Source organism: Syntrophus sp. (in: bacteria) (assembly GCF_040768185.1).
Classification (GTDB): Bacteria; Desulfobacterota; Syntrophia; order Syntrophales; family Syntrophaceae; genus Syntrophus; species Syntrophus buswellii.
The window spans coordinates 113,997-163,673 of sequence record NZ_JAXGNC010000007.1; the positions used below are offsets into that span (position 1 = coordinate 113,997).

At 56.3% G+C, this 49,677-nt stretch carries 38 protein-coding genes and 1 riboswitch; of the genes, 16 read left to right on the forward strand and 22 right to left on the reverse strand.

Translation table 11 applies throughout. The annotated features are described in order from the left end of the window. Positions 1-85 precede the first annotated feature (85 nt). Entirely contained in the window at positions 86-772 is a 687-nt protein-coding gene (locus AB3175_RS08825; protein WP_367360576.1) for a PEP-CTERM sorting domain-containing protein, read from the reverse strand. 531 nt (positions 773-1,303) lie between these two features. On the opposite strand from AB3175_RS08825, the gene AB3175_RS08830 reads away from it, so the two are divergent. Next, positions 1,304-1,621, forward strand: a complete 318-nt coding sequence (locus AB3175_RS08830) for a hypothetical protein (protein WP_367360577.1) — start codon at positions 1,304-1,306, stop codon at positions 1,619-1,621. A 241-nt stretch (positions 1,622-1,862) separates the two neighbouring features. Here AB3175_RS08830 and AB3175_RS08835 read toward each other — a convergent pair whose 3' ends face one another. Beyond that, complete coding sequence (locus tag AB3175_RS08835; protein WP_367360578.1) at positions 1,863-2,156, reverse strand: hypothetical protein; 294 nt, start codon at positions 2,154-2,156, stop codon at positions 1,863-1,865. A 670-nt stretch (positions 2,157-2,826) separates the two neighbouring features. On the opposite strand from AB3175_RS08835, the gene AB3175_RS08840 reads away from it, so the two are divergent. After that, on the forward strand, positions 2,827-3,105 hold the full coding sequence (locus tag AB3175_RS08840; RefSeq protein WP_367360579.1) for a hypothetical protein: 279 nt from the start codon (positions 2,827-2,829) through the stop codon (positions 3,103-3,105). A gap of 35 nt (positions 3,106-3,140) precedes the next feature. Here the strand turns inward: AB3175_RS08840 and AB3175_RS08845 are convergent, their stop codons facing one another. Next, complete coding sequence (locus AB3175_RS08845; protein ID WP_367360580.1) at positions 3,141-4,064, reverse strand: SGNH/GDSL hydrolase family protein; 924 nt, start codon at positions 4,062-4,064, stop codon at positions 3,141-3,143. Between the two features lie 285 nt (positions 4,065-4,349). Here AB3175_RS08845 and buk point away from each other — a divergent pair, with 285 nt between their 5' ends. Next, positions 4,350-5,408 carry a butyrate kinase gene (buk, locus tag AB3175_RS08850; protein ID WP_367360581.1) on the forward strand — a complete coding sequence of 353 codons (1,059 nt, stop codon included), beginning with the start codon at positions 4,350-4,352 and terminating at the stop codon, positions 5,406-5,408. Positions 5,409-5,430: 22 nt separating this feature from the next. On the opposite strand, the gene AB3175_RS08855 is transcribed toward buk, so the two are convergent. The 9 genes from AB3175_RS08855 to ilvB (AB3175_RS08895) form a co-directional block, all read right to left on the reverse strand. Continuing rightward, positions 5,431-6,117 (reverse strand): lysophospholipid acyltransferase family protein, encoded by a 687-nt coding sequence (locus AB3175_RS08855; protein ID WP_367360582.1) that lies wholly within the window; start codon positions 6,115-6,117, stop codon positions 5,431-5,433. Positions 6,118-6,126: 9 nt separating this feature from the next. After that, complete coding sequence (locus AB3175_RS08860) at positions 6,127-6,780, reverse strand: endonuclease III domain-containing protein (RefSeq protein ID WP_367360583.1); 654 nt, start codon at positions 6,778-6,780, stop codon at positions 6,127-6,129. 31 nt (positions 6,781-6,811) lie between these two features. Beyond that, complete coding sequence (locus tag AB3175_RS08865) at positions 6,812-8,302, reverse strand: DegQ family serine endoprotease (RefSeq protein ID WP_367360584.1); 1,491 nt, start codon at positions 8,300-8,302, stop codon at positions 6,812-6,814. A 210-nt stretch (positions 8,303-8,512) separates the two neighbouring features. Beyond that, positions 8,513-10,174: a dihydroxy-acid dehydratase gene (gene ilvD, locus AB3175_RS08870; RefSeq protein ID WP_367360585.1), complete on the reverse strand. Its 1,662-nt coding sequence runs from the start codon at positions 10,172-10,174 to the stop codon at positions 8,513-8,515. Between the two features lie 144 nt (positions 10,175-10,318). Continuing rightward, positions 10,319-11,365 carry a ketol-acid reductoisomerase gene (ilvC, locus tag AB3175_RS08875; protein ID WP_367360586.1) on the reverse strand — a complete coding sequence of 349 codons (1,047 nt, stop codon included), beginning with the start codon at positions 11,363-11,365 and terminating at the stop codon, positions 10,319-10,321. Between the two features lie 156 nt (positions 11,366-11,521). After that, a complete protein-coding gene (ilvN, locus tag AB3175_RS08880) occupies positions 11,522-11,995 on the reverse strand; it encodes an acetolactate synthase small subunit (protein WP_367360587.1) in 474 nt (157 codons plus the stop codon). Between the two features lie 56 nt (positions 11,996-12,051). Beyond that, entirely contained in the window at positions 12,052-13,758 is a 1,707-nt protein-coding gene (gene ilvB / locus AB3175_RS08885) for a biosynthetic-type acetolactate synthase large subunit (protein WP_367360588.1), read from the reverse strand. A 59-nt stretch (positions 13,759-13,817) separates the two neighbouring features. Then, positions 13,818-14,318, reverse strand: coding sequence for an acetolactate synthase small subunit (gene ilvN, locus AB3175_RS08890; RefSeq protein WP_367360589.1), 501 nt, complete (start codon positions 14,316-14,318; stop codon positions 13,818-13,820). A 93-nt stretch (positions 14,319-14,411) separates the two neighbouring features. Further along, entirely contained in the window at positions 14,412-16,085 is a 1,674-nt protein-coding gene (gene ilvB, locus AB3175_RS08895; protein WP_367360590.1) for a biosynthetic-type acetolactate synthase large subunit, read from the reverse strand. A 607-nt stretch (positions 16,086-16,692) separates the two neighbouring features. Between ilvB (AB3175_RS08895) and AB3175_RS08900 the strand changes: the two genes are divergently transcribed. The 3 genes from AB3175_RS08900 to AB3175_RS08910 all read left to right on the forward strand — a co-directional run bounded on the left by AB3175_RS08900 (position 16,693) and on the right by AB3175_RS08910 (position 19,146). Further along, positions 16,693-17,256, forward strand: a complete 564-nt coding sequence (locus tag AB3175_RS08900; protein ID WP_367360591.1) for an acetate uptake transporter — start codon at positions 16,693-16,695, stop codon at positions 17,254-17,256. A gap of 324 nt (positions 17,257-17,580) precedes the next feature. Then, positions 17,581-18,219, forward strand: coding sequence for a LysE family transporter (locus tag AB3175_RS08905; RefSeq protein WP_367360592.1), 639 nt, complete (start codon positions 17,581-17,583; stop codon positions 18,217-18,219). A 66-nt stretch (positions 18,220-18,285) separates the two neighbouring features. Then, positions 18,286-19,146 carry a M48 family metallopeptidase gene (locus AB3175_RS08910; RefSeq protein WP_367360593.1) on the forward strand — a complete coding sequence of 287 codons (861 nt, stop codon included), beginning with the start codon at positions 18,286-18,288 and terminating at the stop codon, positions 19,144-19,146. An 8-nt stretch (positions 19,147-19,154) separates the two neighbouring features. Here AB3175_RS08910 and AB3175_RS08915 read toward each other — a convergent pair whose 3' ends face one another. Both AB3175_RS08915 and AB3175_RS08920 read right to left on the reverse strand, forming a co-directional pair. Continuing rightward, positions 19,155-19,850: an acetate--CoA ligase family protein gene (locus AB3175_RS08915; RefSeq protein WP_367360594.1), complete on the reverse strand. Its 696-nt coding sequence runs from the start codon at positions 19,848-19,850 to the stop codon at positions 19,155-19,157. Positions 19,851-19,895: 45 nt separating this feature from the next. Next, a complete protein-coding gene (locus tag AB3175_RS08920; protein ID WP_367360595.1) occupies positions 19,896-21,332 on the reverse strand; it encodes an acetate--CoA ligase family protein in 1,437 nt (478 codons plus the stop codon). Positions 21,333-21,680: 348 nt separating this feature from the next. Between AB3175_RS08920 and AB3175_RS08925 the strand changes: the two genes are divergently transcribed. The 4 genes from AB3175_RS08925 to AB3175_RS08940 all read left to right on the forward strand — a co-directional run bounded on the left by AB3175_RS08925 (position 21,681) and on the right by AB3175_RS08940 (position 26,176). Next, entirely contained in the window at positions 21,681-23,201 is a 1,521-nt protein-coding gene (locus AB3175_RS08925; protein WP_367359693.1) for an IS1380 family transposase, read from the forward strand. Positions 23,202-23,578: 377 nt separating this feature from the next. After that, positions 23,579-24,487 (forward strand): radical SAM protein, encoded by a 909-nt coding sequence (locus AB3175_RS08930; protein WP_367360596.1) that lies wholly within the window; start codon positions 23,579-23,581, stop codon positions 24,485-24,487. 345 nt (positions 24,488-24,832) lie between these two features. Next, positions 24,833-25,399, forward strand: a complete 567-nt coding sequence (locus AB3175_RS08935; RefSeq protein WP_367360597.1) for a glycine zipper 2TM domain-containing protein — start codon at positions 24,833-24,835, stop codon at positions 25,397-25,399. A 42-nt stretch (positions 25,400-25,441) separates the two neighbouring features. Then, positions 25,442-26,176 carry a DUF6515 family protein gene (locus tag AB3175_RS08940; RefSeq protein ID WP_367360598.1) on the forward strand — a complete coding sequence of 245 codons (735 nt, stop codon included), beginning with the start codon at positions 25,442-25,444 and terminating at the stop codon, positions 26,174-26,176. A 224-nt stretch (positions 26,177-26,400) separates the two neighbouring features. Here AB3175_RS08940 and AB3175_RS08945 read toward each other — a convergent pair whose 3' ends face one another. Continuing rightward, a complete protein-coding gene (locus AB3175_RS08945) occupies positions 26,401-27,021 on the reverse strand; it encodes a DUF47 domain-containing protein (protein WP_367360599.1) in 621 nt (206 codons plus the stop codon). A 472-nt stretch (positions 27,022-27,493) separates the two neighbouring features. On the opposite strand from AB3175_RS08945, the gene AB3175_RS08950 reads away from it, so the two are divergent. Then, positions 27,494-30,637, forward strand: a complete 3,144-nt coding sequence (locus AB3175_RS08950; RefSeq protein ID WP_367360600.1) for a PAS domain S-box protein — start codon at positions 27,494-27,496, stop codon at positions 30,635-30,637. Here AB3175_RS08950 and AB3175_RS08955 read toward each other — a convergent pair. The 3 genes from AB3175_RS08955 to AB3175_RS08965 form a co-directional block, all read right to left on the reverse strand. Then, complete coding sequence (locus AB3175_RS08955; protein WP_367360601.1) at positions 30,634-31,557, reverse strand: MBL fold metallo-hydrolase; 924 nt, start codon at positions 31,555-31,557, stop codon at positions 30,634-30,636. The genes AB3175_RS08950 and AB3175_RS08955 overlap by 4 nt on opposite strands. A 177-nt stretch (positions 31,558-31,734) precedes the next feature. Further along, positions 31,735-33,984, reverse strand: coding sequence for a ferrous iron transport protein B (feoB, locus tag AB3175_RS08960; RefSeq protein WP_367360602.1), 2,250 nt, complete (start codon positions 33,982-33,984; stop codon positions 31,735-31,737). Between the two features lie 100 nt (positions 33,985-34,084). After that, entirely contained in the window at positions 34,085-34,771 is a 687-nt protein-coding gene (locus AB3175_RS08965; protein WP_367360603.1) for a M48 family metallopeptidase, read from the reverse strand. 480 nt (positions 34,772-35,251) lie between these two features. On the opposite strand from AB3175_RS08965, the gene AB3175_RS08970 reads away from it, so the two are divergent. Together AB3175_RS08970 and AB3175_RS08975 are read left to right on the forward strand one after the other, a co-directional pair. Then, positions 35,252-36,484, forward strand: a complete 1,233-nt coding sequence (locus AB3175_RS08970; protein WP_367360604.1) for an ammonium transporter — start codon at positions 35,252-35,254, stop codon at positions 36,482-36,484. 11 nt (positions 36,485-36,495) lie between these two features. After that, positions 36,496-36,837: a P-II family nitrogen regulator gene (locus AB3175_RS08975; RefSeq protein WP_367360605.1), complete on the forward strand. Its 342-nt coding sequence runs from the start codon at positions 36,496-36,498 to the stop codon at positions 36,835-36,837. 120 nt (positions 36,838-36,957) lie between these two features. On the opposite strand, the gene AB3175_RS08980 is transcribed toward AB3175_RS08975, so the two are convergent. Both AB3175_RS08980 and AB3175_RS08985 read right to left on the reverse strand, forming a co-directional pair. Continuing rightward, positions 36,958-38,316: a sigma-54-dependent transcriptional regulator gene (locus AB3175_RS08980; protein ID WP_367360606.1), complete on the reverse strand. Its 1,359-nt coding sequence runs from the start codon at positions 38,314-38,316 to the stop codon at positions 36,958-36,960. Next, a complete protein-coding gene (locus tag AB3175_RS08985) occupies positions 38,313-40,112 on the reverse strand; it encodes a nitrogen regulation protein NR(II) (protein ID WP_367360607.1) in 1,800 nt (599 codons plus the stop codon). The genes AB3175_RS08980 and AB3175_RS08985 overlap by 4 nt, the downstream gene beginning before the upstream one ends. 253 nt (positions 40,113-40,365) lie before the next feature. Here AB3175_RS08985 and AB3175_RS08990 point away from each other — a divergent pair, with 253 nt between their 5' ends. Continuing rightward, positions 40,366-40,857: a Spy/CpxP family protein refolding chaperone gene (locus AB3175_RS08990; protein ID WP_367360608.1), complete on the forward strand. Its 492-nt coding sequence runs from the start codon at positions 40,366-40,368 to the stop codon at positions 40,855-40,857. A gap of 187 nt (positions 40,858-41,044) precedes the next feature. On the opposite strand, the gene AB3175_RS08995 is transcribed toward AB3175_RS08990, so the two are convergent. Further along, positions 41,045-42,979, reverse strand: a complete 1,935-nt coding sequence (locus AB3175_RS08995) for a potassium transporter Kup (protein ID WP_367360609.1) — start codon at positions 42,977-42,979, stop codon at positions 41,045-41,047. A gap of 65 nt (positions 42,980-43,044) precedes the next feature. After that, positions 43,045-43,184: riboswitch (cyclic di-AMP (ydaO/yuaA leader) on the reverse strand. 29 nt (positions 43,185-43,213) lie between these two features. Continuing rightward, positions 43,214-45,775, reverse strand: coding sequence for a cation-translocating P-type ATPase (locus tag AB3175_RS09000; RefSeq protein ID WP_367360615.1), 2,562 nt, complete (start codon positions 45,773-45,775; stop codon positions 43,214-43,216). A gap of 303 nt (positions 45,776-46,078) precedes the next feature. Between AB3175_RS09000 and AB3175_RS09005 the strand changes: the two genes are divergently transcribed. Further along, positions 46,079-46,957, forward strand: coding sequence for a universal stress protein (locus AB3175_RS09005; RefSeq protein WP_367360610.1), 879 nt, complete (start codon positions 46,079-46,081; stop codon positions 46,955-46,957). Next, positions 46,947-49,592, forward strand: coding sequence for a cation-translocating P-type ATPase (locus AB3175_RS09010; protein ID WP_367360611.1), 2,646 nt, complete (start codon positions 46,947-46,949; stop codon positions 49,590-49,592). Before AB3175_RS09005 ends, AB3175_RS09010 begins: the two co-directional genes overlap by 11 nt. Positions 49,593-49,677: the final 85 nt, after the last annotated feature.

Consider the following 49,677-nt stretch of genomic DNA (forward strand, 5'->3'; position numbering starts at 1 on the left):
AAGTGGAAGTGTGCTTATCTAAAAAATAAAAGGCAGAGCCGTTATTTGACCCTGCCTTTATACAATAAACCGATTCTGTGTTTCGTTACTGCTTGAACTTTCTTCCAGCTCCTGCCAAGCCAACAAGACCTAGACCAAGAAGCAGCATGGTGGTGGGTTCGGGCACAACATTTTTACCTACCGCCAAGTTATCGGCCTCAAAAGCGAAACTTGTGCTGGTTAACCTAACACCATAGAAATCGGGCATTCCGTAAAAATTAACGTACTTATTCGTGTTAGGATCATCCTGCGCACCATTTCCAATGCTGAACGTACTACCCAAAACGGTATCAAGTACTGTTTCGAGATCTGAATCTAAGAACTCAAGCTTATTGTAGGAATCCATTGACCCCCACCAGAGGCCAAAGTAATTGTAGGACTCACCCTTGAAACTAACTATGGCAGATCTTGTCTCCGTTAAAGCCAGAGGCACTGTCAGGTAATGAGATTGATCGCGTGCTCCAGGAATTCCGGGCACTGCCTCCACTCCATGATTATCCCACCAAGGAGCGGCGGCGCTTTCTACGCTACCATCACGGATAGCAAAATTACCTGTCACATTCCAACCCAGATTTGAACTCCCTCCGTTGAAAGTTTCAACTATGGCACCAGCGTAAGGCGATGTGTAACCATCGTTGCCATAAGCTCCACCTATTACATAGTTAATTGCACTGGCTGGAGCAGCAACTGCCAACAACAGTATAAAACTGAAAAGGATTGAATATTTCTTCATAATTTCCTCCTTACTTCTGTAATTTGAACTAATTTATTAACAGAGCAATAGACATACCGATATTTTAACTTGTTGAAATTGTAAGACATTAAAATTAAGAATGTTCTGAGAGGGTGATTTTTTGTAAAGTAATCCGACACATACTAAAGTGCAAAGGTAACGCTAAATAGACAAAAGGACATTAAATGCAAGACATTAAGTTAATCTCTCGAATATGTAAGATTTTTTAACAAAAATACTGCGAAATAAAATTTATGACTTCATTTCCATCCTCTCAAGATTGTAAATAATTCCGACACACCCCTTACATCTTTCCTTCCGTAATCTTATCCTATTGCTATCCTCTATACCTAAGGATAATTAGATGAAACCAAGAGATAGCGACTTCCATTTTTCCCGTGGTTCCTGTGCATCGGCAGGACAAATCTTCTGTACACGCAGCATGTCAATCGGAAATACAAACGTAGCGGTCGATTGTGTCAGAACCGATTCTTTTCGACTATTGTTGATACGGAATGTTATTTATGGGCAGTGACAAGATACATTGAGCAAAATCCTGTAAAATCGGCGTTGGTGACGCGTCCGGAGGACTATCTTTGGTCGAGTTGCCGAGCCAATATTCGGGGACAAGAAGACGGATTGGTTACAGGTAAAGGGTGGCTTGATGAAAAAGATCGGGAAGCCTACCGGACATTCCTGATTCAAACAGATACGCTGATGGATCAAAAGATCAGGGTGAATACTTCAACTGGGCTTCCTTTGGGAAGCGAAGACTTCCTTTCCTTTCGCGTTGAGCCTCTCCTCCAGGATCAAGAATTGACAACCTCGGGGTCAACAGGCATGAATTAGTACGAGGGTGCCGTCGACGGCAAGGGGATGTCAAAGCAGAAGGCGGTCACCTGTCAGGGATAGATCGAAATGACCGATTACGCGGGAAGCATCGGGGGGCTTTTCTGAGCGGGGCCCCGTCGCTCACGAGCTTCCCATGTCTGCCTGTTTTCCAACAAAGGGAAACGCCCCTTCGAACTTATCGGGATGTTCTTGATTTGAAGAGAAAATTCATGATTGCCTCCGGCAAACTGACGATAAGTCAGAGGCTGCAACTGGCCATTCCGGCCAGGATCCCCATGCCGGTCATCACGGAGACGCCCTGGAAAGAGAAGAATCCGGTCACGGCGTCGATGATGATAAGGAATATCGATGGATGGAAGCCGAACAGGGCGAGGGAACACAGGACCACCGGAACAATCGCCCATTGCGATGGTCCGGTCCATACCCGTTCCAGAAAAATAATGGTCATCAGCATAACCAGGACGAAATAGAAAAGACTGATCAGAATCGACAAGGCCGTATTGATTCCTGAAGAAAAAAGATTGTCCATCATTCTCACCTCGCTTTAAATATAAGTATTGCCCGAGGCTGAGGCAAGATCCCTCAATGAAAGATCGAGAGAAAGGCGTTCGAAATATTTCGATGAGGGTCCTATCGGGAAAAATCGAGGTCAAATCATGTGCGGTCGCTTTGTTCTCTTAACGGATCTGTCTGTTATTTCGGAGTCCTTCGATGTCGAGGAAGTTGTCTGCGACGATCAAAGGGGAAACGATATCTTGAGAGCGGCCACGATAAGTGAGGGAAAGACGGACAGGTAAACTGAGGGACTGCAGCAGGGGTAATATGGGTAATATGGGGACGCTTCCCGTATTTATGTTTGAACCGGTGAGGATCAATGTAGAAATTTTTCATGCCGAGAATCGCCCGTATCATAGCACCCCATTATCCACATCATATAACCCAGCGGGGTAATAACCGAAGTCGATGTCTTTTTGGATGATGAAGACAAAGACAGAACCAGAAGGCGCAGGCGACGTTTTACAGCGCGCCTGACCCACGCACGTTGGGCAGAAAGATTGAGACCCCTTATTTCTGTCTGACAGGCGGGGCACGGAGTCGCAAACTAAAAAATCGGAGGATATGTATGATGAAAAGAGCTGTAGCTGTTGTATTGGTTTTTCTATTTACTGTGTTGGCTACACATGCGATTGCGGCTGAAAAAAATGCTATCAGAGGTATCAGCTAAATCAAAAGCGGTAAAAATCTTAATGGGTGATCCGTACGGTAAGAACAAAAAAGAAGTAGAAAAGCATATTAAATCTGTAAAGTTACTAAAGAATGGAACTGAAGATTGCGGCGGTATCAAAACTCCTGTTTATGAAATTCATGTAGTCGTACCAGTCGCAGACATAAAGAATCAAGATACTCCTCTTGATGGGAAATTATACATTGATGCTAAAAATGGCAACTTGCAATGCGCCGGCTTACCATATCTTGATTAATGTTCAAGATCTTCCGAGAACCAAGACCTCTCATGTCATAGATGTCGCCGCAGGACCGCCAGGAAGCCAAATCCAGTGCAGATGAAGATGATCGCTGAGGGCAACGGGACGACCGTTGCCGCGAAATCTCTGCCCAGGATTTCATGAGTAGCCGTCGTCGGATGGAAATCATCAAAGAAGAGGTATGTCCCCGGGTCGCCACATACTGCTGAGCCATCGAAACAGGCATCTGTTACGTTTGTGAATCCGTGGGCGGAAGGATTGTTCACCACGGACCGCATCAGTGCGGCCGTATCGTAATACAGCACATCGGAGGGAAGCATGGCCTCAAGTCCGGCATTGAAAGCGTTTGTGATCGCGGTACCCAGGGCGGCATATTCCGGCGACACGGAGTTAAAATAGGGTGTAAGGCCGAGATCCGGCATCCCCGGTGCAAGAATCGTTTCTGCGCCCATTTCTTTCAGTTCCCCGATGATCGCCAGCTCATTTGCCAATGCCCGCGAGACGATCGCAGAAATATCATTCCCATCCATAGGCGAGGGGGCCAGGATGTCGTTCGGCCCCCCCCAAACGACGAAAAGCCCTCCGGACATGTAGGGACCGAGCAACCCTTTTGTTGCGCCATACATCGTCGTCATGCCCGGCAGGTTATATGCGCCGAACTCCGTCACGTTACCGCTGTCTGCGTAATTGCCGACCCCTGTCGTCGCACCGATCCATGCGAAATCGATCAAAGGCGCCCCCAGGAATGAGGCAAGGTATTCCACCGCAACCGGACCGTCTGACCGGCGACCGTCGTAATATGGGAATCCGGGCTGACCGGTCGCATTGAAAAAATTGCCGTTGTCGGACAGGCTATCCCCGTAAACAACCACGGAGCTGTAAGTTTTGGCGTATGCGCCAGTTGTGATCAGGCAAAATATGGCGATTATAACGACAAGGAAACGTTTTGCGTTCATGGTGTATCCTCCCTTCAAACAAAAGCATTATTTGCGGTTCTTGCCGTCACGGGGGCCACGTACAAGACAGACATACCTCTTTTCACCTGCAGGAAAACCTCACCACATCGTTTCCAATTGTCTAATATTCAATATTTTAATCCGTGTTTAGTTGATGATCTCATCGGGGAAACATTTTTGTGAAAGAATTCTATACTGAAATGTTGCTTAAACTAAGAATAGGAAAAATTTATTTTGATTGCAAGGTGTTTATCCTGATAAAGCAAGCAGGAGGGAGGTTTTTATATGTTCAGAACATTGCTGATCAATCCGGGATCCACCAGCAGCGAGATTTCCATTTTTGAAGATGAGCGTGAGGTTAAAAGCGCCAGGATGATCCATCCCATAGCAGAATTGAGGAAGTATTCATCGATCCTGGATCAGTATCCCTACCGTTGCGCTGCCATCAAGGAACAGCTTCGGCAATGGAATATCCGGAAAGGGGATTTGGCGGCCGTTGTCGGCAGAAGCTTCATAAGCCGCAGGGAAAGCGGCGCCTACGTGGTTAATCAAAAAATGATCGATGATGTTAAATCCATCCTGTCGCGGGTGGAACATGCGGCGGGAATGGGCTGCATGCTTGCCAGGGAAATCGCCGATGAACAAGGCATCCCGGCCTTTGTCGCTCATTGTGCCTCTCAATCTCTCGGTCCTATGGCAAAGGTATCCGGCATTCCCGGAATTCAAAGGCGCGCCGTCTACCATGTGGTGAATATCGAAGGGATTGCAGGACTCGCAGCCCGGGAACTGGATCGGGCAATGGACGACCTGAATCTCATCATCGCTCACCTGGAAGGCGGGATGTCCATTGCGGCCATCGCCGGCGGCAGGCTCGTCGATGTAAGCAACGCCTTCGAGGAGGGACCCTTCACCACGGAACGGAGTGGTGCCCTGCCCGTCGTGTCGCTGGTGGAACTGTGCTTTTCCGGTCAATACACCCGCGAACAGATCCTGAAAATGATCCGGGGCGAAGGGGGGATGGTCGCCTATCTCGGCACCAACAAAATCAGTGACATTGAAAAGCAGGTCCAGGCGGGGAATAAAGAAGCCGGGTTTTACCTGGAGGCCATGTGCTATCAGGTCTCGAAAGAGATCGCCGCCATGGCGTCTGTTCTGAAAGGCAAGGTGGATGCGGTCATCTTGACGGGCAAGATCCTGGAATCCGCCCACGCGGTCAACTGGATCGAAGAGAGGTGCGGCTTTATCGCACCGGTGAAACGGTATCCGGAGCAGGAGGCCCTGGCCTTCGCCCAGGCTGCCTTGACGGTATTGAGGGGTGAGGAGAAAGCTCGGATTTACGAGTGAGAATCCCCTCTGAATCCCAGGATCATTCGAAGAGAGTATACCAGCCCAGGCGGGCGTCCTGCTCCTGCTGGAGGGAAAGCATCCGATTCTGGACGTCCAGGCGCATCCGTTCAAAGTTTTCCGGATCGAGATCCGGGGGGATGAAGATGGGAGCGCCCCAGGAAATATGGATGGTGCTGAAGGGCTTGGGGATCAGGCAGCGGTCCCAGCTGTTTAGAATCCACGCCCGACTGGCGGAGGCGGAGATCGGGAAAATGGGCGCTCCGGATCGCTGGCCCAGGGTGATGAGGCCCGGCTTGATGATTCCCCGTGGTCCGCGGGGACCGTCCACAACATGAACCACCGCGGGATGCTCTTGAAGTTCCTGGATCAGGGACGATAGCGCCCCTTTCCCGCCCCTGGAACTCGAGCCTCGAACGGGGTGGAAATTCATGCAGGAAAAAAGCTGAGCAACCAGTTCGCCATCACGGCTCCGGCTGATCATGACCGAGGGCGAATAGTGCGCGAAGCGCGGCGAATAAGGAAGGATCGCTAAAATCCGTTGATGCCAGATGGAGACGATCAACGGCTCATGACGGGAGAGCCGCTGAAGGAGGGAAGCGTCATTCGTGACAGAAAGCCGGCAAAACAGGAAATAAAAGCGGACCAGGTAATAAAGCCAGCGGATCAGTCCGGAATGAATCGCAAAAAGGGAGATCTTCTTAAACACGGAAACCTCCTAGCCATAATATCCGATGGAATTCAAAGGGCATTCTTCGCAGCGGGGCACCGTCCGGCAATACCTTTTCCCCGTGTTCACAATCAGGGCATGATACTGGTTGTAAAGCGGGACATCTTTTGGAAGGGACTTCATAACAAACGTTTGCAGCGCGTCATAGTGCATGTCCGAGGCAATCACGCCATGTCGCTGAAAAATCCTCCTGGTATAGGTGTCGATCACAAAAATGGGTTGATTGGCGGCATAAAGCAGGATGCTGTCCGCCGTTTCCTTTCCGATGCCGTTGATGGAGAGCAATTGATCGCGGAGTAGCCATAAATCTTCGGAAAACATTTTTTCCAGATCCCAACCGTAATGAGAACACAGAAAAGAGAGAAAGTTCTTGAGGCGGAACGTTTTAATACGAAAGTAGCCTGCGGGACGAATAAGCTCCTCTAAAATCCGGGAGTCCGTTTCATACAGCCATTGAGGGTCCAGCAAGCCGGCCGCCTTAAGATTGTCCAGGGCGCGTTCCACGTTCTGCCAGGCGGTGTTTTGAGTGAGGATTGCGCCTACCATCACTTCGAACGGCGTCTCGCCGGGCCACCAGTGGAGGTCTCCAAAGTGGCTGTTGAGCTTGTCGTAAATGACGGACAGTACGGACGCTTCGGGCATGGGTTTTTTTTCAGGGAAAAGCGGATAAGGCTTATGGCCGAAGGGCGACAAAAAAGGTGGATTGCCCCCGTTTGACCAGGAGCAGGAGATTCTTTTTGGCCTCCTTGCGGGAGATCTCCCTTTGGTAGTCTTTTTTGGAAGCAATTTTTGCGCGATTGACCTGAAGAATCACATCCTGAGGCTGAAGCCCCGCGTCATCGGCCGGGCTTCCCTCGCGAACATCCGTGATGACCACCCCGGTGCGGCTGGACAATCCCAGGTATTGAGCGATCTCCGGGGTAATGTCATGAACCGCCATGCCGTAACTGTCCCGGGATAAATCGCCTCTGGCCGCCAGTTCCGTCTGGTCCGTACGCTCCGCAACCAGGACGTTCGCCTTCATCAGCCGATTTTCCCGCAAAAATCTGACATCGACACGATCCCCAACTTGAAATCCGGCAACCATCATCAGGAGATCATGTGAGTTATTGACTTTTTTCCCATTGATTTCAACGATGATATCCCCCGGCTTGATCCCTGCGTTGCTTGCCGGATCCCCCCTGAAAACCTCTGCCACCAGGGCGCCCTGCTGAGCTTTCTGATTCATCGTCTTTGCGATGTCTTCCGTAACATCCTGGACGGAGATGCCCAGCCAGCCGCGAGAGACCTTCCCCTTGGTCTTGAGGTCGGAGAGGATGATTTTGGCCATATTGACAGGAATTGCAAACCCGATTCCCTGTCCCTGGGCGACAATGGCCGTATTAATTCCAATGACCTTCCCCTCCATGTTGAACAGGGGGCCGCCGCTGTTCCCCGGATTGATCGATGCGTCCGTCTGGATGAAATCATCATAGGGGCCCGCCCCGATGACCCTTCCCTTGGCGCTCACGATCCCCGCCGTGACGGTCTGCTCCAGCCCGAAGGGATTGCCGATCGCCAGGACCCATTCTCCCACGCGAAGTTTATCGGAATCGCCTATTTCAACGACATTCAAACTCCCCGTAGGCTTGATCTTGATCAGGGCGATGTCCGTTTTGGCATCCTTGCCGATGATCTTTGCCTCATATTCGTTTCCATTGGACAGCTTCACCAGGATTTTATCGGCCTTTTCCACCACATGATTGTTTGTGAAAATGTATCCGTCAGCACTGATAATGAACCCGGAACCCAGGCTCCTCTTCTTGAACTCACGTTTGGGAACATCTCCGAAAAACCGTTCAAAAAATTCGTCCCCCCAGAAATAACGCTCGAAAGGTGATCCGTTATTGCCGAAGGGTGAGGAAAAGGGGTTCGACCCGGGCCGGACCGTCTGGGTTGTCCGGATATTGACCACCGCCGGTTTTAATCGATCGACAAGATCTGCAAAGGAGCCGGGCATTCCGGCGCTGTCCGTCGAAGGGACCGCCGATGCGACCTGAACATCAGGGGCCACGGGGGCAAAGGAGGAGCGCAGAACCTCCACCACGGAGATAACAAAAAATGCCACGAGAAAAGCTAACAGAAACATGATGAACGTATTTCTGTTCTTACTTTCCTTTTTCATTAAAACCTCCCGGTTTTAAAAATGATTTTGATTTTTCCGGCTTCTCTAACACAAATAACTTCGAGTTTCTATGAATTTATTTTCCGGGCCTGCGAAGCAGAAGCTGCATCCGCTGAACCTTTAAAAAGTTAAATCCCGCCCTTGCCTGTGGGCAAAGGGAGGGATTTTGCAGGAACAAGGGCCTGAATACCCCCTGTCAGCCCGACTGCCCTAATCCTTGAAGATAGCCCCCGTGCTGGCCGAGGTGACAAGCCGGGCATAGCGGGCCAGGTAGCCGCCCAGGGCCGGCTGCGGTTTCGGCTGCCATTCCCGCCTTCTCCGCTCCAGCTCTTCATCGCCGACGTTAAGGGTCAGGGTCTTCTCCGGGATGTTGATGGCGATGCGGTCTCCTTCCCTGATCAGGGCAATGGGACCGCCTTCTGCCGCTTCCGGGGAAATGTGCCCGATGGCGGCCCCGCGGGTGCCGCCGCTGAAACGGCCGTCCGTCAACAGGGCAACGGAGCTGTCCAGGCCCATGCCGGCGATGGCCGAAGTGGGACTCAGCATTTCCCGCATTCCCGGCCCGCCCTTCGGCCCCTCGTAGCGGATGACCACAACATCTCCCGCCACGATCCTGCCGCCCAGGATCGCGGCAATCGCTTCATCCTCTGAATCAAAGACCCGGGCGGTGCCTTCATTGGCCATCATTTCCGGAAGCACCCCGGACTGCTTGACCACGGCGCCGTCGGGGGCAAGGTTCCCCCTGAGAATGGCGATGCCGCCCTCGGGGCGATAGGCGCGGTTCAGCGGGCGGATCACTTCTTCATTGAGGACCCGGGCCTTTGCCAGGTTTTCCCCGACCGTCTTTCCCGTGACCGTCAGGGCCGCTTCATCGATCACGCCCCGTTCGCTGATGACCTTCATGACGGCCTGGATGCCTCCCGCGGCGTCCAGCTCCTCGATATGATGGGGGCCGGCCGGGCTGAGATGGCACAGGTTGGGCGTTTGAGCGCTGACGCTGTTGAAGAGGTCGAGGTCCAGGGTGATACCGGCTTCATGGGCGATGGCCGGGATGTGCAGAACCGTATTGGTGGAGCATCCCAGGGCCATGTCCACGGCGAGGGCGTTTTTGAAGGCGCTCAGCGTGGCGATGTCGCGGGGGCGGATGTCCCTGGCGACCAGTTCCATGATCTTCATCCCGGCCTCTTTGGCCAGACGCCGCCGCGCCGCTAAAACCGCCGGAATCGTGCCGTTTCCCGGAAGACCCAGACCAAGGGCCTCTGTGACGCAGTTCATGGAGTTGGCGGTGAACATGCCGGAGCAGGAGCCGCAGCCCGGGCAGGCGCAGTCTTCCAGGGCATTCAGTTCCTCTTCCGACATCTTGCCCGCCTTGACCGCGCCGACTCCCTCGAAGACGCTGATGAGGTCCACGGACTTCCCGTCCAGACGCCCGGCCATCATGGGGCCGCCGCTTATGAAGATCGACGGGATGTTGAGACGCAGGGCGGCCATCAGCATTCCGGGAATGATCTTGTCGCAGTTGGGTACAAGGACGAGGCCGTCAAAGGGATGGGCCATGACCATAGCCTCCGTGGAATCGGCGATGAGCTCCCGGCTGGCCAGGGAATATTTCATCCCCAGGTGGCCCATGGCGATGCCGTCGCAGATTCCGATGGCGGGAAATTCCACCGGGGTTCCGCCGGCCATGCGAATCCCCGCTTTGACATCCTCTACGATCCGATCCAGATGGATGTGGCCGGGAATGATTTCATTTGCGGCGTTGACAACGCCGATGACGGGACGCTCAAGCTCTTCATCGGTATATCCCATGGCCTTAAACAGAGAACGGTGCGGCGCCCGTTCAAGACCTTTCTTCATGATATCGCTGCGCATGGACTTCTCCTTCCGGGAACTGTTTCCCTGTAAAAAAAGGGGATTAACCCGCTGATCGAAACCGGTTAATCCCCTGCAAAAACGTTAAGACGCGACATGTACTTCCCGTTTCTTATTTGACGCCATGATTCAGAATGGGAACTGCTATTTCTTCCGCCGCTCGGGGCGCAGATTGCGCACGGCGGCCCCGGCCTTCCACATTTCGCTGTTATGGATAACTTCCAGTTCCTTCCGCAGCTTTTCCCGATAATCCGGGGCCTGGCTGGCCTCAAGCACGATCTGGGTCTCACGGCCGCTCTTCACGCTTTCGTAGAGGGAATCGAAGACGGGCGCGACGGCGTCACGGAAACGGTCCTTCCAGTCCAGGGCTCCTCGCTGGGCGGTGATGCTACAGTTGGCGTACATCCAGTCCATGCCGTTTTCCGCTACGAGACGGATGAGGCTCTGCGTCAGTTCTTCCACGGTTTCGTTGAAGGCTTCGCTGGGGCTGTGGCCGTTTTTGCGCAGGACGTTGTACTGGGCCTCCATGACGCCGGCCAGGCAACCCATGAGCACGCCCCGCTCGCCGGTTAGATCGCTGAAGACTTCCTGCTCAAAGGTGGTGGGAAAGAGATAGCCTGAGCCGATGGCGATCCCCACCGCCAGGGTCCGTTCCCGGGCTTTGCCCGTGGCGTCCTGAAAAACGGCATAACTGGAATTGATGCCGCTGCCGTCGAGGAAATTCGACCTCACGGTCGTGCCGGAGCCTTTAGGGGCCACCAGGATGACGTCGATGTCCGCCGGGGGAATCACCCCGGTCTGCTCTTTATAAACAATGGAGAACCCGTGGGAAAAGTAAAGGGCATTGCCCGGCTGCAGGCAGTTTTTCATCACCGGCCACATTTCCTTCTGGCCTGCGTCGGAGAGAAGGTACTGGATGATGGTGCCCCGTTTGGCTGCCTCTTCCGGGGAAAAGAGCGTTTCTCCGGGGACGAATCCGTCGGCAACCGCCTGATCCCAGGCATAGGGCCCTTCGCCGACAAGGACGTTGACCCCGTTGTCGCGCATGTTCAGAGATTGGCCCCGTCCCTGAATGCCGTAGCCGACAACGGCGACAACCTCATTTTTCAGCACCTGCCGCGCCTTTTCCAACGTGAACTCTTCAGATGTGATAACCTCCTCCACGATACCGCCGAAATCAATTTTTGCCATACGTTGCCTCCTTATATCCTGAACCCGGTATTTTTATCATGTTCTTCAGAACGTTTCATAAGACATAGGGGCAATGGCCCATTGCCCCTATGTGAAGAAACGATCTTTATTTCTTCTGCTGAAGCGGGAATGCGGTTCCCCCTTGAGCGTCCAATCCTAAAGTGTGATGCTGCCTGTCCTGGCAAAATCATCAATGCCCAGCTGCTCCAGGGCGGCGAAGGCGTTGTCCATGTCTTCCTTGTTGCCCGCCAATTCAAGGACGCCATATCCAGCGCCGGTTTCTATCACTTCTCCCCTGTATCTGTCAACGATTTCCATGATTTTGTCCTGGTTTTCCCCGGTCATCGGCATGCGGATCAGCATCATCTCGCGAAGGGGAAGACCCAGGCTGGTCAGATCCGTAACCTGGTGGATATCGACGAGGCGGTTGAGCTGCTTTTCTATTTTTATAATCGTGTCCTGGTCCCCGTGCGTCGTAATGAGAATCTTCGTGATCCGGGGATCTCTCGTGATATTGGCGGTGATGCTGTCGATGTTGAAGCCGCGGCCGCTGAAGGTTCCGGCGATGCGGGCCAGCACATCGGGCTTGTTGCTGGCCAGGATTGAAATGACGCTTTCCTTGATGTCCATTTTACGGCAAACCTTTCTTTGGATGAAGTGTATGGGCGGAAAAAACCCGTCTTGGATCAGTCGGCCTCCTGCCTCAGGTTTCCAAGCTTCATGTCCGTCAGCGCGGCGCCCGGGCTGACCATGGGATAAACCTGCTCCTCCGGCTCCACTTGAAAATCCATCATGACGACCCCGGGGGTTTCCAGTCCCTTTCGCAGGACATCCTCCACTTCCTCGGGCTTCGTGGCTCTCAGTCCGACGGCTCCGAAGGCTTCAGCCAGCTTCACAAAATCGAGCGTCTGTTTCATATGGGTCTGAGAGTAGCGTTTTCCGTAGAACATTTCCTGCCACTGCCGGACCATGCCCAGAAAGCTGTTGTTCAGGATGACGACCTTGACAGGCAGATTGTAGTGGACGGCGGTGGCCAGTTCCTGGATGTTCATCTGAATGCTGCCGTCCCCGGCAATGTCGACGACCGTGCGGTCCGGAAAGGCCACCTGGGCACCGATGGCCGCGGGAAGACCGAAGCCCATCGTACCCAGCCCACCCGATGAGATGAAGGTGTCCGGGTAATCGAAGTGGTAGAACTGGGCCGCCCACATCTGATTCTGCCCGACTTCCGTCGTGATGATGGCCTGCCCCTTTGTCAGTTCGTAGAGCTTTTCGATGACACACTGGGGCTTGATCTTATCGCTGCGGCAGTAACCCAGTGGAACCGCCCTCTTCCATTTTGTGATCTGATCCAGCCAGTCCCGGGTCTGATCCTCGGAAAGAAGGACCCGGCCCCCGGCCATCGTGTTGAGGCGCTGCAGGGCTTCCCGGCAGTCGCTGATGATGGAGACATGGGCCTTGACGATTTTGTTGATCGAAACGGGGTCGATATCGATGTGAATAATCCGGGCGTTCGGTGCGAATTCCGCGACCTTGGAGGTGACGCGGTCGTCAAAGCGCACTCCGACGGCGATCAGCAGGTCGCTGTGGCTGACGGCCATATTGGCGTAATACGTCCCGTGCATGCCCAGCATCCCGAGCCAGCGTGGATCCGTTCCCGGAAAGGCTCCCAGCCCCATGAGCGAGGCGGTGACCGGTGCGTTGACCGCATCGACGAAGGTCCGCAGTTCTGAGACGGCCTTTCCCCGGAGGATTCCGCCGCCGACGAAGATGACGGGCCTGCGGGAGGCCTTGATGAGGCTGATAGCCTCTGCACAGGCCCCATCGATGGATTCCCTGGACGGTTCTGCGGGCAGGTTGACGGCCATGGAAATCTTCTCTTCTTCCAGAGTCGCCTGGAGGATATCTTTAGGAATGTCCACCAGCACGGGACCGGGGCGCCCGCTCCGGGCGATGTGGAAGGCCTCGCGGATGTTGCGACCCAGATCTTCAACCGTTCGAACGAGGAAATTGTGCTTGGTGCAGGGACGGGTAATGCCGGTAATGTCCACTTCCTGAAACGCGTCCTTGCCGATCATATGGGTCGGAACCTGCCCGGTCAGAATGACCACCGGGATGGAATCCGCGTAGGCGTTGGCGATCCCCGTCACGGTGTTGGTGGCGCCGGGGCCTGAAGTAACCAGGCAGACACCGGTTTTCCCCGTTGCGCGGGCGTAACCGTCCGCTGCGTGGACCGCGCCCTGTTCATGGCGGACCAGGTAATGTTGAATTCCTTCCTGTCGGTACATTTCATCGTAGAGATCGATAACGGACCCTCCGGGATAGCCGAAGATGGTGTCCACGCCTTCTGCATGCAGGGCTTTAAATAGGATTTGCGATCCGGTGAGCTTCACAAAAATACCCCCTTATCATTATGTATAAATTCTTCGTCCTCAAGGGATCCGGGAGGGATTCATTCCGGATCATTCTTGGGATTGAGCGGGATGGCGATGCATCCCGTCCGATTCATCATTTCGACATCAAACGTCTGAAAGTACTGGAAGACCGCATCATTTTCAGAGCGACTTCCAGAGGTTTCGATAATATAGTAATCCGGCCGCATGGCCACGATCCTGCATCCCAGGGTGTTTAACGCCTGAAGAGCCTCCGCGTGGCGTCCGGGGGTAATCTTCAGACCCAGGAGCATCATTTCCCTCTTGAGAAATCGTTCGCCTGTATAATCCAGAACATCTACAATATCAACCAGTTTATCAAGCTGCTTCTTGATCTTTTCCGTAAAATCCGCATCGGCGTTGCTCGTCAAGGTGATCCGTGAAATTTCCGGGTTCGCCGTGGGAGCGACGCAGAGGGTCTTGATGTTGTATCCCCGGCCGCTGAACACTCCTGCAACGCGCGACAGCACCCCGGGCTCGTTCTTGACCAGAATCGTAATGGTATGTTCTTCCATGCTCATGGCCTGTTCTTTTCCTCCCTAAAATAGCCCCGCCGTATCTCTTGTTCCTTCAAAAGCCGGCGGATCGGGGAACTGGGTCCCCTTCATCCGTTCTCAGTCGCCGACTCCGTGAATCATTGCCGTGTTCGCCTGCCCAGGGGGGATGATCGGGAAGACGTAATCGTTCTCATCCACAACCACCTCCAGCAGGTGGGGGCCTTCCGCCCGGGCCAGGGCGGCCAGGGCCGCTTCGGGGTTCTCATCCACGGAGATTCTCTCCGCCGGGACGCCGAAGCCCTTCGCCACCGCCACCAGATCCACGTGATTGCCCAGTTCGATGGTGTTGAAGCGGCCTTCGTAGAAAAGATCCTGAATCTGGCGGATCATCCCCAAGTGGCGATTGTTGAGGACGACGATTTTAACCGGGATCTTGTAATAGCTCAGGGTGGCCAGTTCCTGGATGTTCATGTAGAATCCCCCGTCTCCGCAGATGGCCACAACGGATTTGTCCGGCATGCCGATCTTGGCGCCGATTGCCGCCGGGACGCTGAACCCCATGGTTCCCATGCCGCCGCTGGTGATAAGGCCGCGCGGCGTGCGGGCCTTCCAGGTGCGGAGAGTCCATATCTGGTTCAAGCCCACGTCGGAGACGGCGATGGTTTCTTTGGGCATGGCCTCCTGGATCATACTGATCAGATGACCCGCCTTTCCGCAACCCTTGAAGGGAAGGCAGAAATCCTTGGCTTCCCGCTCCTGCTGGATGCGCTGCAGCCAGGCGGACCTGTCTCTCGACTCCACAAGATTCAGAAGGGCCGAAATGGTTTCCTGGATATCGCCCACATAAGGCAGAGCCACCTTGACATTCTTTCCGATTGAGGTGGGATCGATGTCAATCTGGGCGATGGTGGCCAGCGGCGCGAATTCATCGATGAGAGACGTGCTGCGATCGGAGAAACGCATGCCGACGGCCAGGATAAAATCGGACTGGTGCACCGTGCTGTTTGCCAGCTCATTGCCGTGGGTGCCGATGAAGCCAAGATCGTAGCCGTTACCGGAGGCGATCGAACCCACGCCCATCATGGTGGTGGTGAAGGGGATCCCTCCCTTTTCGATCAAGGCGCGCATCAGGTCGCAGGCATTGCTCAGCTTCACACCGCCCCCCATGATGATCACGGGGCGTTCGCTCATATTCAGCGCCCGGGCTATTTTCCCCAGCTGGTCCAGATTAGACGGGACTTTTTCTGCGGCGGACGACGGAGTCTCCTCCGGGGGATCCGCCTTTTCACACCGGGAAGCGAGGATGTCCCTGGGCATATCGACCAGCAGCGGTCCCGGCCGGCCGGACCTCGCCAGCTGAAAGGCCCGGCGCAGAACCGAAGCCAGGTTGTTCACGTTATTCACCTGATAGCTGTGCTTGGTGATCGGCAGCGTAATTCCTACAATGTCCGTTTCCTGAAAAGAATCCCGACCCATCAGGCTGGTATTGACCTGACAGGTCAGAGCGACCACGGGTGAAGAGTCCATGAAGGCGGTCGCGATGCCGGTCACCAGATTGGTGGCGCCAGGTCCTGACGTGGAGAGGCACACTCCCACTTTCCCGGTGGCACGGGCATACCCATCCGCGGCGTGGGCGGCTGCCTGTTCATGCCGTGTCAGGTAATGACGGATGGGGCTGTCCTTCAGCCGGTCGTGAAGCGGCAGCGAGCTTGCCCCGGGATAGCCGAAGATGGCTTCCACCCCTTCCTCCTGGAGGATTTGTAAAACGATATCTGCACCGATGGTGTCCATGATCTTTCGATACTCCTTTCATTCCTGACAGCTTTTCCGGCAGAGGGCCAAAACGGGTCAGTCCCCTCCGGATCTTCGTATTTCAAGGAAGCGGATCGTGTTGCGTTCCATGTTTTCTTCAAAGGCATCGCCGTGGTTCAAAAACAAAAGAGCCGCATTTGTATGCAATGCGGCTCTTTTCCAAAAAAAGAAGAGCCGCAGATCCTTTCAGGGGCCTGCGGCTCTCAGTTCCTTATTTTGTTGTTAAAGAAACCGAGCAGCAGTCCCCCTGCGTACGATGACTACGGTTATAATGCCCAGTATCAGAAGAATGTTTTTCAGCATGACACGCGTTCCTTATAAATACTTAAGAAGAAATATGGTTTTCCAATATCAGAAAAAGAAAAATATTGTCAAGTAAATTCTTGAAAAAAGGTTTATTTCCTTATCAAAGGACGCATGTTGATCCCCTACCCAATAAAACGTGACAGAATCCGGAACCATTGCACGGGATCCCGCTATTGCAGAAGCCGATTTTATTTGACATGCTCCGCAACTTTCCCTAAGATTCGCCCAGTTAGCGGGGCGTTTGTGTAACTAACAGAAATTATTGAGGAGGTTTATCATCATGTCGGACAATCTAGCGAATCCTGCACCACTGGGCCTTATGGGCTTTGGAATGACAACCGTTCTTTTGAACCTTCACAACGCCGGACTCTTCGAGCTGGGTGCGGGCATCCTGGCCATGGGCATCTTTTATGGCGGCATGGCTCAGGTCATTGCCGGGATCATGGAGTTCAAGAAAGGCAACACCTTCGGTACGACGGCGTTTACCTCCTATGGCCTGTTCTGGCTCACCCTGGTTTTCCTCGTTTACTTCAACGGTCAGTTCGGAATTCCGAAAAACAGCGAAGCGTTCATGACGGCCTATCTGTTCATGTGGGGGGTGTTTACCTTTTTCATGTGGTTCGGCACCTGGAAGTCCACCCGCGTTCTGCAGGCCGTTTTTCTGACCTTGACCATCCTGTTCTGGATGCTGGCTGCCCGGGACGGTTTCGGATGGAAAGGCACCTGGGCGGTCATGACGGGGTGGGAAGGGGTCCTGTGCGGTTCCCTGGCGATTTACTGCGCCATGGGGCAGGTGCTCAACGAAAGCTTCGGCCGCACCGTGCTTCCCCTCGGGGCGAAGTAGGTTCTGCGAAAAACGAGCCGCCCCGGCGCTTCCAGGCCGCCACATCCGGAACGGAGTTCTTCTGATGCTCCATCCTGCCGGCTTGGCTGCTGCCGATGGGCACGTCATCTTTACCCGAAGTCGTCGCTTTTTTCGTCATCGGGAACTTTTATCGACAAGTCAGCGGCAACGCTCCCGGGGCCCTGCCGGGAGCGTTGCTTTTTAAAACGATTTCCTTCATAATCCTACCTGGAAAAACAAGATTTCAAAGGCCCGGCTTTCTTTACAAGGCTGCTTGAATGCGTTGAATTCCACATGTCATTAAAAGAGCAAGGAACGTGACCTGTGCTGGCCCTGATGACCATTTTTTTTTCATCCTTTGTGATAGCCCTTTCCGGAGCCATGATGCCCGGCCCGATGCTGACGGCCACAATCAGCGAAAGCGCGCGCCGGGGATTCTGGACGGGTCCCTTGATTGTTGCCGGCCACGGGATTCTGGAACTGGCGCTGCTCGCCGCCCTGATGATCGGCCTGGCGCCTCTTCTCCTCAAAGAAGGGGTCTTTACCGGGATTGCCCTTTCCGGATCCGTGATTCTTCTCTGGATGGCCTGTGGAATGTTTCGGTCGTTGCCTTCCCTGAGCCTGTCCTGGCAGGATTCGGGAGAGAAGAAGCAGGGGCGCCTGATGGTCTACGGGGTTCTGTTGAGCCTCGCCAATCCATACTGGTATATCTGGTGGGCCACGATTGGCCTGGGATACATCGCCCAGTGCCGAATGTCGGGGATCGTGGGGATTGCCTTTTTCTTTTCCGGTCACATCCTTGGGGATCTTGCGTTTTACGCCCTTGTTTCGGGGACCGTGGCCAAGGGCCGCTCCTTCCTCAGTGATCGGCTCTATCGGAATGTGCTGGGCGGCTGCGCCGTTTTCCTGGTTGCTTTCGCCTTTTATTTCGCCTTTGTGGGCCTGAGGAATATCCTGTCCTGAGGCACTGGCAGTAAGGCCGGCCCTGGAAGCCGGTCATAACATGTTGGTTAACGTGGAGGTTACGGCATGGACACGAACATTTCTTGGAACAGCAGGAAACGGTTACCTACTCCCCTCAAAATCTTTTCGTGGAGGGGGATTGCAGGCCTGATCCTCATCCTTTTCCTTTTGTCCTGCGCGGAGGTCCCCCTCACCGGGCGCAGCAGCCTGAGCCTTGTTCCCGATTCCCAGGTGGTGACCATGAGCTATCAGCAATATGCCGATGTTCTGAAAAAATCAAAGCTGTCCAACGATGCGGCAAAAGTGCAGATGGTTCGGAGGGTCGGTGCGAGGATCGCCAGCGCCGCGGAATCCTTTCTGAGAGAATCCGGTAACGGAGGGGATATTGCCCTGTACAAATGGGAGTTCAATCTGATCGAAGACGACAAGACGGTGAACGCCTGGTGCATGCCCGGTGGGAAAATAGCCGTTTATACGGGGATCCTGCCCATCACGCGGGATGAAACAGGCCTGGCCGTCGTGGTGGGTCATGAGGTTGCCCATGCCATCGCCAAACACGGAAACGAACGGATGAGCCAGGGACTGCTCGTTCAGCTCGGGGGCATAGGGTTGTCCGCCGCCCTGTCCACTCAGGCGGCGGCAACGCAGGAGCTTTTTCTTCAGCTTTACGGAGTAGGCTCAAACGTCGGATACATCCTGCCCTACAGCCGTCTGCAGGAAAACGAGGCAGACCGGATCGGCCTGGTGCTCATGGCCAAGGCCGGCTACGATCCCAGGGCGGCCGTAACGCTCTGGCAGCGGATGAATGCTCAGGGCGGGGGGCGTTCGGTTGAATTTCTGTCCACACATCCGGCTCCGACAAACCGGATCGCCAACATTCAGGCCCTTATTCCCGAGGCGATGCGCTATTATCGGAAACCCCAGTAACCGAGTCCTTAAGCGCTCAAAATCATCCTGGCGTCCACGACGACGCACCCATCGGGATAGGCCAGCACAGGATTGAAATCCAGTTCGGCAAGTTCCGGAACCCTGCACATCAGGTTGCCCGCATTCACAATGAGTCGAGCCAGGGTTCCCAGATCGCAGGGCGGGGCGCCGCGGACGCCTGCCAGAAGTTCGCTGGCCTTCGTATCCCTGATCTGCCGCAGAGCCTCTTCCTCATCGAAGGGCGCCATCCGGAAAGAAACGTCCTTGAAGACCTCGATGAGAATCCCCCCTGATCCGAACATGATCATCGGGCCGAAGACGTCATCCCTGAGACCTCCAACGGCCACTTCCACCCCCCTGGGCATGGCCTTCTGAACGAGGACGCCGTCAACGGCCACATGACCGGCTTTTTCTCGAACATTGGCCAGGAGCCGGTCGTATGCCTTTCGAAGATCGGCGGGAGAGGTGATGCCGACAAGGACTCCCCCGAAATCGGACTTGTGGACGACTTCAGGGGAGACGATCTTCAGAACAAGGGGGAACCCCAGATCTTCGCCGGCCTGCCTCGCCTCTTCCCAATTTCCGGCAAGACGGGCAGGGGCGAAGGGAATGCCGAATTCCCCGCACAGCCCATAGGCTTCATGTTCAGGCAAAAGCTTCCTTCCCGCTTTCAGAGCCCTCTGAACAACTTCGTGGCAGCCCATTTCTCCCTCCTCTGCCGGAATGGCCTCACGCTTCAGAACAGCCGCTTAGTGTTCATCAAACCGTGATTTGTACCGGCTGTAACGGACCATATTGATCATCACTTTTGCCGCAATGTCCGGGTACTCGATGGTGGGCATTCCGGCTTCCTCCATCCGGTTCCTCAACCGGGGAACGGAAGAGCCGAAGCCGATGACGGAGAGAAGGGGTTTCCTTTCTTCCGGGGCGAAGGATTCATAGGCGGCGATGATGTTTTCCGCCAGGGCATCTTCATCCATGAAAAGAGGAGGCGTGGTAAGATAGATCACACCGGAAACGGCCGGATCCCCCAGAACAATTTTCAATACCTCGCGATGCTGCGCTTCCGTAAAGGAGGGGGTTGTGTCGATGAACCCCTCCGGCTTGCCGATATTGGCTGCCGGGATCAGAATGGCCCGCAGCTCGGATTTTGTTTTCTCCGAAAGTCTGGCCAACCGGACAGCTCCGGAAGAGACCAGTTCATCCACGCACAGGGTTCCCGGCCCCCCCAGAACGGTCAAGACACAGATCGAATTTCCTCTGGGTAACGGCATTTTGGCAAAAGCGGCGGCAGTATAATAAAACTCGATGACGCTTTCGGCCAGGACGACACCCGCCTGCCGGAAGACCCCCTGATACATTTCAAATCTGCCGGCCAGAGAACCGGTATGACTCGCCGCGGCCACGGAGCCGATTCCGGTTTTTCCCGCCTTCAAGGCGACGATCGGCTTTTTCCTGGACACGTGAGCCGCCGTTTCGACGAGGGCGCGCCCCTGCCTTGTCCCCTCGAGGTAAAGGGCGATTACCGACGTACGGTCGTCATCGGCGAGGTAGCCAAGGAGCTCGACGACATTCACGTCTGACATGTTGCCCAGGGACACGAATTTGCTCAGCCCCACAAGCCTTCCAGGCTCCGCCCACTTCAGGTAGGAGACCGCAAAGGCCCCGCTCTGGGTGATGATCGAAAGACCGCCCCTTCGATAGGCGCCGATATCGAAATTTGTATTGACCCCGGAATAGGTGTCCATCACTCCCAGGCAGTTCGGTCCCACCACCCGGATCCCTCTGGGAACGAGGACGTCCAGCAGGGCTTTCTCGCGGGACCGTCCCTGGTCCGTTCCCAACTCGCTGAAGCCTGCGGAAACGACCACGGCAGCGGAAATGTCGCCTTTCCCGTCTTTCCGCCGCGCAATGGCCCGGGCCGCCTCGACACAATCATCGGCAGGCAGAACCATCACCACGAGATCGATCCGGCCGGTAATCTCCTCCAGGCTCCTGTAACACTGAAAGCCCAGGATGGATTCAGATGCGGCATTGACAGGGTAAACGTTTCCTGTGAAGCCCGCAGCCCTCAAGTTTTCAACGATTGAATGGCCGGGCTTTCCCTTTTTAGCGGAGGCTCCCATGATCGCAACCCCCCTGCCGTTGAACAAACCATCCAGGGACTTCCTGGCCGTCGTTTCCATTTCCTTCTCCCGGTTCCTTGAATGTCCTTCTCTTTTTGGAGCCTGCCCGTTTCGGGGACGTTCCCGGCTCAAACCCCGGGCTTTCGAATGTGATCCCTTTCGTTCGGCGGGGAAGCCCCTTTACCTTTTTAAAGGTATATGAAACAGGGGGAAGATAAGTCAAGGAGGATCTTGGGCCGTTACGGCATGGAGTTCAGTGCCCCCTGGGGGATTGCGGGATACGCCGTTGAAGAAGTCCCTCCCTTAATCCACCATCAAAAAAAACAAAAAACCTCGTTGACCCTTAAATATCAAGGTGATAGAGATTTTCTGTCAAGGAAAAATCATCATCAACGAGGTGAAGCGATTATGGCACAAGGGGTCCTATCATTCAAGTATGAAGAGGAGAAAAGAGAGTCGGGAATGACGGCTCTGGCCGGTCTTCCGTTGTACCTGGATTTAGCCTCGGTCATGGGGCTTTCAGACAGCATTGCACGCCACATTCATGTGAAGCGTCAGGGATGGACGGATGCGCAGATAGTAACATCCTTGATATTGCTTAATCTTGCTGGTGGGGAATGTGTGGATGATTTACGCAAGCTGGAGGACGACGAGGGGTTTTGTCGGGTGTTGCGCCGGATTGAGCAGAAGGGGATGACCCGCCGTGAGCGGCGGGAGTTGGATCGGCGGTGGAGGAAGGAGAGGAATCGCAGTGTTCCATCTCCTTCGTCGGTGTTTCGGTTTTTATCGGCCTTTCATGATACGACTCAGGAGGCAAAGCGAGTGGCGTGCACGGCCTTCATTCCGCCTGCGAATAAACATTTACAGGGATTGTCGGCAGTGAATGCGGACATGATGGCTTTCGTCCAGAAGCGAAATCCTCAGGGGATAGCGACGCTGGATCAGGATGCGACGCTCGTGGCCACGGGCAAGCGGGAATCTCTTTACAGTTACAAGGGTTTTTCGGCATACCAGCCGTTGAATACGTGGTGGGCGGAGCAGTCGATGGTATTGCATACGGAGTTTCGTGATGGGAATGTTCCTGCCGGGCATGAGCAATTGCGGGTACTGCAGGAAGCCCTTGCTCTGTTGCCGGCAGAGGTTGAAAAGGTCCGCCTCCGTTCGGACACGGCAGGGTATCAGCATGCGTTGCTTCGCTACTGCGAGCAAGGAGCACATGAGCGGTTTGGGCGGATCGAGTTTGCGGTCGGCTGCGATGTCACAGCGGAGTTCAAGAAGGCGGTGCTGGATGTGGAGGAATCGGAATGGTCGCCTGTGCACAAAATCTATGATGGCGTTCCGACTGAGACCAATCAGCAATGGGCGGAGGTCTGCTTTATTCCCTCAGCAATCGCCCACAGCAAGAATGCTCCTGTTTACCGTTATCTTGCCATTCGCGAGAAGTTGAACTTTTCGTATCTGCCGGGGATGGAATCTCTTCAGGAGGAATTGCCCTTTCCGACAATGAGCGTTTCGAGTCAGCCGTACAAGGTGTTTGGTCTGGTGACGAACATGGATTGGGATGGAGATGCTCTGATTCGCTGGCACCGTGAGCGATGCGGGAAATCTGAGGAAGCCCATTCCGTCATGAAAGGAGATTTTGCCGGCGGTCGCCTTCCCTCGGGAGACTTTGGCGAAAATGCGGCCTGGTGGTGGATCATGATTCTGGCACTGAATCTCAATTCAGCGCTGAAGCAGCTGGCATTGGGACGATCATGGACGACCAGGAGGATGAAAGAGATCCGTTTTTCGCTTATCAATCTTCCGGGGCGCATTGTGGAACGATCCCAGGAGTTGATTATCCGTCTGGTGAAAGGGCACCGGGCCATGGACCTGCTTCTTGCTGCCCGGCACCGGATTCAGGCGTTGGCATGGCTTCCGGCAGGGTAAGAACAGAGATCTCCTTGATAATAAAAAGGAAATAAGAATCAGGCGGTGGATTTCAGAAAGGGAAAATTTTACCGGAGGGAGAAGTGCCTCCGAGATACGCAAAAAATCCGTTCAGGAGAGACTTATCGCATGAGATCCACTTGATTTTGACACTACAACCAATCTTTCGGTTCTGAATTTCTTCAAAACGTGGCGTGAAAAACCGAAATGATCAGTTGCTTCAAAATAGGCGGTGGATTTGGGCCTCCTTGGGCTCTGGTCTGATTCCGAAAAATGGTATAGGATATCACTGGAATTCAGGGGAAATTTCCTTTGTCTAGGCGGCTTTTACCCATTGAGATCGGGTTGTCTGACCCGGTAAAGCGGAGGGCTCGTTTATGAACCGGCCATCATACCTCTTTCTGTACCGCGAAGGAATATTGCAGGAACGAATTGAGCAGGCCATGGCGCTGATTTCTCCCTCCTGCCGGCTCTGCCCGCGCAACTGCGGCGTGGACCGGCTGGCGGGAAAAGCAGGAATCTGCAGAACCGGCGACCAAGCCGTCGTTGCCAGTTACTCTCCCCATTTCGGGGAGGAGGCCCCGCTCGTGGGAACCTGCGGTTCCGGAACGGTTTTTTTCAGTTCCTGCAGCCTCCTGTGCTCGTTCTGCCAGAACTATGAGATCAGTCACTGTCTTGCCGGCAAGGCCGTTGAGCCCGGTGAGCTGGCGGCCATGATGATCGCCTTGAAGAAAATGAAATGTCACAATATCAATCTTGTGACTCCGACCCACGTGGTTCCGCAGATTCTGCAGGCGTTGGTTCCGGCCATCGAGCAGGGGCTGGACATACCTCTGGTTTACAACTGCGGCGGTTATGAAAGCGTGGAAACCCTGAAACTGCTGGAGGGGATTGTCGACATCTATCTGCCGGACTTCAAATTCTGGGATAACGCCTGGGCGCGGCGCTTCTGCCATGTTTCGGATTACCGGGAACAGGCGGCAAAGGCGCTCAAGGAGATGCACCGCCAGGTGGGTGACCTACGGTGCGACGAAGCCGGGCTTGCCGTGCGGGGGCTTCTCGTGCGTCATCTGGTCATGCCGGACGATATCGCCGGTTCCCGTGACGTCATGAATTTTCTGTCCCGGGAGATCTCTCCTTCCACCTGTGTCAACGTCATGGGACAGTACCGCCCCTGTGGACTTGCCCACAGGGATGAGCGGATCAACCGGCGCATTACGGCGGCGGAACTGGCCGATGCCGTCAAGGCGGCGTTGTCTGCCGGCCTTTGCCTCCTGGATGAATGAATGAGCTTTTCCGGGGCAGCCCTGGGGACCGGCTACTTTCTTCCCAGGTGGATAGTCCGGATGGATACTTATTATTCACTGTGCCCCGGGGCTTTCCCGGGTGAACGTCTGCAACGAGCTCATATCGCGCGGTTCTTTTTTATGGGGATGTTCCGGACCCTTCGGCACACTCCCTGCTGAAGAAAAGGTCATGAATGAGGTTTCAAGGACATCGTGGTCAAAGAACATATCCCGCACGGAGGCCGTTGTCCTCTCCGGTCCGCGGGAGCTTTCGGGGAATGAAAGGCAGAAAACGTGTTGGTATCCGGCAAAGGAAAAAAGGGAAGGCAACGGCTCAAAAAGGGGATGTCATGGTTTTGTTTCGGAATTTTGCTTTTCCTGACCGCTGCGGGGCTGACGTCCTGCTATTGCGGACCCTCTGCCGCGGTCGTGCCGTCCCCTGCCGGTGACGGCGATCATGCCAGTCTGCCTCTGAACCAGCTGTACTTTTACCCGAACAAGGGGCAAACGGTTGAAAAGCAGTCTCGCGACCATTACGAATGCTACAACTGGGCGGTGAAGATGACGGGATTTGACCCGGGGAAATCGGCCATTCCCAGGAATCAGCGCGTCAGCGTGGTGCCGATGCCGACGCCGGGATGGGATACCGTCACGATGTCCATTGCCGGTGCGGTGCTGGGTGCGCTGATCGGCGGCCCTTATCATGCCGGGGAGGGCGCGCTGATCGGCGCAGCAGGGGGAGCCGTGGTCGGGGCTGCTTCCGACGTGGCAAGGCAGGAATCGGCGCGGCGGATCGAGGAATCCTATAATGCGCAGACCCGCACCCGGGATGCCCAGCTTGCAGGGCAGGCGGGCCGTTTCCGAAGGGCGATGTCCGCCTGCATGGAAGGCCGGGGTTACACGGTGCGTTGACAGAGCAAGCCCCCCGGGAAATGTTCAGGGAGGTGGAGAGTCATGATGAATTTATTCCAAAAAAAAGGATCCGCAGCCAGGGGGTGGATGTCGGTTCTTCTGACGGGGATTGTGCTGCTTTGCTGGTCAACGGCGGCAGAGTCTGCGGATCGAGGAGTGCGGCACGGTTCCGGCGGCAAGTCGTACAGAAATGCCCCCGCTTCCGCCCAGCGGGCCGTTCCAGGCGGCAGCCACTCCCGTGAGTATCGGGATACGCGCTATCATCACAACCGCAGCTATCCCGTCCACGGCCAATCCTATCGAAAAGCGCCCCGGCACTCCCATCATGTGCATCATGGCGGGCGTCACTATTACTATTCAAGGGGTGTCTGGTACCGCCCCTACGGCGCCTATTTTTCCGTCGTAATTCCCCCTCCGGGCCTGTATGTTTCTTTCCTCCCGCCTTATTACACCACGGTATGGGCGGGCGGGGTTCCCTATTATTACGCCAACGAAGTCTATTACACCCACCGGGGGGCCGGCTATGTCGTCGTTCCGCCGCCGAAGGATGAGGCCAGCCAGGTGCCGCCGCCGGCGGATGATTTGTTCATCTATCCCCGCCTGAATCAGAGCGAGCAGCAGCAGGCGGATGACCGGTATGAATGCCATCAGTGGGCTGTCGAGCAGACGGGTTTCGATCCGACGCAGCCGCCCGAAGCGCAGACGAAGGGGACGCAAGCGGACTATCTGCGGGCGATGTCTGCCTGCCTCGACGGTCGCGGGTACACCGTGAAATAATCCGCAAATAAGATCCTCATCAGCGTTCCCATGTGCTGCCGGGATCATTTCGTCTCAAGGTCGATGGAGTGTCAGGCGGATGATGTCCGCGGACTTCTCTTTTTCGATTTGAAGATCGCACCGGGATGAGGGGCAGGTCTGTGCCATCGACCCCACAGATCCGCCAAAGCACAGAGATTCCGGTTTCCCGGTTGTTCGAATGGGAAAAGCGTCACGCAGACCCGTCAAGCATTTTTCAGGACGATCCCCTCGACGATATTGGACACATCCTCGCAGACATCGGTGGCTTCTTCGATCCGTTCAAAAATTTCCTTCCATTTGATCAGCTCGACCACGTCCTTCTCCTGTTCAAAGAGCCGGGAAACCGCCCGTCTCAACACGATGTCCCCTTCGTTTTCCGCCGTATTGATTTCCACGCAGGCAGCAAGGATCATCGGGGCATTCTTCCTGTCCCGCAGGGCATAGACCACCTCTTTCACCTTGGTTATGGCCTTGTTGAGAATCCGGGCCAGCTCCTTGAGCTCTTGCGCCGGTTCCTTGATCCTGTAAAGGGGCATCCGGATGGCACAGGCCTCGATAATATCCATGACCGTGTCCATATTGTTCAGGAGCGCGTGGATGTCCTCCCGGTCAAAGGGGGTGAGAAAGGTCCGATGCATTTTCTCGTAGGTTTTGTGCGTGATGACATCGGCCTCGTGCTCGATTTCCTTGATCCGGGCGATCCTGGGTTCCGCCTGGTCGTAATGTTCCAGCATATCCATGAACACAAGGCCGCCCTCTTCGATCTTAGCCGCCAGCTCTTCGAAGAGATCGAAAAATTTTTCTTCCCTGGGAATAAATCTCATCTGACGCCGTCTCCTTGCCTGGTTGTGAACATATTCCCGCTGCTTCACGGAATGTCTCAAGGCGGCTCGTTCCGCCCTCGGAGTTGCCGCGCCGTTTTTCCGGCTCTCTTGGAAAATCCGAAAACCCGGCAGTGTCATTCATAGCATCCTGCCGCCGGGATGTCTAGAGAAAGGGGCGCATGGCAGGAACAAACAGATGCGGGAATGAACCATGGCGGATATCTGAAGGCGGGAATGGACTTCATTTGATTGTCCGGCAGCGCAAAGATGATCAGGAATGATAGTTGCTTGCCTGTTATTGTTAATGAAATAAAATAGTTCAATCCATGTTTTCTGTCGGGTAACGCGAGGCCGAACGCCTCATTTGACATGCAAAGAGGAATCAGTAGCCCCATAAAAAGTTGTCGTAACCCCAGCCATGATTTCTTTTCCCCTCCCCGTCTTTCCCTTCGTCATGGCATAGGAGCTCAGGATGTACGATTCAGCAAAAACCATTGAAGACCTGTTTGAAGAGAATGATCGCCTGAAGCAGAGGATTAAAGAACTGGAACGATCGGAATCCGACCACTGTCTGACGGAAAGGGCGCTGAGGAACAGCGCGGAACGTTTCCGGTCGCTCGTTGAGGCGACGAGCGACTGGATCTGGGAGACGGATTACCGGGGTATCTACACCTATGCAAGCCCCAAGGTCAAAGATATTCTGGGATATGAACCCCTGGAGGTCCTGGGCAGGGCTGTGACGGATCTGATGCCTCCCGGCGAGGCGGAGCGCGTGGCTGAAATCCTGGCTGAACACCTTGAAAGGCCAAAACCCTTTCAAAGGCTGGAAAATATCAACCTCCATAAGGATGGCCGGATCGTTGTTATCGAAACGAGCGGCATACCCATTATCAATGAATGGGGGCATCTGGAAGGATATCGGGGCATCGACCGGGATATCACCAGGCGCAGGAAGGCGGAAGAGGGTCTCCGTGCGACGTTCAAGGCGGTTCCTGTGGGCCTGTCCATCATGAAGGACCGCATTTTCCGCAGTGTCAACCAGGCCTGGTGCGATATCACCGGATATTCGGATCCTGAAATCATCGGGCGCTCAACGCGGATCTTATACGAAGATGACGCGGAGTATGAGCGGGTGGGGAGGGAGCTGTACCCGGAAGTCTCCGAGCAGGCCATCGCTTCCGTCCAGACAAGGCACCGGCGGAAGGACGGGAGCATTCGCGATATGGTCTTGACCGCCGCACTTCTTCAATCGGAAGGATCTTCACTGGAGACAGTGGTTGTCCTCGAGGATATAACCGACCGCAACCGGAAAGAGCAGGACCTGAAAGAGTCGCAACAGTTCCTCCGCACGATTTTTGACAATACCCACGACGCGATCGTTGTCCATGATGCCGAAGGACGGATCCTGGACTGCAATCAGAAGATGCTGGAAATTCATGATATCAGCAGAGAGGAGGCGCTCGAATCATCCTTTCTCGACTGTTTTCCCGCAGAGGATTCTCCTGGCGAGCTTCAGAAGGAGCTGTGGGACAGGGTGATGAAGGGGGAATCGTTCCAGTTCGAACAGAGGGCGAGGCGACTCAGCGATGGCTCCACCTTTGAGGCCGAAGTTGCCGTCAAGCGGCTTGTGCTGGCCAATCGTCCCCTGATTCTGGCCAATGTCCGGGACATCACCCAGCGTAAAGCCGCCGAGGCGGCCCTGCGGGAAAGGGAAGAGACCTTCCGCGCCCTGGTGGAAAACTGTGGGGATGGAATCGTACGCTTCGACCGGAATCATCGCTACCTCTATGTCAACCGGTTCGTGATCGAGCATACCGGATTTCCCCTGTCACCGGGTGAGTTTATCGGCAAGACCTTTGAAGATGTCGGGTTTTCCCGGGAAATATGCGACGAAGGCCATGAGATCGTTGAACGGGGCTTTGTATCTGGAGAAATTATCCGCCATCAATTCCAGCAACCGGACGGGCTGTGGCTCGATGTGATTCAAATTCCGGAAAAGGACGATTCAGGGGAGGTCAAGGCCGTCATCAGCTCTGCGCGCGATATTACGGAACGTAAGGAGAACGAAGCCCTCTGGAGAGTTCTGTTCCAGGCCGCTCCCCTGGCCATATGCGCCGTCGGTGAGGACAGGGTCATCATGAGGGTCAACGATTATTGCCTCAGGACATTCGGTTATCTGCCGGAAGAAATGGTGGGGCGCACGGCCCGCTTCCTCTACTTCAGCGACGAAGATTACCGGGCGGCGGGAGAGGCTCTGTATTCAACGCAGTACGCCATGAAAGAGCTTCGGATGAGACGAAAGGATGGGGCGTCCATCTGGGCGCTGGTGGGCCGATCCTATCTGGATGGGACGAGCGACTCCGGCGGATCAATTATCGTCTTTCAGGATATCACATCCCGCAAGGCGCTTGAAGAGCAGCTTCGCCAGGCACAGAAGATGGAGGCCATCGGTCAGCTCGCCGGCGGGGTGGCCCATGACTTTAACAACATTCTGCAGGCCATCCTCGGCTATACCAACATGGTTCTGATGTCACTGGGAACAGAGGACAGGCATTACAGAAAATTGAAAGAGGTTGAAAAAGCCGGGGAGAAAGCGGCCGCGTTGACCCGCCAGCTGCTTGCCTTCAGCAGGCGTCAGGTCCTTCAGCTGGGTCCGCTGGATTTGAATGCGGTCATTGACAATCTCATGAAGATGCTCCGCCGCCTCATCGGCGAAAATATCGAGTTGGACATCCTTCCCGGCTCTGCATTGTGGAAGGTGAACGCCGACCGGGGGCAGATGGAGCAGGTGCTCATCAACCTCTGTGTCAATGCCCGGGATGCCATGCCCGACGGAGGGCGCCTGTCCATCGAGACTCAGAACGCCTGGCTTGATGACGGCGTTTGCGCCCGGCATGACGGGGCAAAGCCGGGGCGGTACGTGCAGATGAGCATAACGGATTCAGGCTGCGGAATGGATCCGGAAACGAAAAGCAAAATCTTCGAACCCTTTTATACCACGAAGGGAAAATTGCAGGGCACAGGCCTTGGCTTGGCCACCGTCTACGGGATCATCCGGCAGCATGAAGGGATCGTCCAGGTCGACAGCGAACCCGGGGAAGGCGCCCGATTCAAGATCTGCCTTCCGGTTATCGAAAGTTCCGAGCAAGAGCTTTTCGAGGAGGAAACAGTCCTGCCTCCGGGGGGGCATGAGACGATCCTCATGGCGGAAGACGATGCCCCTCTCCGCTTCCTCACCGAGGAGATACTGAAGATGGCTGGATACAGGGTCCTTGCGGCCGTCGATGGCGAAGATGCCCTGCGCATCTACCGGGGCCACGCGCAAGAGATCGATCTGCTGCTGCTGGATGTCATCATGCCCAGGAAGGGCGGACGCTGCGTCTATGATGAGATCCGCGCCGTCCATCCCGGCATCCGGTGCCTCTTTATGAGCGGATACAGTGAAGATGCCCTGCACACCAACTTTATTCTCACTTCCGGACTCAAACTGATCCAGAAGCCGTTTAAACCCCCGGACTTGCTGAAGATGCTGCGCCGGGAGCTGGATGGCTCCCGAAGCGAGGCGAGTCCGGAAGACCGGCGGGTTCCAGGGGTGTCACAGCGTGCTTCCGCCTAAAGCTCGAAGGAAAGATTCGGATCGGCCTTCTGTGACCTGTTGATCATGAGTTTGCTCAAGTCATACATGATCTTGAACGGCTGGATGTCGGTAATGCTGTCGACAAACCTCGCCTTGTCCAGGGCGATCCGTTCCGCCGTCTCTCCATTGGCAAGTCGATCCAGAAGTTCCCGATGGTATTTTTCTGTGGCAGCCATGGCATACTGCAGATACTCTCTGACCTTTCCGTATACGACGCAGTTGTGGCTCAGAACGGCCCGATTGGCCGGCAGGGCTGCAAGCTTGCGGATGCTGTTCACATAATCTTCCAGGGACACAAAATAATTCGGCCAGAACGCATCCTTTTCCGGGACATAAAATCCGGTGCAGTCTCCAACAACCAGGGTGCCCTCCGACCGTTCAAAAAGGCAGATGTGGCATGGCGAATGCCCCGGCGTTTCGTAAACCTCCCAGACGACCCCCTTGCCGAGGTCGATCCTGTCCCCTTCCTTCACGCTGGAATCAAGCTCAAAGTGGTAGTCGTTCAGTGAAGGCGGCAGGTCGTCTATCTCATCCTTGGCCTTCATGAGCTGGGCGATGGCCGTGTCAGCCAGGAGATAATCAAAGAACAATTCCTTCTTCTTGAAAATCTTATCCGCCACCTTGCTGCCGATCAGCTTGATGTGCGGCCATATGCGCTTGAAATGGGGAATGCCGCCTATGTGATCGGCGTGGGTGTGGGTCAGGATGATATACTTGATTCTTTCAGGGCTGATTCCCAGGGTTCTTATCTGTTCAACGATGATCGGGAACGTAGGGCCTGTCCCCCCTTCGATTAACATCCCGATGTCTCCCATGGACAGGAAAGCAGGGAAAGCCGGAGTTCCCAGCTGATAAAAATTTGCGGTTAAAGAAATAGGCGGATGCTTGATCGAGCTCATTCTGAGTTTCCCTCCATTTTTAATGGAGTACTAAGCATATATTTACGGAAAAAACAATTCACGATTGCATTACCCGTCACAAATGACTTCTCTTCCATAAGGAAGGACCGGCACAACGGTCATTCGGTCCTTCCCTGTCGCGTGTCCTATAACGTCGGGCGGATTTCAGGGGCGCCTTTACAAACCGAGCCAGAAAGCGATTCGATAGGCGGCCATGCCCCCCAGATAGGAGATGACCAGGGTCAGAGTCAGGGACAGCACAAACCACTTCCGATCTCTCATCTCCTGCTTCATCACCGCCACGGTCGCCGCACAGGGGACAAAGAGCATCAGAACAACCAGGAAGGAGAGCCCCGATGCGGCACTGATCACCGACGGCAGCAGGCGGACAAGTCCTTCGTCTCCCACTCCGTACAGGACTCCCAGCGTGGCGACGGCGTTTTCTTTTGCCACGATGCTGGTCAGCAGGGCCGTCACCATTTTCCAGTCCAGGCCAAGGGGAACCCCAAACGGCTCCAGGAGCATTCCTCCCCGCGCCAGGAAGCTGTCTTCCAGCCGACCCTCGGGAAGGTAGGACAGCAGCCAGATCACGACAGAGACGAGGACAATCACCGTTCCCGCCTTTTTCACAAAGGCGAGGGAACGGCTCCAGACCACCATGCCGATGGTTCGGGGATTGGGCTTATGGTAGAGGGGAAGTTCCATGATGAAAGGGGTCTGCTCGTCCTTGAGAAAAAGCGCTGAAGCCGCCATTCCGACGACGCCCAGGACGAGGATGTTCAAGGTCAGCAGGGACCAGGAAACGAGGGTTGCCTTATGGCCGAAAAGCGCGGCCGTCATGAAGGTCAGAACGGCCAGGCGCGCCGTGCAGGGAACAAAGGGAATCAGCAGAAGCGTGAGAAGCCGGGCTTTCCTGGATTCCAGAATCCTGGCCCCCATGATTGCCGGTACATTGCAGCCGAAACCCAGGCACAGGGGCATGAAGCTCTTGCCGTGAAGCCCGATGAGATGCATGAAGCGGTCCATCACGAAGGCTGCCCGCGCCATGTAGCCGACGTCTTCAAGCAATGCCAGGACCGCAAAGAAGATGACCAGGATGGGGAGGAAGGTCAGGACCGATCCTGCTCCCCCGATCACCCCGTCAAGAACGAGTCCCTTCAGCCACAGCGGAGCAGAGACAAAAAGAGGCTCCAGGGAACGGCCCAGCAGGATGACCGCCTCCTCCAGAAGCTTCTGCAGGGGGAATCCGACGGTGTAGGTCAGAAGAAAGATGAGTCCGAAGACGCCAAGAAGAATCGGTATTCCCCAGATTGGACGGGTCAGGACATGATCGATCCGGTCGGTGAGCAGCACTTCTTCCATTCGTTTCCGGGAGACCGCCTGGTCCGTGATCGTCTTGATCCAGCTGTAGCGGCCGTTGACCACGGCGCGCAGGGCGTCTTCGTGTTCGATGAGGAGGGCGTTGATCCGCTCCCGGACAAAGGCCGGCACGCGGTCTTCCACTCTCCTGGAAATTTCTCCGTCTCCCTCCATCAGCTTGATGGAAACCCATTCCGGGGGGTAGGCGTCCGGGGTGGCATGTTCGCGGATCAGGTTCAGCAGCTCATGGTAGACGTCCTCGTGATCCGATGACACTCCGGGAAGAACGGGCTGATAGGACTCATTGCCGTCGGCCGTTGCAAGGATCTGGGCGACCAGGTCGTTGATCCCGGTATTTTTTGTGGCAATCATGGGAACGACGGGAATGCCCAGGGATTTGCGGAGCTTTGCCATGTTGATGCTGATTCCCGAGGATTCGGCCACGTCGATCATGTTCACCGCAGCGACCACGGGAGGTCCCAGGAGAAGCAGTTCCGAGAGAAGATAGAGACTTCGTTCCAGGGATGAGGCGTTGATCAGCAGGGCGATGACATCGGGGCGGTTTTGAAGGATGAAATCCCTGGCAACGCGCTCTTCCTCTGAAAAGGCCGTAAGGCTGTATGTGCCGGGGAGATCGACGATGTGCATCTCCGTATTGTCGGCGATGTAGACGCCTTCCTTCTTCTCCACCGTTTTGCCGGGCCAGTTGCCCACATGCTGGGAAAGGCCGGTCAGGATATTGAAGATCGTCGATTTCCCGACGTTGGGTTGACCGGCGAGGGCCACCAGGATGCGGCGCTGTTCCGAGGCGGGTGGGGGTTCTTCCCTGCTGGTGACGCTTCGGACCACGCCGATATGGCCGACCTCGAACCATCCCAGGGCGATGCGGGCGTCGGACGCCTCGACAATGAACCGGCCGCCGGCGCTCTGCAGGACCCGGATTCGGGCATTCTGGCTGATTCCCATGCTGGCCAGCCGACTGATCAGTCTTCTTCCCCCCCTGACGGAGCGGACAATCCCTTCTTCCCCCTCCTTCAGGAGGGACAGAGGAATCAACTCTTCATCCACACGACGTCTCCTTGAGTAATCTGCAAATATTCAGCGCTGAAGATCAGCGTGTCTTCCATGTTTCTGTCATCTTGCTACCATCTTTGATCTGGAATTGGAATCACAGATTCAGGAAGGAGCCATTTTTGCGCAGCCAGAGTTTCCGATCCCGGTAATCGGGAATCACCAGGGCGACCCGCTTCCAGAATGCCGGGGAATGATTCTTTTCCGCGAGATGCTGAAGCTCATGGACAATGACATAATCGATAACGGAGCAGGGCGCCATGATCAGCCGCCAGTTGAAGGCCAGCCGGTCCGCCGCTGAGCAGGACCCCCAGAAGCTCCTTGCCGCTGTAATTCGAAAACTCCGGGGAAAGAGCTCCAGGCGCCGGCTGAATTCCTCCAGTCGCTCCCCGATGTGTCTCCGGGCCTGCTCTCCGTACCAGGCGGTAAAAATCTCCCGGCCCCTTGCCGGATCGCTCCGTCCGAGAACGAAATGCCTGGAATCGAAGAAAAGCCGGCCTTCCAAAGCGGAATCTGCCGGTTCGATCCGAAGGGGATAGGCCGTTCCCATAAAGAGGAAGGTTTCCCCTTCCCGAAAGGCCCGAGGGCTCCTTTCCTCCGGCAGCCTGTCCCTCTTTCGGAGGCGATCCCTCAGCCAGTCCAGTTTGTTCAAAAAAAACTTCTCGATTTCATCCTGAGGGGTGAACAAGGGGGCCCGGATGACGATCCGGCCATCCCTTGCCACTTGGAGGCAGAGCGTCTTCCGCCTTTTTCCGCTCCTTAAAAGCGTATAGCTCAAGTCCATTGAATCTCCTGTGCAACATCGACTCTCCCCTTACAGCCCACGCTTTCATTCCATGTTTTATCCCGCAGCGCAAGGGGAAATCCTGCGGCGGAGCTGCCTTTGCCCGGCAGGCCGTGAAAGGCGATACAAGGAGTCCGGGGGTGTCGGAATCCGGCTTTGATCCTTGAAGATGGAGGAGCGGGACCGGTGTTTCCGCCAGGGGAAATCCCCCTGTCTGGACAGGCCGTTGTTCAATTATGGTCTGAAGCAGTGCCGCGAAGGAACAATATTGTTCCAATTAAGTATCCGAGCCGAGGGCTGGTAAGTATTTGTTTTGTTATATCAATAAGATAAAATGATTTTTTCCCCTGGCACTCCCTTTGCTCTGTTCCTTTCCAAGGCGTCAAGCTTACGGAACCGCTTGTCGCCGGCCGATAAAGAAACCGGTTTTCAGATCTGCGGCACTTTGAAACGATTGAAATTCTAGAGGAGGAACTCATCATGAATGCAGGAGATACCGCCTGGGTCCTCATGTCCACGGTACTGGTTTTTGTTATGACGCCCGGCCTGGCCTTTTTCTATGGCGGGCTGGTGCGGCGGAAGAATGTTCTCTCCATTCTTATGCAGTGCTTTATCATCATGTGCGCCATCAGTCTGCAGTGGGTCCTTTATGGATATTCCCTGGCCTTTGGTCCCGATACGGGCTGGGGAATCATCGGCGGTCTGGACTGGGCGGGTCTGAAGGGGGTCGGGGGCGCTCCCAACGGGGATTATGCCGCCACCATTCCCCATCTCGTTTTTATGATCTTCCAGGCGATGTTCGCCATCATCACGCCGGCCTTGATTATCGGCGCCTTTGCGGAACGGGTGAAATTTTCCTCCTTTCTCGTACTGACGATCCTCTGGGCCACCCTGGTCTATGATCCCCTGGCCCACTGGGTCTGGAGTACGGGCGGCTGGATGAGAAGACTGGGCGCCCTTGATTTTGCGGGGGGAATCGTCGTTCATGTGAGTTCCGGCATATCCGCCCTGGTCATGGCGCTGCTGCTTGGAAAGCGGATCGGCTATGCCAGCGAACCCTTCCGGCCTCACAATCTGCCTTTCACGGTCCTGGGCGGCGCGCTGCTCTGGTTCGGCTGGTTCGGGTTCAATGCGGGAAGCGCCCTTGCCGCCAATGAGCTGGCGGCAAATGCCTTCGTAACGACCAATACGGCAACGGCTGCGGCGGGTTTTGCCTGGGCCCTGATCGAATGGAGGATTCACGGCGCGCCCACCGTCCTCGGCACTGTGACGGGTGCGGTGGCGGGCCTGGTGGCCATCACCCCCGCCTGCGGCTTTGTTTCCCCCTTGAGCTCCATCGTCATCGGGGCGGCCGCCAGCGCGATCTGCTACATGGCCATTGCCGTCGTCAAGGCCAAACTGGGTTATGACGATTCCCTCGATGCCTTCGGCGTGCACGGGGTCGGCGGAGCCTGGGGCACGATCGCCACGGGACTCTTGGCGGAGAAGGCGGTCAATTCCGCCGGTGCGGACGGCCTCTTTTTCGGCGGCCTCCATCAATTTCTCGTCCAGCTCGCGCTTGTGGGGGTTACCGTTCTTTACGCCGCTGTCGTCACCTTTGTTCTCTTCAAGGTCATCGACGCCCTGCTGGGCATGAAAGTGGACAAGAAGAGTGAAATCCTGGGGCTCGATCTGAGTCAGCAGTGCGAATCGGCCTACACGGTCGTAGAGTGAGGAGAAAAACCATGAAACTGATTGTGGCCATTATCCAGCCCCACAAGCTGGAGGAAGTGAAAGGTGCCCTGGAAGCCGTGAACGTGAACCTCATGACCGTTTCCAATGTTCTTGGTCAGGGGCGCCAGAAAGGATATACGGAGGTGTACCGGGGAATGCGCGAGGCCGGCGGCCTGCTGCGGAAGGTGAGGCTGGACATCGCCGTCAACGAGGATTTTGTGGAAAAGACCATTCAGGCCATCGTTAAAGGCGCCCACACCGGAGAGACCGGCGACGGGAAGATCTTTGTCCTGGACCTGCAGGAGTGCGTCCGGATCGGCACCGGGGAGCGGGGATCCGCAGCCATCGGTTAAAAAATTCATGGATGCCGCGGATTTTTCATCTCTTGCATCCGATTACATCAGGGGGCCCCGAATCCGCCGGTCTCTGCGGCGATTCGGGGCCATTTTTGTTCTAGAGGGGCGGCTCCACTTTTACATCATACCGTATTTTTTCAGCTTCTGGTGAAGGGTCCGCCGGGTGATTCCCAGCCGCCGTGACGCCTCGCTCTTGTTCCCGCCGGTTTCGTCCAGGGTTTTCAGAATGGTTGCCTTCTCAACGCTTTCAAGGGAGGACTTCCCGACTGCGGCCCCGTGTTGCTCTTCGCCGGGGTCGTTTTCCATGAGAACGGGAGAGAGGTCAGGCTCGTCGAGATAGTCCGACCGGGAAAGAACTACCCCGCGTTCAACGGTATTCATCAGTTCCCGCACATTGCCGGGCCAGGGGTAGCGGAGCATCCGGTCCAGGGCGCGAGGGGTGAATCCCTTGATCTCCTTGCGGTTTTTCTTGGCGAATTCCTTCAGAAAATGGACGGCCAAAAGGGGGATGTCCTCTTTGCGCTCGCGCAGGGGCGGAACCTGGAGGGTCACCACATTGAGCCGGTAGTAGAGGTCTTCCCGGAAGCGTCCGGCGGCGATTTCCCGGACAAGGTCCCGGTTGGTGGCGGTAATAACCCGCACGTCGATGGGGATGACCTCCTCACCGCCGACCCGGGTGATTTCCCGTTCCTGGAGGACCCGAAGCAGCTTCACCTGCATGGACAGGGACATCTCGCTCACCTCGTCGAGCAGGATGGTCCCGCTGTTGGCCTGGCGGAACTTTCCCTCCCTGCGGCGGTCAGCTCCGGTAAAGGAGCCCTTTTCATGGCCGAAGAGCTCTGATTCCAGCAGCGTTTCCGTAATGGCCGCGCAATTGATCTTGATGAAGGGCCCCTCCTTCCGCAGGCTGTTGTAATGGATGGCGGCTGCGATAATCTCCTTTCCGGTCCCTGATTCGCCGGTGATGAGAACCGTCGCCTCAGACGGGGCCACCTGGGCCGCCAGGTCGAGGAGCCTGGTCATGGCCTCGCTGCGACCGATGACATTGCGCCGGTCAAAGCGGAGTCCCAGGCGTTCCTTCAGGAGAAGATTTTCCTCCTTCAGGTGCGTGTGCTCCAGCCCCCGTTCCATAACAAGCCTCAGCTCGTCGAAGTCCAGGGGCTTGGTCAGGTAATCGTAGGCCCCCTTCTTGAGAGCTTCCACGGCGGTCTCCACCGAGGCATAGGCGGTCATGAGGATGATGGGGATGGCCGGATTGCGCCTGTGGATTTCCTCGAGGGCCTCGATTCCCGAAACCCGCACCATCCGGATATCCATGAGAACCAGGTCTACCGGGTGCCGATGGACGGCTTCAATGGCCGTCGCCCCGTCATCGGCTTCGGAAACGGCATATCCCCAGCCGGAGATCAGGGTCCTGAGCATGGTCCGGTGGGCAAAATCATCATCAACCACTAGAATTTCAATCTTCTTTTTCATGAAGACAACTCCATTTCGATAGGTTCGGACGAAGCCTCTCGGCGGGGAAGAAGGACGGAAAATACCGTTCCCCTTCCGGGTTCACTGGAGACAAGGATCTCTCCGCCGTGAGCCTCGACGATTCGCTGGGCAATGGGCAATCCAAGGCCGGTTCCGGAAGGGCGGGTCGTGAAATACGGATCAAAGATCCGCCCCAGTTCCTCTTTGCCGATTCCCGTTCCCGTGTCGGAAACGTCCACCCGGACGGTTCGATCGCCAGACTGGACGACCCTGAGGGAAAGCGTTCCGCCCTTTTCCATGGCGTTGAGGGCATTGAGGGTCAGATTGAGAAAGACCTGGGTCATACGGTCGCTGTCCAGAAGAAGATCGGGCACCGTGCGGCCGAAATCGGCTTCAAGGGACACCCCTTTCTCCCGGGCCTGGACTTCTATCATTTTCAGGGCATGCCGGAGAATCGGTTCGATGGCCGCCTCCTTCCGGTTCAGGGTCAGGGGGCGGGAAAATTCCAGAAGCTGGCCGATCACCCGGTTCAGCCGCTCCACCTCCTGGATCATAATGTCCGTCACCTGGAGATCCTCGGGATTGTCCCGGTAGCGCTCCCGCAGGTAAGTGGCAAATCCCTTGATGGAGCTCAGGGGGTTCCGGATTTCATGGGCCACGCCGGAAGCCAGGCTGCCGATGGCCGCCAGCCGACGGTTGTGCTCCAATTCCCTCTTGAGGTGCTGTACCTCCGTCAGATCCCGGAAGAGGATGGCATATCCGAAAAAATTCCCTTCGTCATCCTGAAGCCTTGTGGCGATGACGGACAGGGGGATCGTCCGTTCCCTGTTCACTGGGCATTCCGCTTCCCTTTCCAGGATCTGCTGAGCCTTGCCGAGGCCTTCGGTCGTTTCTGTAATGATATCAGGCAGGGCCTCCTCGGCTGTTCGCCCCAAAACATCCCCGGCCGGCAGCCCGAAAAGGGCTTCCGCCGTCTCGTTGAAGGCGATGATCCTTTTCCCGGGGTCCATGGCCACAAGCCCGATGGGCATGTGATTCACCAGGCTGTCGGAGAAAGCCCTGGCCCGGGAAAGGGAGCCGCGCACCGAACGGTAGCCCTGCGCCAGGAGCAGGGAAACCATTCCGGCAAAGCCGATGAGAAGGAGCGATACGCCGGTTATAACGGCATTCCGGGTGTCCTGTCCCTGGGCTGCCAGGACGGGGCCCATGTCCAGCCCGACAAAGATTACATAGCCCCGGGGCTGGCCGGCATTTTCCGGGGCTCTGTCGTCAGCGCCCCTGCTGTCCGGAAGATCCGCCCGCTCCTGGAATCCCGGAAAAGGGCTTCCCGGGGAAGAAAGGCCCCGGTACACCTCAAAGGTATGGGTGCCCTGATCATCGGCGATCCGGCGCCAGGCTGCCGAAGTGCGTCGGGCGGCCGCCCTGAGATCCAGGTTCCAACCGTATATCTCTCCCACCATGGAAGGATCGCTGTCCGCCACGATGACCCCCTGCGTATCGGCGATGATGAGATAATCCACCCCCGGCTGGCGGGCCGTTTCGATCAGCAGCTTCTGAAGCTGGACGCTGCCCCACTCGAGGCCGGCCCCCGCTCGGGCGCCCGCCTCGAAGGAGCGTATCAGGGCCTCTCCCTTTTCAATCAGCAGGCGGGTGGTGAGTTCGTTCTCCCGGTGGATATTCCCCAGGGTGATGAAGGCGAAGATCGGAATCAAAACCAGGAGCGCCCCCAGGATGATCCACGGCGGGATCATCACCCAGAAATTCCTTAAAGAAGATCCGCTGCGAACCTTTTTCATGAGATTGTCCATCCATCGCACTCTGCTTTTTCGGGGCTGTTGATGCCCCGATGTCCTAACTGGATACACACTGTTCAGCTGGATACCACAATTGGATACTTTTTACCCATATTTTCTCTCCTTCATTGAAAGAGAAAAATTCATTTTCTTAATAATCCTTTAATATCAACAATATAGGCGTTTCTTTCTGTCCTGGCACAGCTGTTGCCATTAAGGAGAGTAACGAAAACACATTTAGAAAGGAGAAATGACCATGAAGAAATTATTGACGGTGATGGCCGTGTTGGTTCTTGCGGTTGCGGTTGCTGTGCCATCTTTTGCTTACAGGGGATGGCGGGGCCATGGAGACGGTCCTTGCGCAGATGTCACCAAAGTTCCGGGACTCAACCTGACGGTGGAGCAGAAGGCCAAGCTGACGGACATGCAGGCCGCGCACTTGAAGGACATCAAGCCCCTCCGGGATCAGCTCTACAGCAAGAAGGGCGACTTGAGGCTCCTCTGGCTGGAAAAGAACCTGGATCAGGCCAAAATCACAGCCCTGGACAAGGAAATCCGGGCCATCAGGGATCAGATCCATGACAAGAGGACGAGCTATCAATGGGCCGTCTATCAGCTGCTGACTCCGGAACAGCGGGGCCAACTTGGGAACCTGGGTCGCAGAGGACCCTGCTTCGCCCCCGAACAGGGTCCGAGAATGGGTCCCGGAATGGGCTACGGTAACGGTCCCGGCATGATGGGCCGTTAGGCGGGCCGGAACAGGCAAAAAAGCAAGCAGGCAGTCCACAGGGGCTGTTTTCGGGGGGGGCCGTCAGCGCCCTCCCCATAACCATGCGGGATCCTCCGGCAATGCGAATCGCCGCCGGGAGATCCCGCATTTTTATGACGGATGGGCGTTCGATTCCTCTCAAGGCAACCCCCGGGTCTCCCGGGGGTTATATTTCCACCTGAGCGCCCAGTTCCACCACGCGGTTGACCGGCAGGTTGAAGTAGGAGGCAGGGGTTCCGGCGTTTCGGGACATGAAGGCAAAGAGCGATTTGCGCCAGAGCATCATTTTCGCCGTCCCGGTGGTGAGGAGCGATTCTCTGCCGAGATAGAAGGTCGTCGTCATGGGATCCGTCGCCAGCCCCTGGGCTGCGGCGATTTTCAGAAGTTTCGGCACATCGGGCTCCTGCATGAATCCGCAGACGGCCTCCAGGCGGTAAAATCCCTGGCCCAGATCTTCAACGGCGACGCGTTCCCGATCCGGAACCATGGGAACGCCTGTGGAACGGATGCTGAGGAGCACCACCTGCCCGTGCAGCATGTGGTTGTGCTTCACATGGTGCAGAAGGGTGGGCGGTATGCCCGCTGGAGAGATCGTCATGAAAATCGCCGTGCCCGGGACCCGGGGAAGCTTGTGCTTCGCAACCTCTTCAAGAAAAATGTCCACGGGCAGTCTTTCCCCCTGAAGCTTATGGTTCAACTCCTCCCTTCCTCTGCGCCAGGTGGTCATCACGGTCGTTATGATCAGCGCCGCCAGAAGGGTGAACCACCCCCCGTCGACAATTTTCAGAAAATTGGCCCCCAGATAGGAAAGATCGAAGACAAGAAAGGTGGCCACCAGGGGAATGGCCTTCCAGAGGGGCCATTTCCGGTTGTAGACCAGGACCAGGAAGAACAGGAACGAGGAGATCGTCATCGTGCCGGTCACGGAAAGGCCATAGGCCCCTGCCAGTCCGCTGGATGCGCCGAAACCGAGAACGACGCCGATGCAGCTGATCATGAGCGCATAGTTGACGAAGGGGATGTAGATCTGCCCCTCCATCTCGCTGGAGGTGTGAACGATCCTGATGCGGGGAAGAAATCCCAGCTGTATGCCCTGCTGGGTGATGGAAAAGACCCCGGAAATCAGGGCCTGCGAAGCGATCACGGCGGCAACCGTCGCCAGGCCGACCATCGGATAGAGCAGGGGTTCGGGAACGACGCCGTAAAAGGGGTTGACTTTCATTTCCGGGTGATGAAGAAGGAGCGCTCCCTGGCCGAAGTAGTTGAGCAGCAGGGCCGGGTAGGCGATGGCGAGCCAGGAGAAGCGGATGGCGCTGCGTCCGAAATGGCCCAGGTCCGCGTAAAGGGCCTCTCCACCGGTAAAGCAGAGGACCACGGAGCCGAGCACAAGAAATCCATGGAAATGATTCTGTAAAAAAAAGTTGAAGGCAAAAATCGGGTTCACCGCGGAAAGCACCCGGGGCTCGTGAAGAATCTGCACGAAGCCCAGGCAACTCAAGGCGGCAAACCACAGAAGCATGATCGGACCGAAAACGATACCGATGTCCGCCGTGCCCCGGCGCTGCACGAGAAAGAGCCCGAGGAGGATTGCGCAGGTCAGGGGAACCACCATCGGTTTTGCCGCCTCGGTCGCCACCTCGAGGCCCTCGATTGCGGAAAGGACGGAGATGGCCGGGGTGATGATCCCCTCGCCGCAGAGAAGCCCCGCTCCCAGAATGCCCGCCAGCATCACGAGGGCATGTTGCCCGGATGAAATATTGCTCGACGGTCTGGGGATCAGGCCGAGGAGGGCAAAAATCCCGCCTTCTCCCCGGTTATCCGCCCTCATGATGAAAACCACGTACTTGATGCTGATGACCATGGTCATCGACCAGAAGATCAGGGAAAGCGTTCCCATGAGATTGGTGTGGGAAAGGCTGATCGCGTGCGTCCCATAGAAGCACTCCCGGACGGTGTAAAGCGGGCTGGTTCCCAGGTCGCCGAAGACAACGCCCAGGGCGCCGAGGGCGAGGAGAAGAAATTTCCCCTTCTGGTGGTTTTGGGAATTGATGTTCGAATTCTGTGAGGCCTGCGGTTGGCCTTCGTCAGGTTGATTTTCCAAAGATTGGGCACCCCCCTTAAATTCAACAGGAACTTGGAGGAGCAGATCCCGATGAATGATGGGGAAGGTCTCCTCAACGACGCCTGCGGGGTTAGCTGACGGGCTCGGGCCGAAGAGGATGCCCTACACCTTATGTGTGGTGATACGCCCCGGAAAAAATGGGTCCCCCGCTCCTCAAAATCTGAGAATTAAGCGGCACTTCATAAATCACTATAAACGCTTATTGTCAAGAAATCATCGCATAAAAAACGGTTTCTGGAGGCCGCGAAGGAATTTGAGTCCCTCGAACCAGAGAATGCTGACCACTCCCGTCGCCAGGCACAGCCAGAGATCGGGGGCATGGAGCCGGTCGAATTTGAACAGATGCCGCAAGGCGGGAGCGTACAGGACCAGCCCCATGAAGAGAAGGGTTCCCCCTATCACCCACCAGAGCGCGGGATTGGGAGCGTTCAGCGTGGCCGGAATCGTTCGTGACCAGGAGCGGTTGGTCAGAATCAGGCAGAGGTTGGCGGCAATAAGGGCCGTGAACGTCAACGCCCGGGCGTAGCCTTCTCCAAGGCCCTCATGGAAGGAGAAAAGAAAGACGACCACCAGGAGTAAAAGAACGCTGATGCCCTGCATCAGGCTGACAGCCAGCGTTTTCGCGTTCAACAGGGGTTCGGCCGGGTTTCGGGGAGGGCGGGTCATCACGTCTGCTTCCTCCCGTTCGTTTTCGAAGACGATCGAGCAGGCCGGATCAATGATCAATTCCAGAAACAGGATGTGAACCGGCATCAGAATGAGGGGCCAGTTGCAGAGTACGGGAATCAGGGACAATCCCGCAATCGGCACATGGATCGCGACAATGTAGGCCACGGCCTTTCGGATGTTGTAGAATATCCGGCGCCCCAGTCTCAGGGCCTGGACGATGGACGAAAAATCGTCGTCGAGAAGCACCAGTGAAGCGGATTCCCTCGCCACATCCGTTCCTCTGCCCCCCATGGCAATCCCGATATGGGCGGACTTCAGGGCCGGGGCGTCGTTGACTCCGTCCCCCGTCATCGCCACGATTTCACCCTTTGCCTTGAGGGCTTCGACGAGCCGCAGTTTCTGTTCCGGGACGACACGGGCAAAGATGTTGACGGCTGAAATCCTCCGCTGCAGTTCCTCATCGGACATGGCGTCCAGATCCGGTCCCGTCAGGCAGTCCTCACCGGGCGCCAGGCCGATCTGACGGGCGATGTGCCGGGCCGTTCCCGGATAGTCTCCGGTAATCATCACCACGCGGACTCCGGCTGTACGGCATTCCCGAATCGATTCCGGGACCGAGGCCCTCACCGGATCGGACAATCCGATCAGGCCCACGAATTCGAAAACGAAGTCATGCTGTCCATCGGGCAGGTCCGAGGGCTCGAAAACGGCCTTGGCGACCCCGAGCACCCGGAGGCCATCATCGGCAAGGCAGCGAACGTGCCGATCCAGCTCCTCCGTCTCTCCTCCATTCAGGTGGCAGAGATCGGCAATCGCTTCCGGTGAGCCTTTGGCGGCGATGACGTAGTCTCCGCCATGAGGGGATTTCCAGACGCGGGACAGGGAAAGCAGCTCCCGGGAGAGGGGGTACTCGTGAACCAGCGCCCAGTCTGAATGGAGATGTTCCGTTTCTGCAAGGTGGAGGTCTCCCAATAGCTTGATCGCCTTTTCCATGGGATCAAAGGGGTCGATCTGGCTTGCCAGGATGCTGAATTCCGCAAGCTCGTGAAAAGGTTCGGGCAGGATCTGCTGATCAAAATTTCCCAGCGTGAAGAAGGAGTTCCGGGCAAACAGTTTCCGGACGGTCATCCGGTTTTCGGTGAGTGTCCCTGTTTTATCCACACAGAGGACGGTGGCTGAACCAAGGGCCTCGACGGCCGGAATGCGCCGGGTGAGGACCCGCTTCTGGGAAATGCGCCAGGCTCCGATAGCCAGGAAGACGGTAAGCACGACGGGAAACTCTTCCGGCAGGGTCGCCATGGCCAGGGTGATGCCCGCCAGAAGCCCATGGAGCCAGTCCCCCCTCGTCAACCCATAGACGACAATGACCACGGCGCACAGGGAAAGTCCAAGGAGCGAGAAATAGCGGACCAGCCGCCCCGTCTCCTTCTGCAGGAGAGATTCCTCCGGCGCAACGTCCTGCAGGGCCCTGCCGATTTTCCCGATCTCGGTGTGGATGCCCGTGGCCAGTACCCGGGCGATGCACTGGCCCTGAACGGCCAGGGTCCCCGAGTAAATGAAGGGAAGATCGTCACCGCCCGGCCGTCCCATTCCGGAGGCGCAGGGGTCGGCGGACTTCCGGACAGGTGCGGATTCTCCGGTCAGGAGAGACTCATCCACGCAGAGGCTCAGGCAGGAGAGCAGAACCGCATCGGCGGGAATGCGATCCCCCTCTTTCGCCACCAGGATGTCCCCCCGGACAACCTCCCGTCCGGCAATCCGTCTTTCCCGGCCATCCCGGATCACCAGGGCGCGGGGGCTGGAAAGATCCCGCAGGGCCTCCAGGGCCCGCTCCGTCTTGCGCTCCTGATAAAGCGTGATGCCCATGACGACAAAGACAAAACCGAGGAGCATCAGCGCTTCATGAACATCTCCCAGGAAAAGGTAAAGGGTTCCGCAGGTGACCAGCAGCAGAAACATGGGTTCCCGCACGACATCCCCGGTGACGGCCCAGACGCTGCGCCCCCGGGACGAGGGCAACTCGTTGTACCCATCCCGGAGTAAGCGCTGTGCCGCTTCCTCTTCCGAAAGTCCGGGAAATATTTTGGGGTCCAGCCCGCTGCTCATTGCCTGTGCCAACCTCGAATAGGAAATAGGCGACTGATCCTGCTGATCATAAGGGGGGAATCCGGGGAATTCAAGGATATTGTGACCGATGGCCGGCCATGGTGTGCCCTGAAGGCTTCGTCTGCGGGACAGGTATGACTTTCCGGAAATCTTTTTCATCCACGGCCACATTTCTCATAGAAATCGTCCGTGTCGGGGAGTAAAATAAATCCGGCAAGATGAGCCGAGGGCACAAAGGGCTGAGAGGCTTGTCCGTGAGAGCCTTTTCGGGGGTTTTCCCCCGGAAGGAAGCCTTTTCCGCCGATGAGGGGACCATGCCGCCGGAGCGATTCCGTGGAAACCATGTATAAAAAGATTCTTGCCGCAGTCAATGAGCATCTGAATTCCGAAGTGGCGGCGCGCTATGCCCTGAACCTCGCCCAGGAGCTTCATGCAAAGCTCTATATCTGCTTTGTCGCCGAGGAGGGCATGCCCCCCCATGACCGCCACATCGCCGAGGAAGCCATTCAGCGGCTTTTCGACGACGCCCTGGAACGGAACATCCAGGCGGAAAGCATCGCCTCCACGGGAAATCCCCTCCGGGAGATCGGGAAAATCGTCCGCCAGGAAAGGATCGGGCTTGTCTTTGCCTCGACCCGGAGAGAGGATCTTGAGAAAAGGTTCTACGCCGGCACTGTGGCCCGGAGCCTGTCGCTGAAGCTTCCCTGCTCCGTGGCCCTCGTGCGCATTGCCCATTCCGGCAGGGTGCGCCCCGGGAGGATTCTCGTTCCGGTGAAGGCAAGGATCAATCGCGTGCGGGAACGTGCGCTTTTTGTGTCCGCCATGGCCAAGGCATTCGGGGCAAAGGTTTTCGTCTTCCATGCGCCGAAGCCTCTGGAAAAGCTCTTTTCCGGAGAGATACACCTCACTCCCCCGGAATGGGAAGAGCGCAGGTCAACGGACATCGCGCACTTCATGAGTCATCTCACGCAGAGGGACATCGAGCATGAAGGGCGGCACCTGCCGGGAGGGATCGCCCGGAACATCACGGTCGAAGCCTTTGCAAAGCGGCATGACCTCATCATCATGGGGGCCAGCGAGCGGAGCCTTCTGGCTTCCCTGCTCAATGGCAGTCCCGTCGAGCAGGTTCTGAGAGAGACACCCTGCGACCTCATCATCCTGAAGCCCCGCCATGAAGATTAACAGCCTTTCCCGGGAGGAGGCCCTTCGGGCCCTTGTCAGTTCGGAAAACGGCCTTTCCGAAAAGGAAGCCGCCCGAAGGCTTTCGGAAAGCGGTTTCAACGAGATCCGGGAGGCGCACAGAACTCCCCTGGCGATCCGGTTCTTGAAGCAGTTTACCCATTTCCTGGCCTTGCTCCTCTGGGTCGGCGCAGGGCTCGCCTTCCTTTCCGATTATCTCCATCCCGGCGAGGACATGGGCACCCTCGGTTTTGCCATCATCGGCGTCATTGTGATCAATGCCGTCTTTACCTACATCCAGGAATACCGCGCCGAGAAGGCCCTGGAGGCCCTGAAGAGGCTTCTGCCCTTTTCGGTGCGGATTGTCCGGGAAGGAAAGGAGCGGAAGGTCCCGTCTCGGGAGGTTGTCCCGGGGGATGTTATGCTCCTTTCCGAAGGGGACCGGATCCCCGCCGACGCCCGCCTCATCGAAGGCGCCATGCTGAAGGTCAACAATGCTCCGCTGACGGGCGAGTCCGAAGCCAGCCTTCGCAATGCTCTGCCTGCGCCGGGCGAACTTCTGGACAGCCCCAATATTGTCTTTGCCGGGACAAGCGTCATAAGCGGTTCGGGAAAAGCCCTGGTGTTCGCAACAGGAATGGGGACGGAATTCGGCCGGATCGCCCATCTGACGAGCGCCGTTGAGCAGGATCTCAGCCCGCTTCAGAAGGAGATTGCCAAGGCGACCCGCCTGGTGGCGACCATCGCCGCCCTGGTCGGCATCTTTTTCTTCAGCCTCGGATTTGTCATCGGGAGGGATTTCTGGGGAAATTTCATCTTTGCCGTCGGCATCACCGTCGCCCTGATCCCCGAGGGGATGCTGCCCACCGTCACCCTCTCCCTGGCCATGGCGAGCCAGAGAATGGCGAAACGGAAGGCCTTGATCAAGAATCTCTCCTCGGCGGAGACGCTGGGCTGCGTATCCGTGATCTGCACCGACAAGACCGGAACACTGACCCAGAATCGAATGACCGCGGAAAAAATATGGAGAGACGGCTCGATCCTGGATGCGCAGGGATTTATGGCGCCGGCCGATGATCCGCTGATGCAGGCGGCCCTTCTGTGCAATAATGCGCGCTTCGCCGACAATGAATACCGGGGGGATCCCACCGAGACTGCCCTGCTGCGGCTTGGAAGGGAAAGCCTGGGTGATCTGAGTGCAGAACGCATGTTTGAGATTCCCTTCGACTCGGACCGGAAGAGGATGACCACCGTGAACAGAGTGGGGGACGCGGGAATCGTCTTTTCGAAGGGGGCCATGGAGAGCATCCTGCCCCTGTGCAGCCGGTTCCTGGTGAACGGCGTCGAATACGGGATGGAGGAGACCTTTCGCGAAAGGGCATTGGATGCCTATGGGTCCCTCATGGATCATGGGCTGAGGGTTCTGGCCTTCGCCTACAGGAAAAATCCTTCCGATCTCCTCCCCCCGGACCCCTCGTCTCTGGAAGAGGATCTTGTGTTGGCCGGCCTGGTCGGGCTCGAAGACCCGCCGCGGCCTGAGGTGCCGGAGGCCATTGGAAAATGCCATGAGGCGGGCATCAAGGTCATCATGATCACGGGGGATGGAAGCCGGACGGCAGTTGCCATCGCCCGCGAGATCGGCCTGGTGAAGGGCGATCCGCTCGTGATCGAAGGGCCGGAGTTCCTGGAAATGGATGACCGGGAACTCCGGGAAAAACTCTCGGTCGGAGAAATCCTCTTTGCGCGCATGGCGCCGAAGCACAAGATGAGGGTCGTCTCGATCCTCCAGGAGGAAGGGGAATGGGTCGCTGTGACGGGCGACGGCGTCAATGACGCGCCTGCCCTGAAAAAGGCGGATATCGGCATCTCCATGGGCATTTCGGGTACCGATGTCGCGAAGGAAGCTTCGGACATGATCCTGCTGGATGACAATTTCGCCACCATCGTCAATGCCGTTGAGGAAGGCCGGGCGGTTTACGAGAACATCCGGAAATTTATCACCTACATCTTTGCCTCCAACATCCCGGAGGCCGTCCCCTACCTCGCATACATCCTGTTCCGGATCCCGCTGCCGCTGACGATCATGCAGATCCTGGCCGTCGACCTCGGCACGGACATGCTTCCGGCACTGGCCCTCGGCACGGAAAAGCCGACACCGGCGGTGATGAGGCAGCCGCCCCGAAGCAGGAACGAGAGACTCCTCAATTTTTCGCTCCTTTCCCGTGCCTATCTCTTCCTGGGGCCGATCGAAGCCTTCGCCTGCATGTCCGGTTTCTTCTATGTCATGATCAACGGGGGCTGGACATGGGGGATGGAGGCAGCGCCGGATCACGTCCTCTATCTGCAGGCGACGACGGCGTGTCTCACCGCGATCATCATCGTCCAGATCGGCAACGTCTTTGCCTGCCGGTCGGCGAAAGAGTCCGTGTTCAGACTCGGTTTTTTTTCAAACCGGTTCATCTTCATCGGCATCGGTTTCGAACTCTGCCTTCAGCTCTTCATCGTCTATTCCCCTTACGGAAACAGGGTATTCTCGACCTATCCCCTTTCCCCGGCAATGTGGCTGGTCCTTCTTCCCTTTGCCTTCCTTCTGCTCTTCAGTGAGGAGGCCAGGAAATATCTCGTACTGCGACGGTGACGGAAGCCTATTCAGGAGACCCTATACCATCGGGGAGGTAATTTGCCAGGCGACAACCTTAATCCACCATCAAAAAAAAATAAAA

Excerpts from the sequence above, each read along its gene's own strand:
- AB3175_RS08825 (WP_367360576.1), bottom strand. The coding sequence starts at position 772 with ATGAAGAAATATTCAATCCTTTTCAGTTTTATACTGTTGTTGGCAGTT.
- AB3175_RS08835 (WP_367360578.1), bottom strand. The coding sequence starts at position 2,156 with ATGATGGACAATCTTTTTTCTTCAGGAATCAATACGGCCTTGTCGATT.
- AB3175_RS08840 (WP_367360579.1), top strand. The coding sequence starts at position 2,827 with ATGCTATCAGAGGTATCAGCTAAATCAAAAGCGGTAAAAATCTTAATG.
- AB3175_RS08845 (WP_367360580.1), bottom strand. The coding sequence starts at position 4,064 with ATGAACGCAAAACGTTTCCTTGTCGTTATAATCGCCATATTTTGCCTG.
- buk (WP_367360581.1), top strand. The coding sequence starts at position 4,350 with ATGTTCAGAACATTGCTGATCAATCCGGGATCCACCAGCAGCGAGATT.
- AB3175_RS08860 (WP_367360583.1), bottom strand. The coding sequence starts at position 6,780 with ATGCCCGAAGCGTCCGTACTGTCCGTCATTTACGACAAGCTCAACAGC.
- AB3175_RS08865 (WP_367360584.1), bottom strand. The coding sequence starts at position 8,302 with ATGAAAAAGGAAAGTAAGAACAGAAATACGTTCATCATGTTTCTGTTA.
- ilvD (WP_367360585.1), bottom strand. The coding sequence starts at position 10,174 with ATGCGCAGCGATATCATGAAGAAAGGTCTTGAACGGGCGCCGCACCGT.
- ilvC (WP_367360586.1), bottom strand. The coding sequence starts at position 11,365 with ATGGCAAAAATTGATTTCGGCGGTATCGTGGAGGAGGTTATCACATCT.
- ilvN (WP_367360587.1), bottom strand. The coding sequence starts at position 11,995 with ATGGACATCAAGGAAAGCGTCATTTCAATCCTGGCCAGCAACAAGCCC.
- ilvN (WP_367360589.1), bottom strand. The coding sequence starts at position 14,318 with ATGAGCATGGAAGAACATACCATTACGATTCTGGTCAAGAACGAGCCC.
- ilvB (WP_367360590.1), bottom strand. The coding sequence starts at position 16,085 with ATGGACACCATCGGTGCAGATATCGTTTTACAAATCCTCCAGGAGGAA.
- AB3175_RS08900 (WP_367360591.1), top strand. The coding sequence starts at position 16,693 with ATGTCGGACAATCTAGCGAATCCTGCACCACTGGGCCTTATGGGCTTT.
- AB3175_RS08910 (WP_367360593.1), top strand. The coding sequence starts at position 18,286 with ATGGACACGAACATTTCTTGGAACAGCAGGAAACGGTTACCTACTCCC.
- AB3175_RS08915 (WP_367360594.1), bottom strand. The coding sequence starts at position 19,850 with ATGGGCTGCCACGAAGTTGTTCAGAGGGCTCTGAAAGCGGGAAGGAAG.
- AB3175_RS08920 (WP_367360595.1), bottom strand. The coding sequence starts at position 21,332 with ATGGAAACGACGGCCAGGAAGTCCCTGGATGGTTTGTTCAACGGCAGG.
- AB3175_RS08925 (WP_367359693.1), top strand. The coding sequence starts at position 21,681 with ATGGCACAAGGGGTCCTATCATTCAAGTATGAAGAGGAGAAAAGAGAG.
- AB3175_RS08930 (WP_367360596.1), top strand. The coding sequence starts at position 23,579 with ATGAACCGGCCATCATACCTCTTTCTGTACCGCGAAGGAATATTGCAG.
- AB3175_RS08935 (WP_367360597.1), top strand. The coding sequence starts at position 24,833 with ATGTCATGGTTTTGTTTCGGAATTTTGCTTTTCCTGACCGCTGCGGGG.
- AB3175_RS08940 (WP_367360598.1), top strand. The coding sequence starts at position 25,442 with ATGATGAATTTATTCCAAAAAAAAGGATCCGCAGCCAGGGGGTGGATG.
- AB3175_RS08945 (WP_367360599.1), bottom strand. The coding sequence starts at position 27,021 with ATGAGATTTATTCCCAGGGAAGAAAAATTTTTCGATCTCTTCGAAGAG.
- AB3175_RS08950 (WP_367360600.1), top strand. The coding sequence starts at position 27,494 with ATGTACGATTCAGCAAAAACCATTGAAGACCTGTTTGAAGAGAATGAT.
- AB3175_RS08955 (WP_367360601.1), bottom strand. The coding sequence starts at position 31,557 with ATGAGCTCGATCAAGCATCCGCCTATTTCTTTAACCGCAAATTTTTAT.
- AB3175_RS08965 (WP_367360603.1), bottom strand. The coding sequence starts at position 34,771 with ATGGACTTGAGCTATACGCTTTTAAGGAGCGGAAAAAGGCGGAAGACG.
- AB3175_RS08970 (WP_367360604.1), top strand. The coding sequence starts at position 35,252 with ATGAATGCAGGAGATACCGCCTGGGTCCTCATGTCCACGGTACTGGTT.
- AB3175_RS08975 (WP_367360605.1), top strand. The coding sequence starts at position 36,496 with ATGAAACTGATTGTGGCCATTATCCAGCCCCACAAGCTGGAGGAAGTG.
- AB3175_RS08980 (WP_367360606.1), bottom strand. The coding sequence starts at position 38,316 with ATGAAAAAGAAGATTGAAATTCTAGTGGTTGATGATGATTTTGCCCAC.
- AB3175_RS08985 (WP_367360607.1), bottom strand. The coding sequence starts at position 40,112 with ATGAAAAAGGTTCGCAGCGGATCTTCTTTAAGGAATTTCTGGGTGATG.
- AB3175_RS08990 (WP_367360608.1), top strand. The coding sequence starts at position 40,366 with ATGAAGAAATTATTGACGGTGATGGCCGTGTTGGTTCTTGCGGTTGCG.
- AB3175_RS09000 (WP_367360615.1), bottom strand. The coding sequence starts at position 45,775 with ATGAGCAGCGGGCTGGACCCCAAAATATTTCCCGGACTTTCGGAAGAG.
- AB3175_RS09005 (WP_367360610.1), top strand. The coding sequence starts at position 46,079 with ATGAGGGGACCATGCCGCCGGAGCGATTCCGTGGAAACCATGTATAAA.
- AB3175_RS09010 (WP_367360611.1), top strand. The coding sequence starts at position 46,947 with ATGAAGATTAACAGCCTTTCCCGGGAGGAGGCCCTTCGGGCCCTTGTC.